We start from the raw sequence: 56,728 nt of genomic DNA on the forward strand, positions 1-56,728 counted from the left end.
AATGGGCATTCGATCCGCGCTGGACGTTCAAGGCCGAGTACATCTACATCAATCTCGGAAAGTCGAACGGCAATGCTCTTGCATTCCCCGGCGCGTCCTTCACGGACACCGAGGTTCAGCTTCATACGGCCAAGGGCGGCATCAATTATCGGTTCTGACTGAATGGATTTTGTGGTGCTTAGTGGTGGTAACGCAGGCGCGGCCAGTAGCGAACCACGGGCAGGGCAGAGCAAGTCTGCTCTGCCCCGAACTCAGACTTCAACTTGTTCGGCTATCGCGAGGGCGTCATCGACCCCGATGTCGAAATAATCGAACGGTACTCTCGGTCTTCCGAGACTAGCCGCTGAGCAAAAGAGGAGTCCGAGTCAATCGGTGGTGCCGGATGAACGAGTTATCAAGCACTTTCGACGGCCTCTTCAAAAGTGAATTCTCGATCAATCAAATGGTTGGCCGGAGCGTCACGTATGTGCGCCGGGGCAAGTTGCTGGGCGGCAATTCAGGGTTTGCTCATATCGGGAATTACCATGTCGAGGGGGACTCAATCCGTGTCGATGTGACCAGCCGACGACACAATTTTGGCGCTGATCATCAGTCTTTGCTGGGTTCCGACGTCTCGTCAATTTCCGTCGTTGGAAGAGCCGTTGGCAAGGCGTTTCACTTCGAGGGCAGTTCCCCGCAGGTGCCGGGTGCCGTCTTTCGATCCATCATGACCCCGCTGGATGAAAGCGACCTTCCGGCGCCCGGGATGATTGGTGAAGGTGGCATTTCCAACGGATTGTACTCCATCCATCTGAAAATCCTGGACGGCGTGCCCGGCGGCCTGACTGGAGTGATGCTATTGAACAACGGCCGTATCCTGGGTGGCGATGCCTTCTTCTACTATCTGGGGTCATATTCCTCCTCCAGCGGTCGATGGAGAGGGCAGATGGTCAATCAAGAGCATACGCCGGCGCGAGGGGAAGACCCGGTATTCGGCGGACACGAGATTGGAATTGGTTTTTCCGGGACGTGCGATGCGCAGGGCGGTTTCCTCGAGGGCACGGCGCTTGCGGGCAAGCGCAGCATCAGGTTCGAAGCTGATCTGAAATTGATCTGCGCTGCTTAAGGGGCGCGAAAGCCGAGGGCGCAGTTGCCGGGCGACGCTAGAAGATCGGTTTCGCTCGGAGTTGGTCCGTCGGCGTCAATATGCTTAGCACTGAGCGCTGCAAGGGAGGCAAGAAGTGCTCTAAGGAAAAAACGAGTACTACTCTATTGAAGGTCACCTTAGGGCTCATCTCAGTCTGGGGGGTCGGCTGGATTGAGGAGAAGCTGTTCGGCCACTGGACCAACCTGGGCATCTTTATCGGGTGGCTTGTCGGAGTGATGATCGCCTATGGCATAGATCATTTCCGAAATTCGAAACGGGACGTCACCGAGGGGGAGCGCCGCGGAGCCGGAGAGCAGTGAACGTCAGCCTGAAGGGAATGCATCAGCTCCCCTGAGAGGAGTAAACGGACCGGGTTTGCCGGGACACATGGACTTCGATCTAGATCAAACAGCCTCTCGACCCACGTAATTGCCCACGTTGAGCTGCACCGGAGGGAGCAGGGAATGTTCATTAATCGCCCTACGCGGACGATGCATTTACTTGCTTGGGCAATAGCCGCCATCGGTCTTCTCACGATCCTTTCGATGGCGCTGGGGCCCTCTTGAGGAGAGCGAACCGGCACCCTGAGGGAGTGGACAGGCGCGCGGCGCCTCGGAGCGAGTGACTTCAATGCCTGTTTCGACAGAGGTTTGATGCGCCGCACACCCATCATTTTTCCAAGCTCAAGTAGTCGAAATAGAGATAAGCTACTTGAAGTTGTCAATCGATCCGCGGCGTAGCTCGCGAACCGGCCTGTCCTAGTCGCTTTGAGCACTTGTGGAGGAGGAGATGAAACGGCTGCTATTCGTTGGGCTTGTCGCGCTTCAATCGATCGGTATCGGATTGGCTCATGCCCAATCCGACGACTTAGCCAGACGCATCGAGCTGGGCAGAGGCTATTAAAGTAGGATGCCCTACCGGCTCGGCAACGCAGAAAACAGAAGTGAAGGGAAATGCGACCGGTCGCATTACACTGTTGAGACCTGCTGACGCATCCGCCGACGCCAGTGTCAACTTCACGAAGGAGGAAGCCCACGGGCTGGTGGCTGCACTGCAAAAAGAAGTAACTGACAGCGGAGTCAAACTCTCTGAGCGACAGCTCGATTGCCTAAAGCCCTATATCGACCGAATCTTCGAAGAGCTTTTCCCGAACAAGAAATCAGGTACACGCGATGAAAAGCGTTTAGCTCTTGCAGACCTTCATACTGCATTCAGAAAGATTGCGAGGCACGCGTATGGAGAGCAGATTGGTCCCCTTTGACGTACGGGGTTAGCATCAATGACGACAAAATTGAGATATTCAACAGATCTTCGGCTTATTGGGCTCGCGTCGGCGATCTCAAACCAGAACCGGAATTTGTAACGCACGCTCCGGGGCTTCCACATCTCAGATTATATTGCCTGCTAAGCGACTGCGTGTCTCGGGTCTACAAAGATGGAAATTCCGAAAAAAGAAGCTACGCCCCAGTCTATGTAAAAATCGGAGCAGACCCGAAGCCGCTTGAGAATGCATTTGCTCGCGTGATCCGCCTATATTGAATCTAGCAGTTGTTGTGTCGCTTTTTTCCGCTCTCTGAGAGTTCCTGAGGGAGTGGACGGGTTTGAGCCTGAATCGGGCTAGCGGTCTTTTGGCGCAACCCCCGATTCACTTATCTTAATGAGCTGCGCACTTCCTCTTCTCTACTCTTAGACCGTTCAAGTCTTGTGGCGAGGGCGTCGATGCAGAACCACCGCACGATTGTGTTTGTCGAACGGCTGAACGAACTCTCTTCCCAACTTGCAGAACTAGAAAAACTCCGCCTCAAGGTCGAAGAGGCGGAGCGACTCGCCTGCGCTGTGCATACGTCGCGTTCGCCCGGACCTCTGACCACCCGCTGGAAACACAAATGCGCGCCAGACGCCGCGACATAGATTGGCACTTCGCCACTGTTGTCGTGACGCTGCTCTGGCTAGCGTGCTTTCTGCGACGCTGTTCGTGGTCCTTTTGCGTGGGCACCCCTGAGAGGAGTGACAGTCAGTGAAAGCCGCGTATTGGCTTGTCGCTGACGTCCTTGCGCCTCGCGAGACTGCGATACCGCCGCCAAAGCTCTGGCGATCCGGCACTGGCTGCGCACCATGCCGAGATGATGCGGCATCATCTTCGTCGACTACGATGTCGGCGCATTGAGCCGCTCGAGATAGCCAACGAGCACTGACGCCGATGAGCCTCATCCTGAGGAGGCGCGTGAGCGCCGTCTCGAAGGACGAGGCGTGCGCGCAGGCCGCCACCAGTCATATGCGATAGCCCTGGCTTCTTGCGGACACTTTGCTTCAACACCGACGGCGGCGGCAAAGGTGTCCCCGCTCGGCAAGCCGAAGCCACAATTCCGCTATCGTTACCTCGTTCAACTCCTGCGGGAAATCAGGAGAACTTTCGTTGCGCAGCACGCTTTGGGCTTTCGCTATCACGCTCTGCTGTCTTGGTTCGCCGGCCGCGGCTGTGGGCATTCAGTTGCTCGATGCCGATCCAGCGCTGTCAGGCGCGATCTGGTATCCGTGCGCGGCGGAGCCCACGCATGTGGCGCTGGGCCGTTTATCGGTCGCCGCCGATTTCGACCTGAAGGGCGTGAAGGATTGCCCCGTCACGGGCGCAAAGCTGCCGCTCGTCATCTACTCGCACGGACGGGGTGGATTTTTCGGCCAGCAGCACGACACGGCGGAGGCGCTGGCCGATGCCGGGTTCATCGTCGCCGCCATCAATCATCCCGGCGATACGGTCGGCGATCCCTCGAGGCGCGATACGCTGTCGGTCTAGGGATCGCGTCCGACCGACATCGTGCGCCTGCTCGATTTTCTGTTGAACGACTGGAAGGACAGGGCGGTGATCGATCCTGCCCGGGTCGGCTTCGTCGGTTTCTCGCTCGGAGGGGCGACCGGCCTCGTGCTGATGGGGATCAAGCCGGATTTCGCCAGGGTCGCCAGCCTCTGCAAGGAGACGACCGGCATGTGCGCACAGCCTCACAACGGCGAGACGCCGCCCGAGCCGATACAGGACGCGCGCATTCGCGCCGCCGTCATCGTTGATCCCGCACCGGCGACCCTGACGCGGGACACCGCGGACGGTGTAATGCTAAGGGACACGACGAGCGACCATGGTGCGAGCTACGATCTGATTGCAATTAAGCCGGACCGCGCCCCAGTTGACCTCGCCTCCGTGCTGCCGCCGGCCCGTTTATTTGTGCGTGCCACCTGGGGAATACCTGATTAGTTCGGCTGTACTTCTTCCGCTTCTGGCCCTTGGCAGACCTATTGCGGCTTCGTGTTCGACAGCAGCTTTTGACCCGAAGCAGTCATTGCACCCGGTCTCACGAAAAAAGTGCTAAGCTGATCTTCCCACAGGCGTGATCCCTAGAGGGAGCGACGCATGCGACGGCGGGAATTCATAGCCTTCAGCGGTGCCGTAGCAATCCTCCCATATACTGCGGGGGCTCAGGCCCAAGTCCGCCGCGTGGGTGCGCTCCTAGCTAGCCCTCTAAGCAGGCCGATTCTCGAAAGAGTATTGAAGGAGAAAGGATGGCTGTTGGGTCAGAACCTGCTCATAGACTATTGCATAAGCGATGGCGATACTGAGGAGAGCCGCAAGTGCGCGCGCGAATTGATCTCGTTGAAGCCTGATGTCTTGTTCGCGGTTACCAACACGTCGATGGCGTCACTGCAAGCTGAGGGGTCTAATATCCCGACCGTATTCGCGATGGTCAGCGATCCGATTGGAATGCGCTATGTCGAGACTTTCGCGCGGCCCGGTCGTAATGTTACCGGGTTCACTGCCTTTGTACCATCTCTCGGGGGTAAGTGGGTCTCCCTGCTGAAGGAAATCGCGCCGCAGATTGAGCGGATCGGCGTTGTCTACAACCCAGAACTAGGGAATAACTCTGCTGCGTTTCTCGCTTCGATAAAGGCCGTCGCACAAACCTCCGGAGTGGTTTCGGTGGAGACGCCCCACGGCGATAGCTCCAGCATCGAACGGCTAATCGTATCTCTCCAAGACACGCGGAACGCTGGTCTTGTTTTTCTACCTGACGCACTGACTGCCGCACGACGGAAGGAAATGACCGCGCTTGTTGCTAAGTGCAGGTTGCCCGCGATCTACTTCCTACGACTATTCTGCGATGTAGGGGGTCTTGTTTCGTATGGAGTAAACCTCAATAAAATATATGCAGGCGCGGCATCCTACGTTGATCGAATTTTGCGCGGCGCCAATCCGGCAGACCTGCCAGTGCAAGCTCCGACCGAATTCGAATTCATCATCAACCGCAAGACCGCGAGGGTGCTCGGCTTGGAATTACCTGAAAGCCTCCTAGCCCGCGCCGATGAAGTTATCGAATAGAGAGCCGACTTCCGCTTGTGGCCCATCGCAGACGTCCCGGGCGGCCACACAAGCGAATGTGCGGTGAATCGTTCTTAGCGTGTAACCCCGACGCTTCCATCTTAATCCATCGACCTAAAATTTAATGCCGGAAGAAAGTGACGAAATCCGACCGGCTGCATGCTCCCAACGGATTATCCTGTTGCCTCACCAGAGGAGGTGACCATGGTACAATTTATTCCGACTTCCATCACACGACGAAGCATGGTCGCAGGAATGGCGCTGACCGCCGCCCCGACGACTGCATTGCAGGGAGCGAGTAAGGCATACGCGCAGGCCCAGCAAACCTCGCCTGAGAAAAGTCTGTATGAGCGGCTGGGCGGCGTTTTTGCTATTGCGGCCGTGGTGGATCACTTCAGCGACGCTGTCGTGAAGAATCCCGTCGTGGGCCAGAAGTCCAAGAATCCGCAACTACGAGAATGGCACACCAAGAACCTGACAAGGTTGCCGGGCCTCAAGTTCATGCGGACGCTGTGGGTCTGCGACGTTTCGGGCGGGCCCCTTAAGTTCGCAGCCACCAAGCCTGGCGCGACGCCGCTCGGACTTGAGGAAGCGCACCGCAATCTCAGAATATCTCCGGCAGAGTTCGATGAGGTCGCGGCGGAACTCGGGCGGAGCCTCGACTTTGCCAAAGTCCCTAAGCGCGAGAAAGCCGAGGTGCTGGCTGCGTTTTCCGCGCACAAGGACGAGGTTACCGCCGGGTCTGCGACGGTCGGCAAGCGCGGCTGAAGGGTGATCTTCCCGGTCTTCGCTAGCACCGACTGGCTCCGGCTGGGCGGGGACGTTAGATTGCGCCGCCAATCCGTCCGGTTGTGGCCCATGCTGACGTCCCTCGCGCTGACGTCCGATAAACGCCCTTGGACTCCAGATCTCTGCAGCCCTTCCGCGAACAGCGTGTGGTCGGGGATCCGCTCCGATGTGCAGCAGCCAGCGCCGGATGTGCGCTCCCGACATGACATCCACGATGACATAATACCCCTGTTTTGCCCGACGGGGCAGAATTTTTTCGTCGAATCAGAAATATCGTTGCGTGCCAGTGGGATGGCTACTGTGCATGGGGTTGTTTTCCAGTTTTGATTTTGAGCCTGCGATTGCACGCCTTCCCAAGCAAAAGGGGCCGCCCCTTCGGACGGCCCCTTTGGTCTCGTGAAATGTGGCCCGCTTACTCGGCGGCCTGCTTCTGCGGCGGGTCGAGCGCGCCGGACTTGTGGATCTCGGCGACCTGGTGATCGCTGAAGCCCAGCACCGACCGCAGGATCTCGTCGGTGTGCTCGCCGAGCAGCGGCGATCGCGTCACGTCTGCCGGGCTATCCGACAGCTTGATCGGGTTGCCGACCGAGACGTACTTGCCGCGGGTGGGGTGGTCGACCTCGACCACCGTGCCGGTGGCGCGCAGCGACTGGTCTTCCGCGATCTCCTTCATCGACAGGATCGGGCCGCAGGGGATGTCGTCCTTGTTGAGGATCTCCATCGCCTCGAACTTTGTCTTCGTCATCGTCCACTGCTCGATGCGGGCGAAGATCTCGTTCAGGCGCGGCAGGCGCGCCGCCGGCTTGGCGTAGTTCGGATCGGTCTTCCAGCTGGGTTCGCCGATCACATCGCAGATCTTCTCCCAGACCGGGGCCTGGGTGATGAAGTAGATGTAGGCGTTGGGATCGGTCTCCCAGCCCTTGCACTTCAGGATGCGGCCGGGCTGGCCGCCGCCGGAATCGTTGCCGGCGCGCGGCACGGCGTCGCCGAACGGCACGCCTTCGCCGAACTGGCTGTATTCCTTCAGCGGGCCGTGGGCGAGGCGCTGCTGGTCGCGCAGCTTGACGCGGCAGAGGTTGAGCACGCCGTCCTGCATCGCGGCAGTGACGCGCTGGCCCTTGCCGCTGTGGGTGCGCTGGTAGAGCGCGGTGACGATGCCGAGCGCGAGGTGCAGGCCGGTGCCGCTATCGCCGATCTGCGCGCCGGTGACGAGCGGGACGCCGTCGCGGAAGCCGGTGGTGGAGGCGGCGCCGCCGGTGCACTGGGCGACGTTCTCATAGACCTTGCAGTCTTCATACGGTCCGGGGCCAAAACCCTTGATCGAGGCGACGATCATCTTCGGGTTGATCGCCTGGATCTTCTCCCAAGGAAAGCCCATGCGGTCGAGCACGCCGGGGCCGAAATTCTCCACCAGCACGTCGCACTTCTTGATCAACTCGGTGAGGACTTCCTTGCCCTTGGGGTTTTTGGTGTCGAGCGTGATCGAGCGCTTGTTGTGGTTGAGCATGGTGAAATACAGGCTGTCCACGTTCGGGATGTCCTGCAGCTGGCCGCGGGTGATGTCACCCACGCCCGGGCGTTCCACCTTGATCACGTCGGCGCCGAACCAGGCCAGCAGCTGCGTGCAGGTCGGTCCTGACTGGACGTGGGTGAAGTCGAGAATGCGAACGCCCTCGAGCGCTTTGGTCATCGTATTGCTCCGTACTCTGTCTGCCCCTGCACCCGGCAGGGAATAAGGGTTGAGGGGTGGACTTACTTCTTCTTCTGCAGAACGCTCTGTGGATTGAGGTTGCCGATGCGGCCGCTCTCCGAGCCGGCGGCCGGATCGATCACGGCGTTGATGAGCGTCGGCTTGCCGGACTTCATGGCGTCGTTGACGGCACGCTTCAGCTCGTCCGGCGAGGTCGCGTTGACGCCGACGCCGCCGAAGGCTTCCATCATCTTGTCGTAGCGCGCGCCCTTGACGAACACGGTCGTTGCCGGATCGGAGTTGGCGCCGTTGACGTCGGTGCCACGATAGATGCCGTCATTGTTGAAGATGACGACGCAGATCGGCAAATTGTAGCGGCAGATGGTCTCGACCTCCATGCCGGAGAAGCCGAACGCCGAGTCGCCTTCCACCGCCAGCACGGGGTGGCCGGTCTCGAGCGCGGCCGCGATCGCCTGGCCCATGCCGATGCCCATCACGCCCCAGGTGCCGACGTCGAGACGCTTGCGGGGCTTGTACATGTCGATGACGCCGCGGGCGAGGTCGAGTGTGTTGGCGCCTTCGTTGACGAGGATCGCCTCGGGATAGTCCTTGATGACGTTCTTCAGCACACCGAGCGCGCCGTGATAATCCATCGGCGATTTGTTGTTCATGAGCTTCGGCGCCATCTTGGCGACGTTCTCTTCGCGCTTGGTCGAAACGGCGTTGGTCCATTCGGCCGGCGGGGCGGTCCAGGATGATCCCATCGCCTGGTTGAAGGCGGAGACCACCGAGCCGATGTCGCCGACGACGGGCGCGACGATCTCGACGTTGGAATCCATCTCCTTCGGCTCGATGTCGACCTGGATGAACTTCTTCGGCGCCTCGCCCCAGCTCTTGCCCTTGCCGTGCGACAGCAGCCAGTTCAGCCGCGCGCCGATCAGCATGACGACGTCGGAGTCCTTCAGCACCGTCGAGCGGGCGGCGCCGGCGCATTGCGGATGGGTGTCGGGGAGCAGGCCCTTGGCCATGCTCATGGGCAGGAACGGAACGCCGCTCTTCTCGACGAAGCTCTTGATCTCCTCATCGGCCTGCGCGTAGGCCGCGCCCTTGCCGAGGATGATGAGGGGGCGCTTGGCGCTCTTGAGCACGTCGAGTGCGCGCTTCACGGATGCGGGCGAGGGGATCTGCGCGGGCGCCGCGTCTATCACCTTGACCAGCGACTTCTGGCCGGCCTCGGCGTTCATGACTTGGCCGAACAGTTTTGCCGGGAGGTCGAGATAGACGCCGCCCGGACGGCCTGAGACCGCAGCGCGGATGGCGCGGGCGAAGCCGATGCCGATGTCCTGGGCGTGCAGCACGCGATAGGCCGCCTTGCACAGCGGCTTTGCGATCGCAAGCTGGTCCATCTCCTCGTAGTCGCCCTGCTGGAGGTCGACGATCTCGCGCTCGGAAGAGCCGGAGACCAGGATCATCGGATAGCAATTGGTGGTGGCGTGGGCGAGGGCGGTGAGACCATTGAGGAAGCCGGGCGCCGACACCGTGAGGCAGACGCCGGGCTTCTTGGTGAGATAGCCGGCGATGCCGGCGGCGTAGCCGGCGTTCTGCTCGTGACGGAACGAGATCACGCGAATACCCGCGGCCTGCGCCATGCGGCCCAAATCCGTGATCGGGATGCCCGGCACATTATAGATGGTGTTGATGCCGTTCAGCTTGAGCGCGTCGATGACGAGATGGAAGCCATCCGTCAGTTCCTGCTCGGTGCCCGGTGCTTCGGACTTGGTCGCGGTATTCAGCATGGGCCTTGTCTCCCTGGTCTCAAGGTCGTTGGGGCGAATTGTTCGCCCTTCTGGTGAACGTTGCTTAAGTGAACAGTTACGTAAACAGTTCTTGGCCGTGCGCTTCGACGTAAGCGGCAAGGCCGAGGGTGTGATCGCGGGCGCGCTTCTCGGCAAGCTCGGTGTCGCGCGCTTCGAGCGCTTCGATGATGCCGAGATGCTCGGGCAGTGACGTCGCGGTGCGGTCCTTGCGTCCGATGGTCAGCTGGCGATAGCCGCGCACGTGCAAGAGCAGGTCGTTGGTGAGATCGACCAGCACCGGCGATTCCGACAGCGAGATCAGCGCCTGGTGGAAGGCGATGTTGGCGCGCGAATATTCCTCGACGTGATCCTCGGGCAGTCGGTCCTTGCCGAAATCCTTGAAATAGTCGCGCAGCGCCGTGATGTCCTTCTTGCGCGCGGTGGTGGTGATGAGGCGGGCGGCCATGCTCTCCAGCGCCGCCCAGGCGCGGATCATGTCGACGATCTCGCTCTTGGTCCTGCGCACCACCATGATGCCGCGGCGGGGCACGGTCTTCACGAAACCGTCCTGCTCCAGCATCGCGATGGCCTCGCGGATCGGCGTGCGGCTGACGCCGAGCCTTTCGGACAGCGCGCGCTCGTCGAGCATCACCGGCTCGGGCGTCGAGTAGATGTCCATCTTGAGGATGGCTTCCTTCAAGGCGTCATACGCCTTGTTCTTGAAGCTGCTCTCCGGGGCAATACGAACGATTGCGATGTCTGCCTCGGCCATGTTCGGCAACGCCTTGGTTGGTTTCCGTAGTGACACGACGAATCTCCTCCAGTGGGGAGTCGTCTTTTACAGGAATATTAACTGGAAAGTTTTTGGCATACCACATGCCAGAATGTCAAGCTGCCTATTTTTTGCGGCCTTCTAGGCCATGCACCAGCTTGACAAGTTGGCTTCTGGCATACCAAATGCCATCGCCAGCCATTTTTGATCCATGCCGGCGGAGTAGTCCTGAGGCTTATGCCACTCCGTACCGCCGCATGGAACAGAGCGCGGCGAATGGCAAGCATCATGGGCAGCCGCAAACACGCGCGCGCTTTGAAAAGAACGAACTGAGGTCAAGGGAGAAGCCACATGTCCAATTCCAAAGATGCCGTCCGCAAGGTGCTTGACCAGGTCAAGGCGGACAACCGCACCAGCCTGACGGCCCCGGAAGGCAAGCTGGTCTGCGACGCCTACGGCATTCCGGTGCCGAAGGAGGGCGTGGCCAAGTCGGCGGGCGAGGCCGGCAAGATGGCTTCGTCCATGGGCTTCCCGGTCGTGATGAAGATCGTCTCGCCGGACATTCTCCACAAGACCGAAGCCGGCGGGGTCATCGTCGGCCTCAAGACGACTGAAGAGGCCGAGAAGGCCTACGAGACCATCCTCGGCAACGCAAAGAAATATAAGTCCGATGCCAAGATCGAAGGTGTGCAGGTGCAGCAGATGCTGGCCGGCGGAACCGAGGTCATCGTCGGCTCGATCACCGACGGCTCGTTCGGCAAGCTGGTCGCCTTCGGCCTCGGCGGCGTGCTGGTCGAGGTGCTCAAGGACATCACCTTCCGCCTCGCGCCGGCGACCAAGGAAGACGCGCTCTCGATGCTCGACGGCATCCAGGCGCACGAGATTCTAAAGGGCGTGCGCGGCGGCGAGCCGGTGAACCGCAATGCGCTCGCTGACGTCATCGTCAAGGTCTCGCAGCTCGTCACCGATTTCCCTGAGATCGTCGAGCTCGACCTCAACCCGGTGTTCGCGACGCCGAAGGATGCCACGGCCGCAGACGTCCGCATCGTGGTCGACTTCGCCTACAAGCCGAAGCCGAAGCCGCGTCCGACCGAAGAGATCGTCGCGGCGATGAACCGCATCATGCAGCCGAAGGCGGTCGCCGTCGTCGGCGCCTCCGCGGAGGACGGCAAGATCGGCAATTCCGTGATGAAGAACCTCATCAACGGCGGCTACAAGGGCGAGATCTATCCGATCCATCCCAAGGCCGCCGAGATCCTCGGCTACAAGGCCTACAAGAGCGTCAAGGACGTGCCGGGTGTGATCGACGTCGCCGTGTTCGCAATCCCCGCGAAATTCGTCGCGGCCGCGCTGACCGAATGCGGCGAGAAGAAGATCCCGGGCGCGGTGCTGATTCCGTCGGGCTTCGCTGAAGCCGGTGCGCCGGAGCTGCAGGCCGAGATCGTCGAGGTCGGCAGGAAGTACGACATCCGTCTGATGGGGCCGAACATCTACGGCTTCTATTATACGCCCGCCAACCTCTGCGCGACCTTCTGCACCGCCTATGACGTCAAGGGCCATGCGGCGCTGTCGTCGCAATCGGGCGGCATCGGCATGGCCATCATCGGCTTCTCGCGCTCGGCCAAGATGGGCGTGTCCGCGATCGTCGGCCTCGGCAACAAGTCCGATATCGACGAGGACGATCTGCTCGCCTTCTTCGAGCAGGACCCGAACACCAATCTGATCGCCCAGCACTGCGAAGACCTCAAGGACGGCCGCGCCTTCGCGGAAGCCGCAAAGCGCGTGTCCAAGAAGAAGCCGGTGGTGGTGCTCAAGGCCGGCCGGACCTCGGCCGGCGCGAAGGCGGCGTCGTCCCACACCGGCGCGCTCGCCGGCAACGATCGCATCTATGAGGACGTGTTCAAGCAGTCCGGCGTGATCCGTGCCCGCTCACTTCGCCAGTTGCTTGAATTCGCCCGCGGCGTACCGGTGCTGCCGACGCCGAAGGGCGAGAACGTTCTCATCATCACCGGTGCCGGCGGCTCGGGCGTGCTGCTGTCGGACTCCTGCGTCGATAACGGCCTGTCGCTGATGTCGATGCCGCCGGATCTCGATGCGGCCTTCCGCAAGTTCATCCCGCCGTTTGGAGCGGCCGGCAATCCCGTGGATATCACCGGCGGCGAGCCGCCGATCACCTACGTCAACACCGTGAAGCTCGGCCTGTCGGATGAGCGCATCCACGCGCTGATCCTCGGCTATTGGCACACCATCGTCACGCCGCCGATGGTGTTCGCTCGCAACATGGTCGAGGTGAAGAAGGAGATGGAGGCCAAGGGTTTTGTGAAGCCGATGGTTGCCTCGCTCGCTGGCGACGTCGAGGTCGAGGAGGCCGCCGAATATCTCTATCAGAACGGCATCCCGGCTTACGCCTATTCGACCGAGCTACCGGTCGAGGTGCTTGGCGCCAAGTACAAGTGGGCGCGCGGGGCAGGGCTGCTCTGAGCTGCGACTTCACCTCTCCCCGCTTGCGGGGAGAGGCCGAATTGCGAAGCAATTCGGGTGAGGGGACTCTCCACGAATCCATCTCTCACCGTCTTTGCGGAGACTCCCCTCACCCCGACCCTCTCCCCGCGAGCGGGGCGAGGGAGAACGGTCAGGTCGCGATGAGCAAGAACGTGATCCGGCGCAAATCGCTCGAGCCCAAATCGGCCTCGGAGGCCGATCACGAGAGCCGCGACGGTGGCGTGCAATCGGTCGACCGCGCGCTGTCGATCATCGAAACGCTGGCCGAGGACGACGAAGGCTATCGTCTGAGCGATCTCGCGATCCGCACCGGCCTGTCGGCGTCCACCGTGCACCGGCTGCTCGCAACGCTCGAAAGCCGCCGTTTCGTGCAGTTCGACCGTGGCGAATCCAAATGGCACGTCGGCGTGCGCAGCTTCACGGTCGGCGCCAGCTTTGCGCGGCGACGCAATTTCTCCGCACAGGCAATTCCATATTTGCGTAAGCTGCGCGATCTCACCCGCGAGACGGCCAATCTCGCCGTGGTCGACGATGAATTCATCATCGTGCTGACCCGCATGGAAAGCCGCGAGATCATGCGCTCGCTGACCAAGGTCGGTGGCCGCGTCCCCATGGTGACCTCCGGCGTCGGCAAGGCGGTGCTCGCAACCTATTCAGACGAGGATGTCGGCGCCGTCATCCGTCATCACGGCATGCCCCGCCTGACCGAGAAGTCGATCGTGCGCCCGAGCGACCTGTTCAGGGAGCTCGGGAAAATCCGCAAACAGGGCTTTGCCGTCGACGATGAGGAGGCGCAGATCGGCCTGCGCTGCGTCGCCGCGGTGGTATACAACGCGCTGGCCGAACCGCTTGCGGCGATCTCTGTTTCCGGCCTGACGAGCCGCGTCACCGACGAACGGTTGCCGGAGATCGGCCAGATCGTCCGGGACGTCGCGGCGGAACTGACTGCCGCGCTCGGCGGGGTGATCCCGGCGCCCCGCTGACCAAAAACCCTGAGGCATGTCACTGGACAGCATCGGCCGTTTTGGTTGATATGCGACCAAACGACACAATGCGGCAAACGTCCGCATGAGCCTGGAGATGCCCTCATGTTCCGATTTCCCGTGCGCCTTGTCGGCGCAGCCGTCGCGTTGACTCTGGCGGCAGCCAATCCGGGCTTTGCCCAGCAGCTCGAGCTCAAGTTGATGGCGCCGGCGGCTCCGGGCGGAGGCTGGGACCAGACCGCGCGCTCGATGCAGCAGGCGCTGGTGGCTGCGGGCGTCGCCCGCAGCGTGCAGGTCACCAATGTTCCCGGTGCAGGTGGCAGCGTCGGCATCGCGCAGTTCGTCAACGGCGCCAAGGGCGACGGCAACCAGATGATGGTCAACGGCTTCGTCATGGTCGGCGCGCTCGCCATGAACAAGTCGCCGGTGACGCTGGAGCAGGTGACGCCGATCGCGCGCCTGACCGAGGAAATCCAGGTGATCGTGGTTCCCGCGAATTCGCCGATCAAGACTGCGCAGGATCTGGCCGCCGCGGTGAAGGCCGATATCGCCAAGGTCACCTTCGCCGGCGGTTCGGCCGGCGGCGTCGACCATGTGATGGCCGCCTTGTTCGCCGGCGCCGTCGGTGCCGACGCCAAGAAGATCAATTACATCCCGTTCTCCGGCGGCGGCGAGTCGCTGGCGGCGATCCTCGGCGGCAAGGTCACCGCGGGCATTTCGGGGCTCAGCGAATATGAAGGGCAGATCAAGTCCGGCAAGCTGCGCGCGATCGGCGTGACCTCGGAGAAGCGCATCGCAGGCAGCGACATCCCCACGTTCAAGGAGCAGGGCATCGACCTCGTGATCGCCAATTGGCGTTCGGTGGTCGCGCCTCCCGGCATCACGCCGGAGCAGCGCAAGACCTTGAGCGATGCGGTCGAGAAGATGGTGAAGTCTGACGCCTGGAAAGAGATCCTCAAGCAGAAGGGCTGGGAGGATGCCTATCTCGGCGGCGATGCTTTTGCCGACTTCCTGAAGAAGGAAACGGCCCGTGTCACCGACGTGCTGAAATCGGTCGGCTTGGTCAAATCATGACCTCGGGCGATCCCGTCCAGCCGCCGCGGCGCGTCGACCGCGCCGGTCTCGTCATCGCGGCATCGCTTGCGGTGCTCGCGGTCGTGCTGGTCTGGGACGCGCGCGGCCTGCAATCCGCCGCGATGTATGGGATGGGGCCGGAGGCGATGCCGGTTGTGGTCGCCTGCGGCCTTGCGCTGCTTGCGATCGGCAATTTCATCGACGCACTGCGCGGCAATCTGCCGGCACGCGAAAGCGCCGATCCCGTGCCTGTGGTTCTGATCCTCGTCGGTCTGGCGCTGCTGATCGCCATCATCGGCTTTGGCGGCGGCTTCATCCTGGCGACTTCGGCCCTGTTCGTGACGACCTCGGCGGCCTTCGGGCGCCGTGCCATCCTCATCGACGCCATCATCGCTCTCGTGATGTCGACCCTCATCTATCTCGCGTTCGACCGGTTGTTGACGCTGAGCCTGCCTGCCGGCCCGCTGGAGCGACTGCTGTGATGGATACCTTTGCCGCGCTGGCTCACGGCATGGCGGTCGCCGTCCAGCCGATGAACCTGCTTTACGCGCTGATCGGCGTGTTCCTCGGCACGGCCGTGGGCGTTCTGCCCGGCATCGGCCCGGCATTGACGGTCGCGCTGCTGCTGCCAGTGACCTACAAGCTCGACCCCGGCGGTTCGCTGATCATGTTCGCCGGCATCTATTATGGCGGCATGTACGGCGGATCGACCACAGCGATCCTCATCAACACGCCGGGTGAAAGCGCCTCGATGGCGACCGCGCTCGAAGGCAACAAGATGGCCAAGGCCGGCCGCGGCGGGCCGGCGCTTGCGACCTCCGCAATCGGTTCCTTCGTCGCCGGCACCATCGCCACCATTGGCTTGGCTTTCCTTGCGCCATGGCTGGTCGATGTCGCCGTGCGCTTCGGTCCGGAGGATTATTTCGCGCTGATGTGCGTTGCCTTCGTCACGGTGTCGGCGACCTTCGGCGATTCCCCAATCCGCGGCCTGACCAGCCTGTTCATCGGTCTGACGCTCGGTCTCGTCGGCATCGACAAGTTGACCGGTCAGGCGCGGCTTGCGTTCGGCGTTCCTGAATTGCTCGACGGCGTTGAAGTCACAACGCTCGCGGTCGGCCTGTTCGCGGTGGGCGAGGCACTCTACGTCGCATCGCGCCGCCACCACACCGAGGAGAAGCTGGAGCCGGTGCGCGGCTCGCTGTGGATGACCAAGGAGGACTGGAAGCGGTCTTGGAAGCCATGGCTGCGCGGGACCATGTTCGGTTTCCCGATCGGTGCGCTCCCGGCCGGCGGCGCGGAGATCCCGACCTTCCTGTCCTATTCGACCGAGAAGCGGCTGACGAAGCATCCCGAAGAATTCGGCAAGGGCGCGATCGAAGGGGTCGCCGGCCCCGAAGCCGCCAACAACGCCTCCGCTGCCGGCACGCTGGTGCCGCTGCTGACGCTAGGCCTGCCGACCTCGGCGACCGCCGCGATGATGCTGGCGGGCTTCCAGCAATATGGTCTCAATCCGGGCCCGCTGCTGTTCGCCGAGCGGCCCGACCTCGTGTGGGGCCTGATCGCCAGCCTGTTCATCGCCAACATGATGCTATTGGTGCTCAATCTGCCGCTGGTCGGCCTGTGGGTGCGGCTGCTCGCGATCCCGCAGCCCTGGCTCTATGCCGGCATCCTGGTGTTCGCGACCATGGGCACCATCGCGGCAAAGCCGTCGGTGGTGGAATTGTCGATGCTCGCCGGTTTCGGCGTGCTCGGCTTCCTGATGCGCCGGTTCGATTTCCCGATCGCGCCCGTCGTCGTCGGCCTGATCCTGGGCCCGATTGCCGAAAGCCAGCTCCGCCGCGCGCTCGCGATCAGCCTCGGCGATCCCATGACGCTGCTGCAGAGCCCGATCTCGGCGACGCTCCTCGGCGTCGCGCTGATCGCGCTGGTGGCACCCTTCGTCTTGAAGGGGCTCGGGCGGTTCAAGGCGAATGAGGACTAGCGGAACTCATCAACGGCCAGTTTGCCCAATGCGTAAGCAAAGGTGCCGTTTTATTTGAGTTGCCCCTGCCGCCGTCGGGGGCAACCATCGCTGGGCTGTCCAATATCCGTGAGAGCCCCGATGACCAAACTCACCCGCTTCACCGTTGCTCCCCTGCACAGCATGACGCGGCGCTTGGCCGATGTTGCGTCGGCCCGCGTCGCGCCGGATCTCGTCGTCACGGGGGCGCGGGTGCTCTCGACCTATTCGGAGCGCATTCATCAGGGGCGGGAAGTCTGGATCACAGGCGGCCGCATCGCGGCGGTGAAACCGGCAGGCACAGCCAAGAAAGCCTGGAGCGATGTTCCGCTGTATGACGCCGCCGGTGGCATCATCGCGCCCAGCCTCGTCGATCCGCACATCCACATCGAATCCTCGATGGTGACGGCCTGCGCCTATGCCGAGGCTGCGTTGCTGAACGGCACCACCACGATCTTCTGCGACAGCCACGAGATCGGCAACGTCATGGACGTCGCCGGTGTGGAGGCGATGCTGCAAGATGCGCGCGAGGCGCCGCTGTCGATCTTCTTGACCGTGCCGAGCACGGTTCCCGCGACCTCGGCTGAACTGGAGACGGCGGGCGGCGACCTCACGCCGGACAAGATCGCCGGTCTGTTCGATCGCTGGCCCGAAGCGGTGGCGCTTGGCGAGAAGATGGATTTCGTGCCTGTCACGATGGGCGACGAGCGCAGCCATGCCATCCTCTCCGCAGCCTTGAAGCGGGGGCGTCCCGTTTCCGGGCATGTCTACGGCCGCGAATTCGTTGCGGCCTATGCGGCATCCGGCGTCACCGACACCCATGAGGCGATCGACCGCGACATCGCCGATGACCTGCTCGATGCCGGCGTTTGGGTGTTTTTGCGCGGGGGACCGCCGACTACGCCCTGGCACTCGCTGCCGCAAGCGATCCGAACAATCACCGAGCTCGGGGCCTCGCACAAGCGCACCGCCGTGTGCACGGACGATCGTGACGCCGATGATCTCCTGCTGTTCGGTCTCGACTGGGTCGTGCGGGAAGCCGTGAAGGCGGGGATGTCGCCCGAGCAGGCCTGGTCAATGGGCTCTCTGCATGGCGCGACCCGCTTCGGGATGGAAGGCGATATCGGCGGGCTTGGCGGCGGCCGCCGCGCCGATCTCGTGCTGATGGACGATCAGCTCGAGCCACAATGCACCTGGTATGGTGGCGAGCTCGTGGTCGAGCACGGCAAGATCACCCCGCGTCTCGATCAGGCGCTGTCGCATCGCTACCAATATCCCAAGAGAGCCTATGCGACCGTCAAGCTGCCGCAGACGATGAAGCTGACGCCCGAATTGCCCGCGAAGGCCTGCACCGTCAACGCCATCAAGACCGCGCTGCCTGGCATCACGCTGATCCACGAGAAAGTGGAGATCGAACCCGCAAAAGACTGGCCGTCGCTGTTCGCGCGCTACGGTCTCTGCTTCGTCGCCGTGGTCGAGCGTCATGGCAAATCCGCCGGGAACGTTGCCCATGGGCTCCTGAAGGATTTCGGCCTGAAGCGCGGCGCGGTCGCGTCCAGCGTCGGGCACGACAGCCACAATCTCATCGTCGTTGGCACCAACGAGGGCGACATGCAGGTCGCCATCGCCGCCATCAAGGAGCGGCAGGGCGGCGTCTGCGTCGTCGCCGACGGCGAGGTGAGGGCGCTGGTTCCGCTGCCGATCGCAGGACTCCTGTCCGACAAGCGTGTCACCGAAGTCGCGGAAGAGGTGAAGGTGCTGAAGAAGGAATGGGCCGAGGCCGGCTGCACCATCCCGTACATGGGCTTCAATTTGATTCCGCTATCGGTCATTCCGGAAATTCGCATCACCGATAAGGGACTCGTGCTGGTGCCGCAGATGCAGCTGGTGCCGCTGTTCGAGTGAGCTGCTTTCACGCATCTGTTGATCTAACCGATTGACACGTCCACGATTCTCTCGTGGTTGCCGCATCGTGGAAAATAAAATCGGTCTCGTTGAGATCGGCTTCTGCGTATCTGATGATCTCGCTCGCTGACGCAATTTGAGCGAGGTCCGATATGGCGAAGATGCGAGCTGTCGATGCGGCCGTGCGTATCCTGGAGAAGGAAGGTATATCGACGGCCTTCGGTGTTCCCGGCGCTGCAATCAATCCGCTTTACTCGGCGCTGAAGAAGCGCGGCTCGATCCGCCACATCCTGGCGCGCCATGTCGAGGGCGCTTCGCACATGGCCGAAGGCTATACACGCGCCAAGGCCGGCAATATCGGGGTCTGTATCGGCACCTCCGGGCCGGCTGGCACCGACATGATCACCGGTCTTTACTCCGCGATCGCCGATTCCATCCCGATCCTCTGCATTACGGGGCAGGCGCCGCGCGCGCGGCTCTACAAGGAGGATTTCCAGGCGGTCGACATCGAGTCGATTGCAAAGCCTGTCACGAAGTGGGCACTGACGGTACGTGAGCCGGCGCTGGTGCCGCGTGTGTTCAGCCAAGCCTTTCACGTGATGCGCTCAGGCAGGCCGGGGCCGGTGCTGATCGACATGCCCCTCGACGTACAGCTCGCCGAGATCGAATTCGATGACGAGACCTACGAGCCGCTGCCGGTCTATAAGCCCGCCGCGACGCGCAAGCAGGTCGAGAAGGCGCTGGAGATGCTCAACGCCGCCGAACGGCCGCTGATCGTCGCGGGCGGCGGCATCATCAACGCCGACGCCTCGGACCTGCTGGTCGAGTTCGCCGAAATCGCCAACATACCCGTCGTGCCGACGCTGATGGGATGGGGCGCGATCCCCGATGATCACGTGCTGATGGCCGGCATGGTGGGTCTCCAGACCAGCCACCGCTATGGTAATGCCACGCTGCTGGAGTCCGACTTCGTGCTCGGCATCGGCAATCGCTGGGCCAACCGCCACACCGGCTCGGTCGAGACCTACACCAAGGGTCGCAAATTCGTTCACGTGGACATCGAGCCGACGCAGATCGGGCGCGTGTTCAATCCCGATCTCGGCATCGTCTCGGACGCAAAGGCCGCGCTCGAACTGTTCGTCGCCGTCGCCAGGGAGTGGCGGCGGTCAGGCAGGCTCCGCGAGCGCCAGGCGTGGCCTGCGGCCTGCCGCGACCGCAAGAAGACGATGCTGCGCAAGAGCCATTTCGACAACATCCCGATCAAGCCGCAGCGCGTCTACGAGGAAATGAACAAGGCGTTCGGCCGCGACACCACCTATGTCACCGTGATCGGCCTGTCGCAGATCGCCGGCGCGCAGTTCCTCGGCGTCTACAAGCCCCGCAACTGGATCAATGCCGGGCAGGCGGGGCCGCTCGGCTGGACGCTGCCGGCCGCGCTCGGCGTGCGCGCGGCGTGCCCGGAGCGCGAGATCGTCGCGCTCTCCGGCGACTACGATTTCCAGTTCCTGATCGAGGAGCTCGCGGTCGGCGCGCAGTTCAATCTGCCCTACATCCACGTCGTCGTGAACAATTCCTATCTCGGCCTGATCCGACAGGCCCAGCGCGGCTTCGACATGGACTATCACGTCCAGCTCTCCTTCGAGAACATCAACGCGCCCGAGATCGGCGTCTACGGCGTCGACCATGTCGCGGTCGCCGAAGGCCTCGGCTGCAAGGCCATCCGCGTCACCGACCCGAAGGACACGCAGGCAGCGTTTGCGACCGCCCGCGAATTGATGGCCAAGCACCGCGTGCCTGTGGTGGTCGAGTTCATCCTCGAACGGGTCACCAACATCGCGATGGGCACGGAGATCGACAACATCGTCGAGTTCGAGGAGGTGCTGGACCTTCCGCTCGACGAAGTCGATACCACGCGCGTGCTGCAGCCGGCGGAATAGGGGACGAAGCACCATGCCGAAATTTGCCGCCAATCTCACCATGCTCTTCAACGAGATGCCGTTCCTCGACCGCTTTGCGGCGGCGAAGGCGGCGGGCTTTGCCGGGGTCGAATATCTCTTCCCCTATGATTTCGACAAGGCGCAGCTGCGCGAGCAGCTCGAGGCGCATGGCTTGACGCAGGTGCTGCACAATCTCCCCGCCGGCAACTGGGCGGGGGGCGAGCGCGGCATTGCGATCCTGCCCGACCGCATCGCCGAATTCCGCGACGGCGTGTTCCGCGCGATCGATTATGCCAGGGCGCTCGATTGCGAGCAGCTCAACTGCCTCGTCGGCATCGCCCCTGTCGACGCCGATCCGCACGAGCTTCGGGAGACGCTGGTCGGGAATCTGCGTTTTGCAGCTTCGTCGCTGGCGCGAGAGAACATCAAGCTATTGGTCGAGCCCATCAACACGCTCGACATTCCCGGCTTCTTCCTCAACGGCACCGAGCAGGCGGTGCAGCTGATCTCCGAGGTGAGGTCGAACAACCTCTTCATCCAGTACGACATCTACCACATGCAGATCATGGAAGGCGATCTCGCCCGCACCATGCAGGAATATCTGCCTCAGATTGCTCACGTCCAGCTTGCCGACAATCCCGGCCGTCACGAGCCCGGCACCGGCGAGATCAACTATCCCTTCCTGTTCCGCCACCTCGACGCGATCGGCTATCGCGGCTGGATCGGCTGCGAATACAAGCCGCGCACCACGACGCTGGAGGGCCTGTCGTGGCATGCGGCACAGACGTTTGAGACCTGAGAATATTGCCACGTCGGCGGTGCGCTCCCTCTCCCGCTAGCGGGAGAGGTGCACCGAGTGCGCGGATGAATTTTGCTACTTCAACTGTGAGAAATCAAACATGACCAACATCGGCTTCATCGGACTTGGCACCATGGGACGGCCGATGGCCGGCCATCTCCTGGCCGCGGGCCATCGCGTTCTCCTGCATGACGTTGCGCCGATCGCGCCAGAGCTGATGTCCGCGGGCGGCATCGCCTGCACATCCGCCAGCAAGGTCGCGGAGCAGGCGGACGCGGTCATCATCATGGTGCCGGATACGCCGCATGTGGAGGCCGTGCTGTTCGGCAAGGAGGGTGTCGCCAGCGGCATCTCCAAGGGCAAGATCGTCGTCGACATGAGCTCGATCTCGCCGCTGGCGACGAAGGAGTTTGCAAAAAAGATCGAGGCGCTCGGCGCTGATTATCTCGATGCGCCGGTGTCGGGCGGGGAGGTCGGCGCCAAGGCGGCGAGCCTCACCATCATGGTCGGCGGGCCGGAGCGGGCTTTTGGCACCATGAAGCCGATCTTCGACAAGATGGGCAAGAACGTCACGCATGTCGGCGCCAACGGCGACGGGCAGACGACAAAGGTTGCCAACCAGATCATCGTCGCGCTCACCATCGAAGCCGTGAGCGAGGCCCTGTTGTTCGCATCCAAGGCCGGTGCGAATCCCGCGCTGGTGCGCAAGGCGCTGATGGGCGGCTTCGCGTCCTCGCGAATTCTGGAGGTGCATGGCGAGCGCATGGTGAAGCGCAATTTCGATCCTGGCTTCCGCATCGAGCTGCACCAGAAGGATCTCAATCTCGCGCTCGAAGGTGCGCGTGCACTCGGCCTGTCGCTGCCGAGCACGGCGGTGGCGCAGCAATTGTTCTCGTCCTGCACCGCACATGGCGGCAAGGCCTGGGATCACTCCGCCATGGTGCGGGCGCTGGAACTGATGGCGGGGCATGAGATCGCCAGGGCCTGAACTGTTACGCGGTAACACTGTCCAGTGATCCATCTTTCGTCGCAGGGGAACCGGAACAATGCTCCGGCCCCGCGGGTTGAAGGCGCAGGACAATCACTGGAGACAGAACACCATGAAAACCCGTCTTGCGATTACGTTGGCTGCAGCGTCGCTGCTGGCGTCGAGCGCAGCCTTTGCTCAGTCGACGACCGAACAGGGCGCCAGGGACGGCGCGCGTGCAGGTGGCGACATCGGCGGCCCGATCGGTGCAATGGTTGGCGGCACCGTGGGTGCAGCCGTCGGCGCCGGTCTCGAAATTCCGAATGCGGTCCTCGGCGGAATTCCTCGCAGCGACTCCGTCGTGGTCCAGGAGCGCGTCGTGGTCGGCGAGCCGCTGCCTCCGACCGTGGTGCTGCGGCCCGTGCCGAACTACACCGAATATCGCTATGCGGTCGTGAACGATCGCCGGGTGATCGTCGAGCCGCGCACACGCCGCGTGGTCAAGATCATCGACTGATCGACGCAATTCTTTGTGCTGAGCAGGGCCCTGCGGAGCATCACTCCGCGGGGCCTTCGCTTGTCATGGCGGAGCTGGTGCGAAAGCGCGAGAGTAGCCGGTCTGCGGCGGCGGCGAGTGCAAAGCCGAGGCACGCGGTGGCAGCATCGACCACAAAATCCACCAGCCGCGCGTGACGGCCGGGTGCCCAAAATTGCATCAGCTCGAGAACGCCGATCAGGACGACCGCGGCCGCTGCGCTCAGTAGGCGCCGGCGTGGATAGGCGAGGCCGAAGGCCAATCCCACCATGACGAAGGCAAGCGCATGTTCGCCGTCCTGACCGAGGTCGGAATGGGGGCGAAGGCCGGGAGGACCGAGGGTGGCGAACGTAACGGCAGCGGCGAGCAGCCAGGCAAAGGTACGAATGAACATCCGGGTCGCTTAGCACGAATTTGGTCGGGTTGTCGCGAGGCTCGTATCAGATCGCCGTGTAGTTAATGACAAAAATGTTAAAGCGGATCGCGCACGCCGAGGCCATGCATGAAGCGTTCCCGGATCTGCACGGGGTCGCGCCGGGTGGTGCCCACGCCGGGCTTGTCGTCGATCCTGACCGCGATCAGGCTCGGCTCGGAAGCGGCCATGGCGCCGTCGACCAACCGCTCGAAATCTTCCTCGTCCGCGGCCCAGGCGCTGCTCGCAAGACCAGAGCCAATGGCAATGGCGACGATGTCGGCAACGTTCGCTGCCGGCGTCGGCTGCGCCCCGGTGATTTGGTAGATGCCGTTGTCCATCACGATCATCGTGAGGTTCTTCGGCTTCAAGGCTGCAATCGTCGAGAGCGCACCGAGCTGCATCAGGAGCGAGCCGTCGCCTTCGAGCGCGAGGACGCGGCGGTCGGGCTGCGCCAGCGCCACGCCGAGCGCGATCGGAAAGGCGAGTCCCATGCTGCCCAGCATGTAGAAGTTCTGCGGGCGGTGGCCGGCGGCCCACAGATCGAAATTGGTGTTGCCGATGCCGCCGATCACGGCTTCCTCGTGCTTCAGCTTCGCGATCAGCCGCGAGGTGACGTCGAAGCGGTTCATCACCTTGGTGTTGCCAGTGTTCATCGCCGGCCTCACTTGTCGAAGACCTTGCCGCCCGTCAGCAGCGGGTTGAGGATCAACGCCACCGGCGCCTGCGTGGTGACGGCCTGCTTGATCGAGCGGTCGGTGATGAATTCGAGCTCGTCGAGCCGGGTGATGGTGTGATGCTCCAGCGCCAGCGAATCGAGCACCGGTCGCATGGTGCGGCAGACCAGGGACTGGCCGTAGTTGAATTCGCCGAGCGTGCCGCGCTCAGAGACGAGCATGATCAGCGGAATCTGGTAGGGCACTGCGAGCGAGGCCAGCACGTTTGCGAGCGTCGCAAAGCCGGAGGTCTGCATCAGCACCGCGCCGCGCCGACCGCCCATCCAGGCGCCGGCGACGATGCCGACGGCCTCTTCCTCACGGGCGGTCGCGAAAGTGGTGAAGAAGGGATCGGCGTGCAGGTTCTTGATCAGCGGCGTCAGCACGCGGTCCGGCACGTAAGGGATCAGGTTGATCTCGTTCCGCTTCAAGGTTTGCAGGACGATGCCGTGCCAGCTTCCGTCGCTGCTCCCCTGCGGCTGCTGTTCCGCAATCGCCATCGCGCTCTCCCTAGGGCCGCGCATGCTTCTTGGTTCTTGCCGTCGCGGCGGTCTGCCGAACTTGACGCGGGCAGCGGGATTGTCAACATGTCCGCCCCGTCACCGTGATCTGCGCCAGCAGGCCTGCCGTGGCCGGCACCGCCATGGCATAAGCGGCGACAACCAGAACACGGGAGGGGCATAGGAGGGCGCGCATCGCGCTGACCTTGCGGATCTCCCGCGAACGAGCCGGAAGGGTCCTGATGTCCGTCAACAACAAGCGCGTCGTCTACTCCAATTATTTGGCCAATCCGATCTATATCGATATCCTGAAGGCCCGGCCCGACGTCCGGCTCGATCGCATCGAAAATGGAAGCCCCGAGGATGTTTATGGCCCGCTCCTCGGCGCTGCCCACGTCTACCAGGTCGGCGCCGCCCGCGATGAGCTCGCCCCGCATTTCCATGTCGATGGCGCCTTCCTGAAGCGGACGCCGAATTTGCTGCTGGTCTCCAGCAACGGTGCCGGCTTCGATCCCGTCGACGTCGAGGCCTGCACGGAGGCAGGCGTCGTAGTCGTCAACCAGTCCGGCGGCAACGCCCATTCGGTCGCCGAGCACGCGCTGGCGATGATGCTGACGCTGTCCAAGCGCATCATCCAGTCGGATCGCCGGCTGCGCCGCGAGCGCGACGTGAACCGCAACGATCTCGTCGGCAACGAGGTCGAGGGCAAGACCGTCGGCATCATCGGCCTCGGTAATGTCGGCCGGCGCATCGCCGCCTTGTGCAAGGGCCTGCTCGGCATGACAGTGCTTGCCTACGATCCGTATTTGTCGGCTGAGGTGATGGCCGAGCGGGGCGGGGAGAAGGTCGAGCTCGACGAGCTGTTGCGGCGCGCCGATTTCGTCTCGATGTCATGCCCGCTCAACAAGGGCAGCCGCAACTTGATCAGCACACGCGAATTCGCGCTGATGCAGCCGCATGCCTATTTCATCACCACCGCACGCGGCTTCATTCACGACGAGGACGCGCTGCTGCAGGCGCTGCGCGACAAGCGCATCGCCGGTGCCGGCCTCGACGTCTGGTCCAAGGAGCCGCCGCCGCCGGAGCATCCGCTGCTCCAGTTCGACAACGTGCTGGCGAGCCCGCACACGGCAGGCGTCACCATCGAGGCGCGCCAGAACATGGGCCGGATCGCCGCCGAGCAGGTGCTGGATGTGCTCGACGGCAAGCGCCCGCCGCGCATCATCAATCCCGAAGCCTGGCCGCGCTATGCCGAGCGCTTCAAGCAGGCTTTTGGCGTGACGCCGGGGTAGGGCGCGCGAAGCCCAGTCGCGCGCCGATCCTTGGTTATCAGGATGAAAACGGAGCGCGGTGGATTTTACTGATGGCGTGAATGAACGCGTATGACCTCTCCTGTAGATCAGGGAGCATGAGCATACTTTCGATTGCGACATCCGGACTTTCTGCGGCGAGTTTGCGCGTGAACGTGGCGGCGAGCAATATCGCCAACATCAGCACGACCGGCCCACTACCCGCGTCAGGCGGGTCGAGCGCATCGGCCGGTGCGGGCATTGCTCCAACGTTTCCTGCAGCCTACGTGCCCTTGCGGGTCGATCAGGTCTCCCAGTCGAGCGGTTCGACGCCGGGCGGTACGGTTGCGACCGTATCGACGGTATCGCCGAGCTATACCGCGCAATCCGACCCGAGCGCTCCCTTCGCAAACCAGGACGGCCTGATCGCAGCGCCGAATGTCGATCTTGCTAGCGAATTCGCTCAGCTGGTGACCGCAAAATACAGCTTCGTTGCCAATGCGAAGGTCATTCAGGCCTACGCCGAGACGCAAGACACGCTCCTCGACATCAAGGCGTGAGGGCTGACGTCGGCCGTGTCTCGCCAGCCTGGGCCACTACCCCAGCTTTGCGCCGAGCTGCTGGAACACGGCCTCGCAGGTCATGAGGTCGAGATGGCCGCCGCTCGCGTTCTTGAAGAACGTGATGTCGGACGGTGACGTTCGCCCCTGCACAAGGCCGCCGACGAGGTCGTAGAGGTCGCCGAGGACGTCCGTCTCGCTGATCGCGCCGCTCGCGATCGGCTGCAGGATGTCGCCGACGCCGTGGAAGGCGGATTCCCGCCGGTCCACGAAGACGCGGGAGCGCTTGGCCGCCTCGTCATCAGCCTCCCGGGTTTGCGGTGTGTAGCCGCCGACGAGGTCCAGATGCGTGCCCGGCCGCAGATTGCGGCCCTTGATCAGCGGCTGATGCGCGCGGGTGCAGGTGGTAATGACATCGGCCTCGCGCGTCGCGGCGTCGAGATCCGTGATTGCTTCCGCCTTGATGCCGGCCTTCGCCAAGCGCTGAGCGAGATCCACGCCCCGGTCCGGGCTGCGATTCCAGATCAGCACGCGCTCCAGTGACGGCCGCACGGTGCGATGACCCCGGATCAGCCATTCGGACATCTCGCCGGCCCCGACGCAGAGCAGCGTCTCGGGATTGGGCGGGGCGAGCAGTTTCGTGGCCAACGCGGAGTCGGCTGCGGTGCGCCAATGCGTGATCTCGGTCCCGTCCATCGCCGCCAGCGGCCGGCCGTTGGTGCCGTCGAACAGCACGCACACGGCCTGCACCGCCGGCATCCTGCCTTCGGCCAGATTGGCCGGAAAGCTGGTGAACATCTTGCTGGCCATGTATCGGCCGGAATCGACGGCGCTGCGGATGACGTATTGCCCCCTCTCGTCTCCAAGGAAGGCGTCCAGCACCTCCATCTTCGGCCGGCGATGCCCTTCTTCGAGGGCCGCAATCAGGATCGGAAAGGTCAGAGCCTTCGTGACTTCGGTATCAGAGACAAAGTGCAAGGCAAGTTCCTCATTGGCGACCGGCATTTGCCCATAAACCCGCGCGGCAGGTTCCGCAACGAATCTTCCGCCGGGACTGGACAAGCCTTGATCCGCGTCAAAATCTCCTTTCCCCGTCCGGCCTAAATGGGACTAGAGTGCCGGCGGGCAGGCAGGGAGGTCCCATGTCAACTTATGTCGTCAGGTTCATGAAGGACGTGCTCGGCGAATACGGCCGGCAATGCGAGGTCTGCCAAGGCACGCTCGAGATCGACGCCGCCGACGAGGACGAGGCCAGGGAACGGGCGAAAGCGAGGTTCTGCAAGGACCAGGCGTTGCATCACTGGTCACTGCATGCCGACCGCATCCATGTCAGACCCGCCGACTTCCCGTCGTAGCGACTAGCGCCCGGGTGCCGTGACGGGCGGGGGCGTCGTCGTCCCCGCGCCGAGCGAGCGTTGCACCATGACGGTGTCGGACCAGCGGCCGTGGCGGTAGGCAACGCCGCTGAGCAGGCCGGCGCGTGCGAAACCGAACCGCTCGTGCAGCGCCAGCGAGGGCGCGTTATCTGCATCGATATAGCCGATCATCTGGCGGAAGCCGGCCGCAGCGCAGGCGTCGATCAATTCCTGCAGCAACAGCCGTCCGACCCCGCGGCCGAGATGGGCGTGATGGACGTAGATCGAGTGCTTGGCGGTGTATCGATAGGCCGGCCTTTTGCGGAACAGCACGGCATAGGCATAGCCGACGACCTCGCCGCGCCAGGTCGCCACCAGATGCGGCAGGCGGGTCTGCTTCAGGTTCTTGCGCCGGTCGCGCAGATCGTCCGGCTCTGGCGCACCGGTACCTTCGACATCGCGCGGCACGCCGTTGCGGACGTGATGGCGGTAGATCGCCAGCATCGCCTCGATGTCGCTCTCACGTGATGGCCGAACCAGGACGGGTTCATCGCCCACGCGCGCAGCTGCTTCGTTCATCGGCACCTACTCGGTCACGACATAAGTGTAGAGCCCGATGCGCCCATTCGCATCGACCTCCTTGTAGACGCCCTGGATCTCGACGTCGAAGCCCGGAAATGTGTTGAAGCAGGTCTCGAACATCTTGAGATAATCGATCATGGGCTTGGCTCGTTCCGTCAGCCGCTCGCCGGGCACGATCGTGGCGATGCCGGGCGGGTAGACCACGAAGGGCGTCGTGGCGATGCGGCCGGCGATCGCCTCGATCGGGAGGTAGTCGACGTCGTTCTTGAACAGATAGCGCGCGGCATCGCGGGGCGACATCGCGATCTCGGGCATATGCTCGGGCATGAACTGCCGCGCCTGGAGCGCGCTGACATCGGCGGTGCGGAAGAAACGGTGCATCTCGCCGCAGAGGTCACGCAGCCGTGCACCGGCGTAGCGCGCCTGCCGCCTCTGATAGAATTCGGGGATGACGTCGGCGAGTAGCGCATTGTCGTCGTGCAGTCGCTTGAACGCGACGAGGCCGGAGATCAGCGTGCCCGCCTTGCTCGCCTCGACGCCGGGCGTGAGCAGGAAGAGCAGGGAGTTGAGGTCGTTCTTCTCGGGGACGATGCGGTTCTCGCGCAGATATTGCGCGACGACCGGCGCGGGAATGCCGTGCTCGGCATAAGCTCCCGTCGCACGATCGAACCCGGGCGTGAGCAGCGTCAGCTTGTTCGGATCGGTCATGGCAAAGCCTTCCGCGAGATCGGGAAAGCCGTGCCAGTTGGTATCCGGGGAGAGCTGCCACAGCGCGGGGTTGGTGGCGAGCTCGTCGGTCGAGAGGGTCTCCCAGGCGACGTTATGCGCCGCGCCGGGACGGCTGACATCGGCAATGGCGACGCGATCGGGAACGAAGGGCTCGAAGAACCAGCGGCGATCCGGGTTCTGCTCCTTCTCCTCGAACTCCTGGCGCATCGCGCGGATCTTCTTGCGCAGCTCGATGCCGAGCCGGATCGTGTCGTCCCACAGCACTTCGCCGGAGCGGCCCTTCATCATCTGTGCGCCGACGTCGAGCGAGGCGAACAGCGGGTAGAACGGCGAGGTCGAGGCGTGCTGCATGAAGCTCTCGTTGAAGCGGCGGTGCTCGACGCGACGCTTCTGGCCGCGGATATGGCGGTCCTTGATGTGGATCTGCGAGGCCTGCGAGAAGCTTGCCAGCTGCTTGTGGGTCGACTGCGTCGCGATGATGCCGGGGGCGTCGGGCGAGAGATTTACCAGCCCCATGGCGAAGCGGCCGGCATAAAGGGGGTGGAATTTCATGAAGCCGGCCCAAGCCTCGTCGAACAGGATGTAGTCGCAGAGATGGCCGATACGCTTGATGATCATCTCGGCGCTGTGGATCGAGCCGTCATATGTGCACTGCTCGACCACGGCGACACGGAACGGCCGCTCCTTGCGCCAAGCGTCGCGATCGTTCACCAGGGGATGGTTGCGGATCGCCTCGCGCAAGCTCTTCTCTTCGAGCCGGTCCCAGCGCATCGGGCCGATCAGTCCCCAGGCGTTGCGAACGGTCGGCACATAGACCGGGATGCCGCCATTGATCATCAGCGCGCCGTGATGGGCGGCCTTGTGGTTGTTGCGGTCGAACAGCACGAGATCGCCGTCGGTGACGAGGGCGCCCAGCGCGACCTTGTTCGAGGTCGAGGTGCCATTGAGCACGAAATAGGTCTTTTCCGCACCGAAGATCGCCGCCGCTTCCTTCTGCGCCCTCAGCGCCGGGCCCTCATGGGTGAGGAGGTCGCCGAGGTCGAGCACGGAATTGTCAAGGTCGTCGCGGAACACGGATTCGCCGAGATGCTCGACGAACACGCGCCCGATCGGGCTGCGGTTGTAGAACACGCCGCCATTGTGGCCCGGGCAGGTCCAGAGCTGGTTGCCTTCCTCGGCATAGTCGACCAGCGCGCCGAAGAACGGCGTCTTCAGCGTCTCAGCATATTGCTTCAGCCGGCTGATCAGGTTCTTGGCGATGAAGGTTGGCGTCTCCTCGGAAAGGAAGACATAGCCGTCGATGAAATCGAGCACCTCGACCGGCAAATCCTCGAACCGCTTGCGACGGATCAGCAGGATGATCGGGAAGTCGAGGCCTCGGCGGCGCATCAGATTGATCAGCGCCGAGGTCTTGCCTTCCAGGCCCTTCTTGCCCCAGTCCACCACCATGCAGCCGATCGCGGCATCGGTCTGCACCGCCATCTCGGCATCCTCCAGCTTGCGGGCCCGGACCACCTCGAAGCCGGAGCGCTGGATCTCCTCGATGATCTGGTTGAAGCGGACGCCTTCGAGATCGTCGGCATCGAACACTGGGGCGGCGAACAGGAAGTTGAAGCGCTTGAAATAGTCCATGGCAGGTCCCGAATGTGCAGGAAGATACAGCTCTCTGCACATTCGATGACATCTGGATGACATGCCCGAGTGCTGCGGCAAGGTTAGCCTGACGCTTCACTCCAGCAGCTTGTCCAGTGTGATCGGGAAGCGCCGGATGCGCTTGCCGGTGGCATGATAGACGGCGTTCGCAATTGCGGCCGGGACGCCGACGATGCCGATCTCGCCGAGCCCCTTGATTCCCAACCGGTTGATGCGGTCGTCGGGCTCGTCGACGAAAATGACGTCAATGTCGTGGACGTCGGCGTTCACGGGAATGTGGTATTCGGCAATGTTCGCGTTCATGATGCGGCCGAAGCGGTGATCCATCACCGTTTCCTCGTGCAGCGCCATTCCAATACCCCAGACCACCCCGCCCATGATCTGGCTGCGGCCGGTCTTGGTGTTCAGGATGCGCCCGGCCGCGACCGCATTCACGATCCGGGTGACGCGGATAATTCCCAGCTCCTCGTCGATCTTCACCTCCGCGAAGACCGCCGAATGTGTGTTGCGGGCATGCGAATTATCCTCCGCGAATTGGTTGAGCTTCTCCTTTTCGATCCGCTCGAGCTTGCTGTGGCGCATGACATCCGCAATCGAGACAGCGGCCCCGCGACCGTCGCTGCTGGCGATCATGCCGTCAGTCAGGGTGACGTCGGCGGCGTCGAGGTCAGCGAGCGGTGTGCCCGGCATGGCCTTGGCAAGACGTGCGAGTTCCCAGCGAATTTCTTCGGCCGCTCCCAAGACCGCATGCGCGCTTGATGCCGCCATCCAGGAGCCGCCCTCGACGGGGGCTTGCGGCAAGGTCGAATCGGCGAGCCGGACGCTGATATTCTCGATCGGCAGCCCGAGAGCATCGGCCGCGACCTGCGCCACGATGGTGTAGGTGCCGGTGCCGATATCGGACGCGGCGCAGGAGACCTCGGCATGGCCGTTGGCCGTCAGCACGATGCGGACGGCGACCGGCATCTGCAGCGCTTCCCACACCCCAGTCGCCATGCCCCAGCCGACGAGTTCCTTGCCGTCTCGCATGGAACGCGGCGCCGGATTACGCCGGCTCCAGCCGAACGCTTCGGCGCCGCGGGCGTAGCACTCGCGCAACTGCTTGCTGGTGTAAGGCAGGCCTTGGCTCTGGTCGCGATCCGAGTAGCACCTCAGGCGCAGCTCGACCGGATCGAGCTTCAGCGCGACGGCCAATTCGTCCATGGCGCATTCGAGTGCGCACACGCCCGTTGCCGCACCCGGCGCGCGCATGTCGGAGGGCGTCGAAACGTCGAGGTCGACCAGCTTATGGGAAAAGTTGCTGTTGGGACTCTTGTAAAGCTGCTCGGCCCAGCCCGTATCGTTGCGCGAAAAATCCTCATAGCGTGAGGTCACGGCGATGGCTTCGTGGGTGATCGCATCGAGGGTGCCGTCCGGCTTTGCACCGAGCGCAACGCGCTCGATGGTCATGGGACGATAGCCCAGGCCATACATCTGTTGCCTCGTCAGCACGACCCGGACGGACCGCTTCAGTGCGAGCGCGGCAAGGGTTGCCAGCACCACCTGGTGCTGCGGCCGCAGGCCCGAGCCGAAGGCGCCGCCGACATAGGGCGAGATCACGCGGATGTCGTCCGGTTCCTTGCCGAAAACACTGCAGAGAAACTTCTGGACGTTCTGGACGCCCTGCGTCTTGTCGTAGACCGTGAGCCCGCCACTGCCGTTCCAGACGGCTGTCGTCGCGAAGAGCTCCATGGGGTTGTGGTGCTCGGTCGGAATGACGTAATCCGCCTCGTGGCGCACGGCCGCGCGCGTCAGGGCTGCTGCGGCATCACCACGCGGCTTGTGCGGTTGATCCACTTTCTCGGCCTTGCCGCGTTCGGATTCAAGATCGGTCGAAAACGCCTCCTGCTCATATTCGACGCGAACGCGGGTTGCGGCGAACTTGGCGATCTCCCAGTCCTCCGCGACGACCAGTGCGATCGGCTGGCCGTTGAACTTGACCCTCTCATCATAGAGCGGCCGGAACGGCGAGCCCTTCTCCGGCGCCACCTCATCCTTCCAGGCTTCGTCCTTGTCGGCGAGGGGCGGCCGATGTTCATGCGTGAGCACGTCGACCACGCCCTTCACCTTCAGCGCCTCGCTGGTGTCGAGACGAGCGATGCGCCCGCGCGCGATGCTGGCCTCGACCACGAAGCCGTGAAGGAGACCGTCTGCTGCGAATTCGCCGGCATATTTGGCGGCCCCGGTGACCTTGGCGCGGCCGTCGACGCGCGACGTTGGTGTTCCGACATAGGCGTTCATCGGGTCCTCATGCGATCTTCTTGTGAGCTTGTGATTGCGGCGTGGCGCTTGCGGCCTGCATCAGCGCACGCACGACGGCTCGGCGCGCCAGGTCGATCTTGAACCCGTTGTGGGAGCGTGCCGTCGCTCCCTGCAGCAGCAGGTCGGCGGCGCGCCCGAAATGATCCGGTGTTGCCGCCTGACCGCGCAATGCGGCTTCGGCCTCGAGGCTTCGCCAGGGCTTGTGGGCCACGCCACCGAGCGCAAGGCGCGCTTCGCTGATCGCGTTGCCCTCCAGGTCGACCGCGGCCGCGACCGAGACCAGAGCAAAGGCGTAGGACAGCCGGTCGCGGATCTTCAGATAGCTGTAGTTCCGGGCAAAGCCGTGCGGCGGCAGCTCGATGGCGATAATGATCTCGCAGCTGCCGAGATTGGTATCGAGATGAGGCTTGTCCTCGGGAAGCCGATGGAAATCCGTCAGCGCGATGGTGCGCTGCCCCGAGGGGCGTGCGATATGCACGAGCGCGCCGAGCGCGGCCAGCGCCACGCTCATGTCGGATGGATTGGTCGCGATGCAGGAGTTGCTGGTGCCGAGGATGGCATGGTTGCGGTTGAGGCCATCGAGGGCCGAGCAGCCCGTGCCGGGGCTTCGCTTGTTGCAGGGTGTCGTGGTGTCATAGAAGTAGGGGCAGCGCGTACGTTGCATCAGATTGCCGCCGACCGAGGCCATGTTGCGCAGTTGCGCGGAGGCGCCGGCCAGGATGGCGCTGGCAAGGAGGGGATAGCGCTGCTCGATCAACGGGTGGTAGGCGAGGTCCGAATTCGGCACCAAGGCGCCGATGCGCAGACCGCCGTCCGCCGTCTCCTCGACGTCGCGGAGCGGCAGGCGGGAGATGTCGATCAGCCGGGAGGGCCGTTCGACGTTCTCCTTCATCAGATCGATCAGGTTGGTGCCGCCGGCGATCAACTTCGCACCGGGATCGGCGGCGAGCAGGCGGATGGCGTCGGCAACATCGGTTGCGCGGGAATATTGGAAGTTGTTCATGACCGGCTCATTGCCTGCTCGATCGCAGCCACGATGTTGAGGTAGGCACCGCAGCGACAGAGGTTTCCGCTCATCAGCTCCCGGATCTCATCCGCATCGCGCGCACGGCCTTCGGCCAACAGGCCCGCGGCAGAGCAAATCTGCCCCGGCGTGCAATAACCGCACTGAAAGGCATCGTGGTCGATGAAGGCCTGTTGCAGAGGATGCAGCGCGCCGTCCCTGGCCAAGCCTTCGATGGTCGTGATCTCGGCGCCATCCTTCATGACGGCCAGGGTCAGGCAGGAATTGACCCGTCTTCCGTCGATCAGCACGGTACAGGCACCGCATTGGCCGTGATCGCAGCCTTTTTTGGTGCCGGTCAGTTGCAGACGGTCACGTAGCGCATCCAGAAGCGTGGTCCATGGCATGACCTCGAGCGCGCGGCTTTCGCCATTGACGACGAGGTTGATCGGAATGCGTTCGGGGATCGTAAGGTCGGCCATGGTGTATTTCCCTGCGGAAAGGCCGAGCCGGGCAAATTGTGCAAATGACGCGAGACTGCGTTGCCGCCGCTGGCCGATAGCGCCCAACGGATGACGAGTTGCTTGGTTCCCAATCGGTTCTCCCGATTGGATTTACGAGATCAGCGCTTCGTCTCGCCGAACACCACGGTCGGCACCGCGCGGTTGACGATCTCGCGCAGCGCGAAGCTCGATTGCACCCGCGCGACGCGGGGCAGGCGGGACAGCTCGGTGCGATGGATGCGCTCGAAATCCTGGATGTCGCGGGCGAGCACGATCAGGATGTAGTCGTCCGTCCCCGACATCAGGAAGCAGCGCACGACAGAGGGGCATTTCGTCACCTCTGCCTCGAACGCCTTCAGTGCCTCGTCGCTCTGGCTCTCCAGCGCGATGCGGACCAGCACCGTGGTGGTGAGGCCGAACTGGGCCAGGTCGAGCGCGGCCTGGTAGGCCTGGATGTAGCCGTCATCCTCCAGCGCCTTCTGCCGCCGCGCCAGCGCCGTGCTCGACAAGCCGATCTTGTTGGCAAGCTCGGTGTGGCTGGCTCGCGCATTGGTCGTGAGTTCCGCGAGGATGGCGAGATCTTTCCGGTCGAGGGCCAAGGTTTCGTTTCCAGCGTCAAAGGACCATTTCGCGCCGGAAACCGGCGCGGGCGCTGCCAAGGTAGCGGATATTTGCACGAAACCAAACCGACCCTCTCGCTACGATCAACAATGGAATCAAAGCATTGGCGAGGGAGATCAAGATGCGCGTCGGAGTCCCGAAGGAGATCAAGGTGCAGGAATATCGGGTCGGGCTCACCCCAGGTGCGGTCCGCGAATACGTTGCCGCCGGGCACCAGGTGACGGTCGAGAGCGGCGCCGGCAGCGGCATTGGTGCGTCCGACGAGGTGTACCGGCGGGCAGGGGCGTCCATTGCCGAGACCGCTCGCGAGATCTTTGCAAAGTCCGACATGATCGTGAAGGTGAAGGAGCCGCAGAAGAGCGAATGGGCTCAGCTTCGCGAAGGCCAGATCCTTTTTACTTACCTTCATCTTGCGCCGGATCCCGACCAGGCCAAGGGCCTGCTTGCTTCCGGCTGCACCGCAATCGCCTATGAAACCGTCACGGACGCGAGCGGTCACCTCCCGCTGCTCGCCCCGATGAGCGAAGTCGCCGGCCGCCTCGCCATCGAGGCCGCCGGCGCCGCGCTCAAGCGTTCCAGCGGCGGCCGCGGCCTGCTGCTCGGCGGCGTGCCCGGCGTGCAGCCGGCACGCGTCGTCGTGCTCGGCGGCGGCGTGGTCGGAACGCAGGCGGCACGCATGGCCGCCGGCTTAGGTGCCGAAGCCACCGTGATCGACCGCTCGATCCCGCGCCTGCGCGAACTAGACGATCTGTTTGTTGGACGCGTACGCACCCGTTTCTCCACCATCGAGGCGGTCGAGGACGAGGTGTTCGCCGCCGACGTCGTGATCGGTGCAGTGCTGGTGCCCGGCGCCAGCGCGCCGAAGCTCGTCACCCGTGCGATGCTGAAATCGATGCGGCCGGGAGCCGTGCTGGTCGACGTCGCGATCGACCAGGGCGGTTGCTTTGAGACCTCGCACCCGACCACGCACGCGGAGCCGACCTACGAGGTCGACGGCGTCGTTCACTATTGCGTCGCCAACATGCCGGGAGCCGTGCCGGTGACCTCGAGCCAAGCCCTGAACAACGCCACGCTGCCGTTCGGCCTGATGCTCGCCAACAAGGGATTTGCGGCCATCTTGGAGAATCCGCATCTGCGCAACGGGCTCAACGTGCATCGCGGCCGGGTGACGAACAAGGCGGTGGCGGAGAGTCTGGGGCTGGAGTTTGCGCCAGTAGAGAGCGGACTGGCGGCGTAGCGAGATGGGCCATCGTCGGTGCGGCGCCATCAACCGACTGGAAGATGGCGCTGCCGCCGTGCTCCCGAGCCCTCGGGGAATCCCGACGCGGTGAAGGCGTTGTGACCGGAGCGGCGGTGTCCAAATAGGCGGAAAGAAGAAAACTATTGCCGCGGTCCTGTCAGGAGGAAGGAGTTTCCCCTTCCGAGCGCAAAAACGCCAATCGCTTCCATTGCTGTTTGCAGCCGAAACGACGACATTTCCGCCAGAAATTGGTGGATCGGCAGCCATGGAACGCACTGGATTTGAGCCCTTCGGCGAGCAACTGGTGTCCGCAACGGACACACAGCCGAAGTCGCGCGCCTCGAAGCTCCTGCTGCGGGCCGGCACCACCCTGTTCTGGTCGCTGGTCGCGGGCATCGTGCTGGCCCGTGCAGCCTTCTTCGAGCCCGGCATCTATGACGGTTTCAGCCGCGTCGCCTCGCTGGCCAAGAACCTGATCTTCTGAGGCCGTTTATTCCGGTCCGAGGACAGAACTTCTCTCGGCCCTGATATGTCGAAAACATATTTCCCAATCGGGTCGTGGTGCGTATAAATCTTTCTCCTTCGGGAGAGATTTGTGTCGCAGAATCAAGCATCCAGCCCGGCCGATTCCAAGCCGGTCACCGCCGCGGGCCGTATTGCGGCGCTGATTCCGGGCATCCTCCTCTGCGTTCTCGTGGCCGGTGTGTCGGCCCTGCTCGAGCGGGCCGAACTGGGCATGTTCGAGCACCCCTATGTCGAGGCGCTGGTCATGGCGATCCTGCTCGGCATGGCGGTGCGCAGCTTCTGGAAGCCGGCCCCGCGGTGGCAGGCCGGCATCGCCTTCAGCGCCAAGCAACTGCTGGAAGTCGCGGTGATGCTGCTCGGGGCCTCCATCAGCTTTGCCGCGATCGCGGCTTCCGGCATTGCGCTGCTCGCCTCCATCGCCGCGGTCGTCGTGGTCGCGCTCTGCGTCTCCTTCGGCCTCAGCCGGCTACTCGGCCTGTCGACGCGCCTGTCGATCCTGATCGCCTGCGGCAACTCGATCTGCGGCAATTCCGCCATCGCCGCAGTGGCGCCCATCATCGGCGCCAGCAACGACGAGATTGCATCCTCGATCTCCTTTACGGCGATCCTTGGCGTGATGATGGTGCTGGGCCTGCCGCTGCTGATCCCGCTGCTGCAATTGTCCGCAACGCAGTACGGCATTCTCGCCGGGCTCACCGTTTACGCAGTGCCGCAGGTGCTCGCCGCGACGGTGCCGGCAGGTCTCGTCTCAACCCAGATCGGCACGCTGGTGAAGCTGATGCGTGTCCTGATGCTCGGCCCGGTCGTCGTCGGCCTGTCGCTGGTCGCTTCGCGCTGGCAGAGCGATGCCAAGAAAACCAGCGTCGGCTTCTTCCGCCTGGTCCCCTGGTTCATCCTCGGCTTCCTTGCGCTTGCGACCCTGCGCTCGCTGGAGATCGTGCCGGCGACGGTGGTTGGCCCCGTGACGACGATCACGAGCTTTCTCACGGTGGTCTCGATGGCCGCCCTCGGCCTTGGCGTCGACGTGCGGGTGCTCGCCAATGTCGGCGGCCGGGTGACGGCCGCCGTGACGCTGTCGCTGATCCTGCTGCTGGGGATCAGCATCGCGCTGGTGCATTGGTTCAAGTGATCGGGGCAAAGCTGCAGTAGGGTGGGCAAAGGAGCGCCCTTCGCGCCGTGCCCACCAGTTCTACGAGATACGGAGAATGGTGGGCACGCTTTCGCTTTGCCCACCCTACGAGACCGTCATTGCTGCGAGCGGTAAGCTAAATCACGTCCGCGAGCGAGTGGCCGTGCAGCTCGATGTTGAGCCCCTGCATGCCCAAGTCGTTGATCTCGCCGCCCATCGCCTTCAGGCTCTCTTCGCGGATCAGCGACATCAGCCCGCGGCGGAGCGCCAAGAATTCCGACGACATCATCATCGATTGCTGCCGCGGCCGCTCCAGCGGGATCGGGATCTCCGCCTTGATCGAGCCCGGCCGCGCGGTCATGCAATAGACGCGGTCGGAAAGGAAGATGGCTTCGTCAATGTCGTGGGTGACAAACAGCACCGAGATCTTCAGCCGCTGCCACATATTGGTGAGGATCTGCTGCATGATGACGCGCGTCTGCGCGTCGAGCGCGCCAAAGGGCTCGTCCAGCAACAGCACTTTCGGTCCCGTCGCGAGCGCGCGGACGATGCCGACGCGCTGCTTCATGCCGCCGGAGAGCTTTTCCGGATAATGCTTTTCGAACGCTTCGAGTCCCGCAAGCCCCAACAGCGTGCGCGCGGCGCGTTCGCGCTGCGAGCGCGGCATGCCGCGCATCTTCAGGCCGAACTCGACGTTCTCGCGCACGGTCTTCCACGGAAAAAGAGAATATTGCTGAAACACCATGCCGCGTTCGGCGCTCGGACCGTTTACCCGCTCGCCGTCGACGGTAACTACACCGGTCGTCGGCTTGAGGAAGCCTGCGACGGCATTGAGCAGCGTCGACTTTCCGCAGCCGGACGGGCCGACGATCGACACGAACTCGCCGGGCCGCACATGGATCTGCGTGTCGGTGACAGCCTGCACCGCGCCCTCGATGGTCTCGTAGGCGAGGGAGAAGTTCTTGACTTCGATGTGGCCTTTTGGGCTGTTCGCTAGCAGCTCGCTCATGTCGATCTCCACGGCATCACCAATTGCCCCGCGCCCCTGATCAGCAGGCTCGACCCGAGGCCGAGCACCCCGATTGCGATCATGCCGAGCGCGATGTCGGCATATTGGACCAGCGAATAAGCTTCCCAGGTGAAGTAACCGATGCCGTATTGGCCCGAGATCATCTCTGCGGCGATCAGCGAGACCCAGGCGACGCCCATGCCGACGGTGAGGCCGGTGAAGATGTGCGGCAGCGAGGCTGGGAAATAGACCTCCCGAAAGATCGAGCGTTCGCGCGCGCCGAGACATTGTGCGGCGCGTACCAGCACGGGGTCGACCAGCGACATGCCGTGCAGGGTGTTGACGAGAATCGGGAAGAACGAACCGAGGAAGGTGATGTAGACGATGCTCTGCTCGTTGGTCGGCCACAGCATGATCGCCATCGGCACCCAGGCGATTGCCGGGATCGGCCGCAGCACTTCGGCGACCGGGAAAATCACCTCATGCACCAGCTTGAAGCGCCCCATGATCAGGCCGAGCGGCACGCCGACGATCGCCGCGAGCGAGAATCCGATGAAGATTCGCCGGCAACTGAGCAGGATGTGCATCAGGAATTTAGGATCGTGAATCGCTTTTGTGAAACTGTCATAGACCGCGAGCGGCGAGGGCACGTTGGTGAAGCGCACGAAGAACACGACCCGATAGGTCGTGAGCAGATGCCAGACCAGCAGAAAGGCGAGCAGCGAAATCACGCCGATTGCCGCCGCGCGCAGACCTGCCCGATTGAGCCGGTACCAGCGCAATCCCAGTGTGGCGAAGGAAGGCGGCGTCGAAGGCCGGATGATGGCGGCGGGCGCGGAGCCCGCCTCAGCAAGTGTTGTTGCCGGCATGCTGTCCTCGGGCTGTCTGACGAGGGCGGGGCTGCTCACGTCTTGCCTCCGCCGACGGCGGCTTTCATCGCTTCATCGAAGCCGAGCACCTTGCCGCTGATCTTGGCGGCGTAGGCTTCGGCGTCCTTCTTCAGCAGGAACGGGGCGACCTCGCTATTGCCGACCGCGAAGAAGGCCTGATCGGCGAACAGCTTGATGCCGCGCGTGGTGTCGAAGACGTAGGCGACGTTGATCTTCTTGCCCTTGGCCTTGTAGTCGGCATAGGCGCTGAGCGTGCAGCTGGCGGACGAGAAGGGCATGATGCCGGCACCGTCGACCCAAACTTCGCCCGCCTTGCGCGGATCGGTGATGGGCTTCTTGCAGAAGCTGTCCTCGCCCGAGATCTCATAGTTGTTGGTGCTCGCGAGCTGGGCGTCGTAGTCGAGCTTCATTTCAGCATAGGCCTTGCGGATGTATTTGTCGTCGACCCATTTTTTCGGATCGAACTCCTTCATGCGGCCTAGATTCTGCAGCACCTTGACGTCGGTCGTGGCCGCATCGATCAGCGCCGGCTTGATAGTCGGATCGGTCGTCATATTGCCGCTGGGCCCTAAGAAGATGTAGACGACCTCCTTGTTGATGCCGGTCCATTCCTGGATCTTCTCGGCGGCCAGCTTGGGATCCGCGCGCAGCCACTGATTGGCGGCGATTAGCGCCTTGAAATAGGCGACGACGACCTCGGGATATTTTTCGGCGAAGTCGGTGCGAACCACGATGCCGTGGAAGGTCGGCAAGTTCGTTTCGACGCCGTCGAAGATCTTCCGCGCGAAGCCGCGGAACGGCAACAGCTCGGCGAAGGGGACGAAATCGGCGTGCCCGTCGATCTTCTTCTCCTGCAGATTGGTCGAGCCGACCTCCGGGCTCTGGCTGACGAGCTGGAAGAAATCGGACGCATAGCCGCGATCCTGCATCGCTTTCAGCACCATGCCGTGCGCGGCGGAACCGAAAGGCACGCTGACGAGCTTACCCTTGAGATCGGCAAGGTCGTAATAGGGTGAGTCCTTGTGAACGACGAGGCCGTTGCCCGAGCCGGACAGGCTGTAGGCGGCGATGCCGACGAGGCGGCTCTTGCTCTCCGGATTGCTCTCAAAGGTGAATCCGTTCACGATGAGCGGATAGTCGCCCATCATCCCGATCTGCAGCTTGTTCGCCATCATCGCGTTGGTGACGGGCGGACCGGAGGTGAAGTTCTGCCATTCGAGCTCAAACTTCATGTTGGCGTATTTGCCGTCCTTCGGCAGGTACTTCTCAAGCAGTTGCAATTGGCGGATGACGACGCCTGCGGTGACCGTGTTGGACGTGGTATCCTGCGTTCCGATGCCGAGCTTGACGGTTTCCGCAGAAGCCGGCTGCGCGACGAGCAGCGCCAGCGACGTCACTGACATCGCGATCGAGAGCGTGGGAAGATGGCGGGCCATTCTCATCCTCATTCGGTTGGATGTGCTGTGGGTGCCATGATTGGGGGAGGGCGCAGGCAGGGCAAATCCGGAGTGGCCGCCGCAGTCGATTAGTTGCCGGGAAAAGCTGATTGCATACTCCTTGGGCAGTCCTGCACTATAAAGCCGCTTGCCTGTGCACCGGCCATGGTCGCGGGCCCCTTCAATCCGCCGCCTGGCCGCGCATCTCCTCCAGAATGTCGGTCCGGCAGACCACGATCTGCGACCGTTTGGTCAGCACGATTCCCTTCTCCTGCATCCGCTTCAGGCTGATCGTGACCCATTGTCTGGTGGCGCCGACCATGTGGGCGATGTCGGCGTGGGTGAAGGCCGCAGCGATCACGGTGCCGTCGGCATCCGCGACGCCGTAAAGCTCGACGAGATGCAGCAAGAGATGGGCGAGACGCTGCGTGATCGAGCGCGTCCCAAGCATCTGGGCCAGCGCCGAATAGCATTTGCCTTTGAACGTCAGGCCTTCGATCAGGCCAATCGCGAGGTTCGGGATCTCTGCGGCAAGGGACCGCAGTTCCTTTCCGGGCAGGTGCACGACGCTGCAATTACTGGAGGCAACGCCGGACCATTGATGCACGGTGCCTTCGAACACTTCGGGACCGCCGACGAAATTGCCAACGTGCCAATAGGCCAGCGTGATCTCGCGTCCGAGTGGCGAGGTGTAGAAGACACGGATGCGGCCGCTCTCGATCAGCCAGATGCCGTCATGCTTGCCGCCCTGGCTGAACAGCGTTTGGCCGCGATTGAGCACCTTGCGGCGGCCCTGCTTCAGCACCAACTCCCGCTCGCGCGGTGAGAGCTTGTCCATCAACGGGGGTGGACCGCCGATCCATTGCTGGTTCTCGGTGAGCAGCAGCGAGGAACTGCTGGCAGGCCTGACTGCTGGGGGAACAGCCCCGCGAACCGCATTCGCTGCCTGCAACATCGCCTGCCTCCCGAACGTTTCAAATCGTTCTAAAGAGGAGCAATGTCCGTGCCAGATGGGGGCAGACGCCTCGCGCGGGGAAATGACACCGAATACCGGGTCACCGCCCCGCCAAGTTCAGCAGATACGGCTTCGGATAAATCCCCCGGTTGTGCCCATCCGAAAACGAAATGTTCAGCCCATAGCCGAGATCGCCGATGTCGGTAATCGCAATCCCCGGAAACGCTTTGGGGAAGCGGCCGTCGAAGCGGGCGCGGGTGCAATGGGCGCATTTGCAGGAGAGGCGGAGTGTTTCGGCAGAAACGCTGAGCGCGTCGTCCTGCGCGGTGCGGACCAGGAGCGAAGCGAGATCGGCGCTGGCTTCGTAGTCGGCCACGGTCGGTGCCACCAATGTCATTGTCATGACGAACCTCTGACTTCGTTCTACGTCGAGGCGGGAACGCACGAATAGCAACTAATTGCCGGTGCGGGTGGGATCGCGAGCCTGCTCTTCGAGCAACCCACGCGAAATGTGAAACTAATCGACCGGGAACTTCACTTCCGAATTGCCGGACTCTCCTCTCTCCGAAACCTTGCGCGTCATCGATGACCAAGGAGAGACGATGAGTGCATTTCAGAAGGAAACGGTTCTGTCGGTCAGGCACTGGACCGAGTCCCTGTTCAGCTTCACCGCGACGCGCGATCCCGGCTTCCGCTTCCAGAACGGCCAGTTCGCAATGATTGGTCTGGAGGTCGAGGGCAAGCCGTTGATGCGGGCCTACAGCATGGCCAGCGCCAATCACGAGGAGGCGCTCGAATTCTTCTCGATCAAGGTGCAGGACGGCCCGCTGACCTCGCGCCTTCAGAAGATCAGGGAAGGTGACATCATCCTGGTCGGGCGCAAGGCGACGGGCACGCTGATCACCGGCAACCTCATTCCGGGAAAACGCCTGCTGCTGCTTTCAACCGGAACGGGCCTGGCGCCCTTCGCCAGCCTGATCAAGGACCCCGACGTCTATGAGAATTACGAGACCATCGTGCTCGCCCATGGCTGCCGCCAGGTCTCGGAACTCGCCTATGGCGAGCACCTCGTCGAGGACCTGCGCAATCAGAATTCTTCGGCCCCTTGATCCGCGACAAGCTCGTCTACTACCCGACCGTCACCCGCGAGCCGTTCCGGAATCGCGGCCGCATCACCGACCTGATCGCCTCGAACCAGCTCTTCGAGGATATCGGACAAGCGAGCCTCGACATCGAAACTGACCGCATCATGCTGTGCGGCAGCCCGGCGATGCTCGAGGAACTCCCCGCGATGTTCGCGGCGCGCGGCTTTGTCGAGGGCAACCATAGCCAGCCCGGCCATTTCGTCATCGAAAAAGCCTTCGTCGAGCGCTGAGCTACAAATCGCGTCCCAGCGACAACTAATTGCTATCGCGGCGACGCCCCCTGAACAAATCTGACGCAAAGGCGCCGGGATCGGCGAACCAGGAGCAAGCGATGGCACTAGATCAGATCGTCGACGGACTTTCGGAAGTTTCCTGCGATGTGCTGGTGATCGGCGGCGGCACAGCCGGCCCGATGGCGGCACTGAAGGCGAAGCTGAAGAACCCGAAGGCCAATGTCGTCCTGCTCGAGAAGGCGAACGTCAAGCGCTCCGGCGCGATCTCGATGGGTATGGATGGGCTCAACAACGCCGTCATCCCCGGTTACGCGACGCCGGAGCAGTACACCAAGGAAATCACCATCGCCAATGACGGCATCGTCGATCAGAAGGCGGTCTACAAATACGCCCAGAACTGCTACAAGATCATCGAGGAACTGGACAGCTTCGGCATTCGCTTCCTGAAGAACGAGAACGGCGACTACGCCGTCAAGAAGGTGCACCACATCGGCACTTATGTGCTGCCAATGCCGAACGGCGAGACCGTGAAGAAGGCGCTCTACCGCCAGCTCCGCCGCGCCCGCATCCTGATCTCCAACCGCTACATGGCGACGCGTCTGCTCAAGTCCTCCGACGGTCGCATCGCCGGTGCCATCAGCGTCAATACGCGCACCGCCGAGATGCTCGTGATCAAGGCCAAGGCCGTGATCCTGTGCATGGGCGCCGCCGGCCGGCTAGGTCTGCCGACCTCCGGCTACATGTTCGGCACCTATGAGAACGCCGCCAATACCGGCGACGGCTACGCCATGGCGTATCACGCCGGCGCCGCGCTTGCGAACCTCGAATGCTTCCAGATCAACCCGCTGATCAAGGACTATAACGGCCCGGCTTGCGCCTATGTCGCCGGCCCGTTCGGCGCATATACGGCAAACAACGAAGGCTCGCGCTTCATCGAATGCGACTACTGGTCCGGCCAGATGATGCTGGAGTTCTACAACGAGCTCCTCTCCGGCAAGGGTCCGGTGTTCCTCCAGCTCAAGCATCTCCACCCCGACACCATTTCCGAGATCGAATCCACGCTGCACAAGGTCGAGCGTCCGACGCGCGGCCTGTTCCAGCAGGGGCGCGGGGTCGACTACCGCAGTGAGTCCATCGAGATGCATATCTCCGAGATCGGCTTCTGCTCCGGCCACAGCGCGTCAGGCGTGTTCGTCGACGACAATGCCCGCACCACCGTACCCGGCCTCTACGCCGCCGGCGACATGGCGAGCGTCCCGCACAATTACATGCTCGGCGCCTTCACCAACGGCTCGGTCGCAGGCATCGACGCGATGGAGTTCGCCGACAACCATGATTTCGCGGAATTCGACGCGGCCGACGTCGCCATGGAACGCGAGCGCGTGATGGCGCCGACCAAGCGCGAGGACGGCATTCCGCCGAACCAGATCGAGTACAAGACCCGCCGTCTGGTCAACGACTACCTCCAGCCGCCGAAGGTCACGCGCAAATATGAGCTCGGCATGCGGCGGCTCGCCGAAGCGCGTGAGGATATGCAGGAGCGCATGATCGCGCGCAACGCGCACGAATTGCTGCGCGCGCTCGAAGTGCAGTCGATCATGGACTGTGCCGATATGGCCGCACACGCCTCGCTCTACCGCGAAGAGAGCCGCTGGGGTCTCTATCACTGGCGGACGGATTTCCCGGAGAAGGACAACGAGAACTGGTTCTGCCACACGCTGCTGTCCAAGCAGGACGGCAGGATGACCAGCGAGAAGCGCGCAGTCGAGCCCTATGTCGTGCCGATCGCGGACGACGAGAAGGACCTCTACGACAAGCAGCGCATTCGCGCCTCGGCCTGATCCACCAGAACATAGCCAACAGGAGACATCACATGCCTCTCGCGTCCTATCAGACATCGGTTCCGGTGGTGGTCGACGACGCCAAATGCATCGCGGACAAGGGCTGCACGGTGTGCGTCGATGTCTGCCCGCTCGACGTGCTGCGCATCAGCGACATGACCAACAAGGCCTACATGGCCTATGACGAGTGCTGGTATTGCATGCCCTGCGAAGCGGATTGTCCGACCGGCGCCGTCACCGTCAACATTCCCTATCTGTTGAGGTGATCATGTCGAGCCCGTTCGAATCCTATGACGATCTCGAGGACGCCGACGAGCGGCTGCAGGCGGCCGATCCCGCCGAACGCCGCGTCGCCATCATTGCACTCGGTCATTCCGGCGATCCCGCCGCGGTCGCACATCTCGCCAAAATGGTCACCGATCCCGATGCCGGTGTGCGCCAGCAGGTCGCGATGGCGCTCGGCGAGTTCGACGGACCGGAGGCAGCAAGCGCGCTGGTGAAGCTGCTCGTCGATCCCGAGAGGATCGTCGCGGCGGCTGCGGCCGACAGCATGGCTGAATTCAAGGATCCCGCCTGCGCCGACGCGATTCTGCCGCTGGTCAGGCATACCCACGCTTTCGTCCGCATGGGCGCTCTGCGCGCGCTGAAGGAACTGCGGCGCAGGGATACACTCAAGCCCGCGCTGGAAGCGCTCCAGGACCCTGACGCCGCCGTGCGCGTGCAGGCGATCGGCGTGATCGGCTTTCTCAAGCTGGAGGAATCCATTCCGGCGCTGACCGCGCTGATCAACGATCCCGATGCCCATGTGCGCCGCGCCGCCGTGAGCGCATTGGCCTTTTCGCAGATGAAGCCGGCGGCGGAGACCATCACCCGCGCGCTGAAGGATGCCGACTGGATGGTCCGCGAGATGGCAGCGGAGACGCTGGGTCTCAACGTGAATGGTGCAATCGCGGCTGATCAGCTCGTCGGCTGCCTCGCGGACGAGTTCTGGCAGGTGCGGCTGAAGGCGATCCGCAGCCTTGGCAAGATGAAGATCGAACGCGCGGTGCGGCCGATCGGCAATTGCGTCAATCACGACCAGGCGAATTTGCGCAAAGAAGCCGCCGCCGCGCTAGGTGAGATCGGCCACCCTGACGGCGAGGCATTCCTGGCCGTGATCGCCGACGATCCTGATCCTGATGTCCGCAAGAATGCGCGCTGGGCACTGCACCAGATTGCAGCGCGAAAGGCGCGGGCAGGGGCTTAATTGCACGGCGCGTCGCCGCTCTGGACTTCCAGCGCCAGACGTTTATTGGTCTTCGCTAACGGGAACGGCCGCTGCGAATGCGGCCATTCCTTAGAACAGCGAGGACGCGGCCATGACGACATTGACTGTAAAGGACCTTCTCCCCGAGGACGGCACGAAGGGAACGCTGGTCGGCCGCGTCTGGCTGCCGCAGGTCAACGGTCCGGCCATCGTCGCCGTGCGCGGTGACGGTGTGTATGACGTCACAGCAAAATTTCCGACCATCAGCGCGCTCTGCGAGACGGACGATCCCGCCAAGGCGCTTGCCGCCACCAAGGGCGAGCGCATCGGTGATCTCGAGGCGATCGTCGCCAACACCCCGCCGGACGGGCGCGATCCCCAAAAGCCCTGGCTGCTCGCGCCCGTCGATCTCCAGACGCTGAAGGCCGCCGGCGTCACGTTCGCGATCTCGATGCTGGAACGCGTTATCGAAGAGCGCGCCAAGGGCAATCCGGCCTCGGCCGAAGCGATCCGGAAAGAAGTGACGCGCCTGATCGGCGACGATCTGTCAAAGCTCAAGCCGGGCTCGGATCAGGCGATGCACCTGAAGCAAGTGCTGATCGATCAGAATGCCTGGAGCCAATATCTTGAGGTCGGCATCGGTCCGGATGCCGAGGTTTTCACCAAGGCGCCCACCTTGTCGTCGGTCGGCACCGGCATGGATGCCGGCCTGCACCCGAAATCGACCTGGAACAATCCCGAGCCCGAGCTCGTGCTGTTCGTGTCGAGCCGCGGCAAGATCGTCGGGGGCGCGCTTGGCAACGACGTGAACCTGCGCGACTTCGAGGGCCGCTCGGCGCTGCTGTTGTCGAAGGCCAAGGACAACAACGCGTCCTGTTCGATCGGCCCGCTGCTGCGCCTGTTCGACGACACCTTCACGCTCGACGACGCGCGCAGGCTGGACATCAGCCTGAACGTCATGGGGACGGACGGCTTCGTTCTCGACGGCCATTCCTCGATCAGCAAGATCAGCCGCGATCCGACCGATCTCGTCGCGCAGACCATCGGCAAGGTGCATCAATATCCTGACGGCTTCGTGCTGTTCCTCGGCACCATGTTCGCACCCGTGAAGGATCGCGATGCGCCGGGGCAGGGATTCACCCACAAGCGCGACGACATTGTCACTATCGCAGCGCCTCAGCTCGGCAAGCTCGTCAACCGCATGCGCACCAGCGACGAGTGCGAGCCCTGGACGTTCGGCATCGGCGCACTAATGAAGAACCTGGCGCAGCGGAAGCTGATCTAGCGCTGCTGCCCTCCGCCTCCCGCAAGCGGGGGCGCACCTTCGCCCCGCTGACAGCTGAGGCTCCATCGCGCCGCCTAATTTTTTCATCCCTCCGTTGCATGAAGGGAGCAAAATCGCGCTGAACGTGTCATAACTCAGCTCGCCCCACCTCGCCTGCTTTGCTCCAAATAGTCAAATAATATGACTAGTCGGAACTCAACTTCCGTGAAATAGTGCCCGCCGCTGGTGCGAAGGCCGGCCTGTGGGTGCCATGCTACCAATCGGCGCCCCCGGATAAAACATCTTGGGAGACGCGCCTGATGCCCCCTAAAGCTCTCTGTGCGGCCAGCGCCATGGCCGCCTTGTTGCTCGCGACGCCGGCCAGCGCCCAGCTCACGATCGGCTTCTCGCAGATTGGATCGGAATCCGGCTGGCGCGCGGCCGAAACGTCCGTCTCAGCATGAAGTCGACCTCCTGCACCGCGCCAAAGCTCTTGCTGATCCCCCGCACCTCGGGCGTGCTTCTATTCGCCTTCATTGTCCTGCTGCAGGGGCTGGTCGCGCTTGCGCGCCGGCCGGCGGCGAAGCATGCGGGAGCGGCGTCATGACCTCGCGGATCGTCGTCATCCCGACGCGGCGGGCCCATTCCAACCATGCGGAGGTGGCGCGTTCGATCGGCGTCGACATCATCGCCGGCCGCTATGCGGAAGGCACGCGCCTGCCGGGGGATGCCGAGATGATCGCAATGTTCGGCGTGTCGCGGCCGGTGCTGCGCGAGAGCGTCAAGACGCTGGTCGCCAAGGGCCTGCTCACCACCAAGGCGCGGGTCGGCACCGTCGTGCGCGAGCGAGGTGCCTGGAACATGTTCGACGCAGACGTGCTGGCCTGGCACCTCGATGCCGGCATCGACAAGCGCTTCCTTGACGACCTCGCCGAGATCCGTCTCGCCGTGGAGCCGCGCGCGGCGATGCTGGCGGCAACACAGCGATCCGAGCAAGACATCAGCGAGCTGCGCCGCAGCATGGATCGGATGCGGCATGAAGCGTCCGACTCGGTCGGATTTGCAGATGCAGATCTCGCGCTTCATGTTGCCGTGGCGCGTGCCTCGGGCAATCTGTTCATGCGCTCGATTGGGCATGTCATTGAAGCAGCGCTGCGCGCCTCTTTCCTGCTCAGCGCTCCGGTCGAGCCGGAGGATCGCGATACCGTGCTGCTCTGGCATCAGAAGATCGTCGATGCCATCGTCGCGGGCGATGCCCATGCCGCATCCGAGGCCATGGTCTATGTCATTCACAACAGCATGCGCCGCCATGACAGTACGGCGATCGAGACCGCCCCGGCCGAGCCGCCACCGTCGGCCGACACTGGAGAACAAGCGTGACAGACCTTCGCATCGCCATCGTCGGCTTCGGCAAGATCGCGCGGGACCAGCATGTGGCGGCGATCGCCGCCACACCGGGCGCAACGCTTGCCGCCGTGGCGAGCCGCAACGCCTCGCTGCAGGGGGTGCCGCATTTTACGACCATCGAGGAATTGCTTCAGAAGGGGCCGCCGATCGACGCGGTCTCGCTCTGCACGCCGCCGCAGGTGCGACGGGCCCAGGCCGCGGCGGCGCTCGCCGCCGGCAAGCACGTCATGCTGGAGAAGCCGCCGGGCACCGGCGTTGCCGAGCTTGATCCGTTGATCGCGATGGCGGCGGGTGCGAAGCGGACATTGTTTGCGACCTGGCATTCGCGTTATGCGCCGGCGGTGGAGCCGGCCCGGCAATGGCTCACTGATCGGCACATCAAATCCGTTCACATCAGCTGGAAGGAAGACGTGCGTGTCTGGCATCCCGGGCAGGGCTGGATCTGGGAGCCCGGCGGCCTCGGCGTGTTCGATCCGGGCATCAATGCGCTGTCGATCCTGACCAGGATTCTGCCGAAGCCCGTGTTCGTCACCGCGGCCGAGCTGGCCTTTCCAGCCAATTGCCAGGCGCCGATCGCGGCGAACGTGAACCTGACGGATATCAGCGGCCTGCCCGTGACCGCCGAGTTCGACTTCCGCCAGACCGGGCCGCAGAGCTGGGATATCCTCGTCGAAACCGATCAGGGCCGGCTGACGCTGTCCAGCGGTGGCGCGCGCATGGCCGTCGACGGCAAGGTGCTTGTCGAAGGGCCCGATGAGGAATATCGCGGGCTCTACCGACGCTTCGTCGCGCTCGCAGCAACCGGCGCAAGTGACGTCGATCTGACGCCGCTCCGTCTCGTCGCCGACGCCTTCCTGCTCGGCAAGCGCACGATCGTCGAACCGTTTGTGGATTGAGCATGGCCGCATCAACAATCACAAGAGACGTGTTCGGGACGCTGCCCGACGGCCGCGAGGTCGAGCGCGTCGTGCTGCGCGGGGAGGGCGGCTTCGAGGCGCGCATCATCAGCTACGGCGCGGTGCTGCAGGCGTTGATCGCGCCGGATGCCAACGGCGGATATGACGACGTCGTGCTTGGCCATGATGCCTTCGCCGGCTATCTCGCCGAACGGAAGTTTCTGGGCGCCACCGTCGGCCGCTATGCCAACCGCATCGCCAAGGGACAGTTTTCGCTTCAAGGCGAGACGGTGCAGCTAGCGGTCAACAACGGTCCGAATGCGTTGCACGGCGGGCTCGAGGGTTTTGATCGCAAGCTCTGGGAGATCGCGGAGATCGACGGAGGCGCCGAGCCCGCGGTGACGCTCACCTATGTCAGCCCGCACGGGGAGGAGAGTTATCCCGGTAGGCTCGACGTTCGCGTGACCTATCGCATCACCGGGCCGACCGAGCTGTCGCTGCTGATGGAAGCGCGGACCGACCGGCCGACCGTCGTCAATTTGACCAACCACAGCTTCTTCAATCTCGAGGGTGCGACGTCAGAGACGTCCATTCTCGACCACCGCCTGATGGTCGCCGCCGAGCAATTCCTCGCCATAGATGCCACCGCCATTCCGCTGCCGGAGTCGCCGCGCAGCGTGGCCGGCACGCCGTTCGATTTCCGCAAACCGTGGCCGGTGGGCGAGCGCATCCGCGAAGGCGACCCGCAATTGCAAAACGGCAGGGGCTACGACCACACCTATTGTCTCGGGCGCGACGGCAAGCTTGCGCTCGCGGCGCGGCTGGAGGCGCCGCGCTCCGGGCGCATCATGGAGCTGCTCACCGATCAGCCCGGACTTCAGGTCTATTCGGGCAATTATCTCGACGGTACGATGTCCGGCAAGGGCGGCAAGCTGATCCGGCAATCGGACGCCATGTGCCTGGAGCCGCACATCTGGCCCGACGCGCCGAACCGGCCGGATTTCCCGAGCCCGCGCCTCTATCCCGGAGGGGTCTATCGCCATCACACGGTCTATCGCTTTTCAGTGAGGTCGCCATGATGGAGCAGGTGCCAACGACTGTCCTCTCGGATCATCCTTGCCATCTCGGCGAAGGTCCGACCTATGACGTGACCACCGACACGGCCTGGTGGTTCGACATTCGCGAAGGCAAGCTGTTCGAGGCGCAACTCGGCACCGGCACTGTCCGCAGCCACGCGCTCGGGCGGATGGCGAGCGCGCTGGGGCGTATCGACGCCGAGCGGCAGCTGATCGTCGCCGAAGATGGCCTCTACATTCGCAAGCTCGCTGATGGTTCGATGACGCTGTTCTGTCCGCTCGAAGCGGACAATCCGATGACGCGCTCAAACGATTGCCGCGTGCATCAATCGGGTACGTTCTGGATCGGCACTATGGGCAAGAAAGCCGAGCCGAAGGCGGGCGCGATCTACGCGCTTCATCGCGGCAAGATCTCGACGCTGTTTCCCGGCATCAGCATTCCCAATTCGATCTGCTTCTCGCCCGACGGCGCCACCGGCTACTTCACCGACACGCCGCGTGCGGTGCTCTATGCCGTGCCGCTCAACCCCGCGACCGGCCTGCCGCGCGGCGAGCCGGAGGTGCTGTTGCGCCACAGCGGCATCGGCGGTCTCGACGGTTCGGTATGCGACGCCGACGGGCAGATCTGGAATGCGTGCTGGGGCGCGAGCCGGATCGACGTCTACTCGCCGCAAGGCGAGCGCCTGCGTTCGCTTAGCGTGCCGGCGAAGCAGGCGAGCTGCCCCGCCTTCGTCGGCCCCGACCTGTCGCGCCTGCTCGTCACGTCGGCCTGGCAGGATATGGACACGGCGGCACGCGCTGCCGATCCGCAAGCCGGCTGCACCTTTCTGCTCGAAGCAACCGCGCGCGGACGCGCGGAACCCGACGTCAAGCTCGCATAGGAGGCCCAAGCCGTACACGACCGTCGTTCTCGACACCACGAAGAAAGTCTGACACCCAAAGGGAGTGAAACATGCTGAAACTGAAGACAACATTTCTCGCGCTGGCGTTGGCCAGTGCCGCCACGATGGCCACAGGCGTCGCTGCCTTCGCCCAGAAGGCGACGGTCGGCATCGCCATGCCGACGAAGTCCTCGGCGCGCTGGATCGACGACGGCAACAACATGGTCAAGGTGCTGAAGGAGCGCGGCTACAACACCGACCTGCAATATGCCGAGGACGACATCCCGAACCAGCTCTCCCAGGTCGAGAACATGGTGACCAAGGGCGCCAAGGCGCTGGTGATCGCCGCGATCGACGGTACCACCTTGTCCGACGTGCTCAAGCAGGCGAAAGCAAAAGGCATCACCGTGATCGCCTATGACCGCCTGATCCGCGGCACGCCGAACGTCGACTATTACGCGACCTTCGACAACTTCCAGGTCGGCGTGCTCCAGGCGGAGTCGATCGTGCAAGGTCTCGGCCTGAAGGACGGCAAGGGCCCCTTCAACATCGAGCTGTTCGGCGGCTCGCCCGACGACAACAATGCCTACTTCTTCTACAATGGCGCCATGAGCGTGCTGAAGCCATATATCGACAGCGGCAAGCTCGTCGTCGTGTCCGGCCAGATGGGCATGGATAAGGTCGCGACCCTGCGCTGGGACGGCGCCACTGCGCAGGCCCGCATGGACAACCTGCTCAGCGCCTACTACGGCAACAAGAAGGTCAACGCCGTGCTGTCGCCCTATGACGGCCTCTCGATCGGCATCATCTCCTCGCTGAAGGGCGTCGGCTACGGGAGTGCCGGCCAGCCGATGCCCATCATCTCGGGCCAGGATGCCGAGGTGCCCTCGATCAAGGCGATGCTGCGCGGCGACCAGTACTCGACCATCTTCAAGGACACCCGCGACCTCGCCAAGGTGACCGCCGACATGGTCGACGCCGCGCTCGCCGGCAAGCAGGTCACCGTCAACGACACCAAGACCTACGAGAACGGTGTCAAGACCGTGCCGTCCTATCTGCTGAAGCCGGTTGTGGTCTACAAGGACAATTGGGAGAAGACCCTGGTCGACAGCGGCTACTACAAGAAGTCGCAGTTCCAGTAAGACTCTCTCTTTTTCCCCTCTCCCCGCTTGCGGGGAGAGGGTTAGGGTGAGGGGCTTCTTTCCATACGGGCAGTGGTTGGTATGCACTCCGTCATTGCGAGCGCAGCGAAGCAATCCAGTCTGCCACCGCGGAAATTGTCTGGATTGCTTCGCTGCGCTCGCAATGACGATGTGGATGCAGCGATATCAGTCAACCTCTCCCCGCACGCGGGGAGAGACGAAGTAACGCAAGGGACACCAAAGCCATGACCGCCATGCTGGAGATGCGCAACGTCAGCAAGAGCTTTGCCGGCGTGCAGGCATTGCGCGACGTCAACTTCTCGGTTCGCGCCGGGCAGATCCATGCGCTCGTCGGCGAGAACGGCGCCGGCAAGTCGACGCTGATGAAGGTGCTGAGCGGGGTCTATCCGCACGGCAGCTACGAGGGCACCATCGTCTTCGAGGGCGAGGAGCGCCGCTTCCGCGACATCAATGATTCCGAGGCGCTGGGCATCATCATCATCCATCAGGAGCTGGCGCTGATCCCGCTGATGTCGATTGCGGAGAACATCTTCCTGTCGCATCCGCCGTCGAAGTTGGGGGTGATCGACCGCGACGAGGTCTACCGGCGCACGCGCGAGCTGCTGGCGCAGGTCGGCCTGAAGGAATCGCCGGATACGCTGATCACCGATCTCGGCGTCGGCAAGCAGCAGCTCGTCGAGATCGCGAAGGCGCTGTCCAAGCGGGTGCGGATGCTGATCCTGGACGAGCCGACCGCGAGTCTCAACGAGGCCGACAGCGCCGCGCTGCTCGAACGGCTGATGACGTTCCGCGAGCAGGGCATCGGCTCGATCCTGATCTCGCACAAGCTGAACGAGGTTGCCAAGGTCGCCGACCACATCACTGTGCTGCGCGACGGCCGCACGGTGGACAGCATCGACTGCCACGCCGAGCAGATCCAGGAAGACCGCATCATCCGCAGCATGGTCAACCGCGACATGGCGCACCGCTTCCCGGAGCGCAACGTGAAGATCGGCGAGCCGGTGCTCGACGTCGAGAACTGGTCGGTCTATCACCCCATTCATCCCGAGCGGCAGGTGATCAAGAACGTCAGTTTCGGTGTCAAGCGCGGCGAGGTCGTGGGCATTGCCGGGCTGATGGGGGCTGGGCGCACCGAGTTCGCCATGAGCCTGTTCGGCCGCTCCTGGGGCACCAATATCAGCGGCACTATCCGGCTCGAAGGCCGGGAGATCGCGCTGCCGAGCGTCGCCGCCGCGATCGACGCCGGCCTTGCCTACGTCACCGAGGACCGCAAGCAGCTCGGCCTGATCCTCGCCGACGACGTCCGCAAGAACATCACGCTGGCGAGCCTCGACCAGGTCGCACCTGGCAGGGTGATCGACGATATCGCCGAGCTCAAGGTCGCCAGCGACTACCGCAACCGGATGCGCATCCGCTGCTCCGACGTCTACCAGGAGACCGGCCAGCTCTCCGGCGGCAACCAGCAAAAGGTCGTGCTGTCGAAATGGCTGATGACCGACCCCAAGGTCCTGATCCTGGACGAGCCGACCAGGGGTATCGACGTCGGTGCCAAATATGAGATTTACTGTATCATCAACGAGCTTGCGGAAGCCGGCCGCGGCGTCGTGGTGATCTCCTCGGAGCTGCCCGAGCTGCTCGGCATCTGCGATCGCATCTGCGTCATGAACGACGGCGCCTTCGTCGGCGAGTTCAAAGGCTCAGAGGCGACACAGGAAAAGATCATGCGCGCCATCATGCGCAACGAACGAAGCATTGGGAACGCCGCGCCCGCGGCCGCGGAGATGGGAGGATTGCAGCCATGACCGACAAGACGGTTTCGCTGCCCGAGGAGCGCCGGCACGGCAGCTTCATCAAGAACAATTTGCGCAATTACGGCATGTTGATGTCGCTGGTTGCGATCATGCTGTTCTTCCAGGTCGTGACCGGCGGCACGTTGCTGCAGCCGCTCAACCTCACCAACTTGGTGCTGCAGAACAGCTACATCGTCATCATGGCGCTGGGCATGCTGCTGGTCATCGTCACTGGTCATATCGACCTTTCGGTCGGCTCGGTCGCAGGCTTCATCGGCGCCGTGGCGGCCTTGCTGATGGTGACCTACAAGGTCGATTATACGCTCGCCTTCATCGCTTGCCTCGCGCTCGGTGGCGCGATCGGTGCGGCGCAGGGCTATTGGGTGGCCTATTTCAAGATCCCGTCCTTCATCGTGACATTGGCGGGCATGCTGGTGTTCAAGGGCCTGGCGCTCGCGGTGTTGCAGGGCCAGTCGCTCGGGCCGTTCCCGGCCACCTTCCAGAAACTGTCCTCGGGTTTCATTCCGGAGCTGCTGCCTGAGGCCGGCACGCTGCATCCGACCTCGATGCTGATCGGCGCCGTTCTCGCGCTCGGGCTCGTCTATGCCAGTGCCAAGGGAAGGTCGCGCGAGCAGTCGCACGGCATCGAGGTCGAGCCCTATGCGTTCTTCCTCGGCAAGAGCATCTTGCTCGCCTGCGCCGTGCTGTATTTCACCTATCTGATCGCCTCGCATCGCGGCCTGCCCAACGTGCTGGTGATCATGACCGCGCTGATCGCGCTCTACGGCTTCGTCACCCGCCGCACCGTGATCGGCCGGCAGATCTACGCCGTCGGCGGCAACGCCAAGGCGGCGAGCCTGTCTGGCATCAAGACCGAGCGGCTGACCTTCCTCACCTTCGTCAACATGGGCGTGCTCGCCGCGCTCGCCGGCCTCGTCTTCGCCGCGCGGCTCAACACGGCGACCCCGAAGGCCGGCCTCGGCTTCGAGCTCGACGTCATCGCCGCCTGCTTCATCGGCGGCGCCTCGGCCTATGGCGGCGTTGGACGGGTCGGCGGTGCCGTGGTCGGCGCCATGATCATGGGCGTGATGAACAACGGCATGTCCATCCTTGGCATCGGCATCGACTATCAGCAGGT

General features: G+C 63.3%; 52 protein-coding genes and 2 pseudogenes (1 of these 54 cut by a window edge). 36 read left to right on the plus strand and 18 right to left on the minus strand.

The annotated features are described in order from the left end of the window. Positions 1 to 382: 382 nt before the first annotated feature. From I6F36_RS25825 to I6F36_RS25855, 7 genes are all read left to right on the plus strand, one after another. Positions 383 to 1,105, plus strand: coding sequence for a hypothetical protein (locus tag I6F36_RS25825; RefSeq protein ID WP_225172435.1), 723 nt, complete (start codon positions 383 to 385; stop codon positions 1,103 to 1,105). A gap of 146 nt (positions 1,106 to 1,251) precedes the next feature. Beyond that, entirely contained in the window at positions 1,252 to 1,446 is a 195-nt protein-coding gene (locus I6F36_RS25830) for a hypothetical protein (RefSeq protein ID WP_225172436.1), read from the plus strand. A gap of 623 nt (positions 1,447 to 2,069) precedes the next feature. Then, on the plus strand, positions 2,070 to 2,387 hold the full coding sequence (locus tag I6F36_RS25835) for a hypothetical protein (protein ID WP_225172437.1): 318 nt from the start codon (positions 2,070 to 2,072) through the stop codon (positions 2,385 to 2,387). 1,155 nt (positions 2,388 to 3,542) lie between these two features. After that, positions 3,543 to 3,920, plus strand: a complete 378-nt coding sequence (locus I6F36_RS25840; protein WP_225149829.1) for a hypothetical protein — start codon at positions 3,543 to 3,545, stop codon at positions 3,918 to 3,920. 21 nt (positions 3,921 to 3,941) lie between these two features. Continuing rightward, positions 3,942 to 4,373 (plus strand): hypothetical protein, encoded by a 432-nt coding sequence (locus I6F36_RS25845; protein WP_225149828.1) that lies wholly within the window; start codon positions 3,942 to 3,944, stop codon positions 4,371 to 4,373. Positions 4,374 to 4,529: 156 nt separating this feature from the next. Then, complete coding sequence (locus tag I6F36_RS25850) at positions 4,530 to 5,492, plus strand: ABC transporter substrate-binding protein (RefSeq protein ID WP_225149827.1); 963 nt, start codon at positions 4,530 to 4,532, stop codon at positions 5,490 to 5,492. Between the two features lie 204 nt (positions 5,493 to 5,696). After that, positions 5,697 to 6,260, plus strand: coding sequence for a group 1 truncated hemoglobin (locus I6F36_RS25855; protein ID WP_225149826.1), 564 nt, complete (start codon positions 5,697 to 5,699; stop codon positions 6,258 to 6,260). Between the two features lie 433 nt (positions 6,261 to 6,693). Here the strand turns inward: I6F36_RS25855 and frc are convergent, their stop codons facing one another. The 3 genes from frc to I6F36_RS25870 all read right to left on the minus strand — a co-directional run bounded on the left by frc (position 6,694) and on the right by I6F36_RS25870 (position 10,539). Continuing rightward, positions 6,694 to 7,971 (minus strand): formyl-CoA transferase, encoded by a 1,278-nt coding sequence (gene frc, locus I6F36_RS25860; RefSeq protein WP_225144004.1) that lies wholly within the window; start codon positions 7,969 to 7,971, stop codon positions 6,694 to 6,696. A 62-nt stretch (positions 7,972 to 8,033) separates the two neighbouring features. Next, positions 8,034 to 9,767 carry an oxalyl-CoA decarboxylase gene (oxc, locus tag I6F36_RS25865; RefSeq protein ID WP_036005667.1) on the minus strand — a complete coding sequence of 578 codons (1,734 nt, stop codon included), beginning with the start codon at positions 9,765 to 9,767 and terminating at the stop codon, positions 8,034 to 8,036. A gap of 76 nt (positions 9,768 to 9,843) precedes the next feature. Then, positions 9,844 to 10,539, minus strand: coding sequence for a GntR family transcriptional regulator (locus I6F36_RS25870; protein ID WP_157282741.1), 696 nt, complete (start codon positions 10,537 to 10,539; stop codon positions 9,844 to 9,846). A 351-nt stretch (positions 10,540 to 10,890) separates the two neighbouring features. On the opposite strand from I6F36_RS25870, the gene I6F36_RS25875 reads away from it, so the two are divergent. The 10 genes from I6F36_RS25875 (at position 10,891) to I6F36_RS25920 (ending at position 23,222) form a co-directional block, all read left to right on the plus strand. Continuing rightward, on the plus strand, positions 10,891 to 13,020 hold the full coding sequence (locus I6F36_RS25875) for an acetate--CoA ligase family protein (RefSeq protein ID WP_225128832.1): 2,130 nt from the start codon (positions 10,891 to 10,893) through the stop codon (positions 13,018 to 13,020). 161 nt (positions 13,021 to 13,181) lie between these two features. Beyond that, positions 13,182 to 14,024 (plus strand): IclR family transcriptional regulator, encoded by an 843-nt coding sequence (locus I6F36_RS25880; RefSeq protein WP_225172438.1) that lies wholly within the window; start codon positions 13,182 to 13,184, stop codon positions 14,022 to 14,024. A gap of 105 nt (positions 14,025 to 14,129) precedes the next feature. After that, positions 14,130 to 15,098, plus strand: coding sequence for a tripartite tricarboxylate transporter substrate binding protein (locus tag I6F36_RS25885; protein ID WP_036023339.1), 969 nt, complete (start codon positions 14,130 to 14,132; stop codon positions 15,096 to 15,098). Further along, complete coding sequence (locus tag I6F36_RS25890; protein ID WP_036005655.1) at positions 15,095 to 15,580, plus strand: tripartite tricarboxylate transporter TctB family protein; 486 nt, start codon at positions 15,095 to 15,097, stop codon at positions 15,578 to 15,580. Before I6F36_RS25885 ends, I6F36_RS25890 begins: the two co-directional genes overlap by 4 nt. Next, the gene (locus I6F36_RS25895) at positions 15,580 to 17,079 is read left to right on the plus strand and encodes a tripartite tricarboxylate transporter permease (protein ID WP_036023341.1); all 1,500 of its coding nucleotides are present in this window, start codon (positions 15,580 to 15,582) and stop codon (positions 17,077 to 17,079) included. The genes I6F36_RS25890 and I6F36_RS25895 overlap by 1 nt, the downstream gene beginning before the upstream one ends. A gap of 120 nt (positions 17,080 to 17,199) precedes the next feature. Then, complete coding sequence (locus I6F36_RS25900) at positions 17,200 to 19,002, plus strand: adenine deaminase C-terminal domain-containing protein (protein WP_225172439.1); 1,803 nt, start codon at positions 17,200 to 17,202, stop codon at positions 19,000 to 19,002. 152 nt (positions 19,003 to 19,154) lie between these two features. Continuing rightward, positions 19,155 to 20,939, plus strand: a complete 1,785-nt coding sequence (gene gcl / locus I6F36_RS25905) for a glyoxylate carboligase (protein WP_225172440.1) — start codon at positions 19,155 to 19,157, stop codon at positions 20,937 to 20,939. A 13-nt stretch (positions 20,940 to 20,952) separates the two neighbouring features. Next, positions 20,953 to 21,738 (plus strand): hydroxypyruvate isomerase, encoded by a 786-nt coding sequence (gene hyi, locus I6F36_RS25910; protein WP_036005630.1) that lies wholly within the window; start codon positions 20,953 to 20,955, stop codon positions 21,736 to 21,738. A gap of 100 nt (positions 21,739 to 21,838) precedes the next feature. Beyond that, positions 21,839 to 22,726 (plus strand): 2-hydroxy-3-oxopropionate reductase, encoded by an 888-nt coding sequence (locus I6F36_RS25915; protein WP_225124817.1) that lies wholly within the window; start codon positions 21,839 to 21,841, stop codon positions 22,724 to 22,726. 112 nt (positions 22,727 to 22,838) lie between these two features. Next, positions 22,839 to 23,222 carry a DUF1236 domain-containing protein gene (locus I6F36_RS25920; RefSeq protein WP_036005622.1) on the plus strand — a complete coding sequence of 128 codons (384 nt, stop codon included), beginning with the start codon at positions 22,839 to 22,841 and terminating at the stop codon, positions 23,220 to 23,222. A 40-nt stretch (positions 23,223 to 23,262) separates the two neighbouring features. Here the strand turns inward: I6F36_RS25920 and I6F36_RS25925 are convergent, their stop codons facing one another. The 3 genes from I6F36_RS25925 to I6F36_RS25935 all read right to left on the minus strand — a co-directional run bounded on the left by I6F36_RS25925 (position 23,263) and on the right by I6F36_RS25935 (position 24,868). After that, positions 23,263 to 23,634 (minus strand): antibiotic resistance protein VanZ, encoded by a 372-nt coding sequence (locus tag I6F36_RS25925; RefSeq protein WP_036023344.1) that lies wholly within the window; start codon positions 23,632 to 23,634, stop codon positions 23,263 to 23,265. Between the two features lie 77 nt (positions 23,635 to 23,711). Next, on the minus strand, positions 23,712 to 24,308 hold the full coding sequence (locus tag I6F36_RS25930) for a thiamine pyrophosphate-dependent enzyme (RefSeq protein ID WP_225172441.1): 597 nt from the start codon (positions 24,306 to 24,308) through the stop codon (positions 23,712 to 23,714). Positions 24,309 to 24,316: 8 nt separating this feature from the next. Further along, on the minus strand, positions 24,317 to 24,868 hold the full coding sequence (locus tag I6F36_RS25935; protein ID WP_057030106.1) for a thiamine pyrophosphate-binding protein: 552 nt from the start codon (positions 24,866 to 24,868) through the stop codon (positions 24,317 to 24,319). Positions 24,869 to 25,110: 242 nt separating this feature from the next. Between I6F36_RS25935 and I6F36_RS25940 the strand changes: the two genes are divergently transcribed. After that, positions 25,111 to 26,160, plus strand: a complete 1,050-nt coding sequence (locus tag I6F36_RS25940; protein WP_225172442.1) for a hydroxyacid dehydrogenase — start codon at positions 25,111 to 25,113, stop codon at positions 26,158 to 26,160. Between the two features lie 116 nt (positions 26,161 to 26,276). After that, positions 26,277 to 26,717: a flagellar basal body rod protein FlgC gene (locus tag I6F36_RS25945; protein WP_225172529.1), complete on the plus strand. Its 441-nt coding sequence runs from the start codon at positions 26,277 to 26,279 to the stop codon at positions 26,715 to 26,717. Between the two features lie 36 nt (positions 26,718 to 26,753). Here I6F36_RS25945 and I6F36_RS25950 read toward each other — a convergent pair whose 3' ends face one another. Then, positions 26,754 to 27,695 (minus strand): ornithine cyclodeaminase family protein, encoded by a 942-nt coding sequence (locus tag I6F36_RS25950; RefSeq protein ID WP_225172443.1) that lies wholly within the window; start codon positions 27,693 to 27,695, stop codon positions 26,754 to 26,756. Between the two features lie 164 nt (positions 27,696 to 27,859). Between I6F36_RS25950 and I6F36_RS25955 the strand changes: the two genes are divergently transcribed. Next, on the plus strand, positions 27,860 to 28,072 hold the full coding sequence (locus tag I6F36_RS25955; RefSeq protein WP_036005605.1) for a hypothetical protein: 213 nt from the start codon (positions 27,860 to 27,862) through the stop codon (positions 28,070 to 28,072). Between the two features lie 3 nt (positions 28,073 to 28,075). Here I6F36_RS25955 and I6F36_RS25960 read toward each other — a convergent pair whose 3' ends face one another. The 6 genes from I6F36_RS25960 to I6F36_RS25985 all read right to left on the minus strand — a co-directional run bounded on the left by I6F36_RS25960 (position 28,076) and on the right by I6F36_RS25985 (position 35,442). After that, entirely contained in the window at positions 28,076 to 28,651 is a 576-nt protein-coding gene (locus I6F36_RS25960) for a GNAT family N-acetyltransferase (protein ID WP_225128845.1), read from the minus strand. Positions 28,652 to 28,657: 6 nt separating this feature from the next. Beyond that, positions 28,658 to 31,015 carry an Orn/Lys/Arg decarboxylase N-terminal domain-containing protein gene (locus I6F36_RS25965; protein ID WP_036023350.1) on the minus strand — a complete coding sequence of 786 codons (2,358 nt, stop codon included), beginning with the start codon at positions 31,013 to 31,015 and terminating at the stop codon, positions 28,658 to 28,660. Between the two features lie 96 nt (positions 31,016 to 31,111). Next, positions 31,112 to 33,316, minus strand: coding sequence for a xanthine dehydrogenase family protein molybdopterin-binding subunit (locus I6F36_RS25970; RefSeq protein WP_225128847.1), 2,205 nt, complete (start codon positions 33,314 to 33,316; stop codon positions 31,112 to 31,114). A 7-nt stretch (positions 33,317 to 33,323) separates the two neighbouring features. Further along, on the minus strand, positions 33,324 to 34,340 hold the full coding sequence (locus I6F36_RS25975; RefSeq protein ID WP_225128849.1) for a xanthine dehydrogenase family protein subunit M: 1,017 nt from the start codon (positions 34,338 to 34,340) through the stop codon (positions 33,324 to 33,326). Then, complete coding sequence (locus I6F36_RS25980) at positions 34,337 to 34,822, minus strand: (2Fe-2S)-binding protein (RefSeq protein ID WP_225128850.1); 486 nt, start codon at positions 34,820 to 34,822, stop codon at positions 34,337 to 34,339. The genes I6F36_RS25975 and I6F36_RS25980 overlap by 4 nt, the downstream gene beginning before the upstream one ends. A gap of 140 nt (positions 34,823 to 34,962) precedes the next feature. Then, positions 34,963 to 35,442, minus strand: coding sequence for an Lrp/AsnC family transcriptional regulator (locus I6F36_RS25985; RefSeq protein ID WP_025035213.1), 480 nt, complete (start codon positions 35,440 to 35,442; stop codon positions 34,963 to 34,965). A gap of 143 nt (positions 35,443 to 35,585) precedes the next feature. On the opposite strand from I6F36_RS25985, the gene ald reads away from it, so the two are divergent. The 3 genes from ald (at position 35,586) to I6F36_RS26000 (ending at position 38,358) form a co-directional block, all read left to right on the plus strand. Continuing rightward, complete coding sequence (gene ald / locus I6F36_RS25990; RefSeq protein ID WP_225128852.1) at positions 35,586 to 36,701, plus strand: alanine dehydrogenase; 1,116 nt, start codon at positions 35,586 to 35,588, stop codon at positions 36,699 to 36,701. Positions 36,702 to 36,969: 268 nt separating this feature from the next. Continuing rightward, positions 36,970 to 37,188: a hypothetical protein gene (locus tag I6F36_RS25995; RefSeq protein ID WP_027546306.1), complete on the plus strand. Its 219-nt coding sequence runs from the start codon at positions 36,970 to 36,972 to the stop codon at positions 37,186 to 37,188. 111 nt (positions 37,189 to 37,299) lie between these two features. Next, positions 37,300 to 38,358 (plus strand): putative sulfate exporter family transporter, encoded by a 1,059-nt coding sequence (locus tag I6F36_RS26000; RefSeq protein WP_225149821.1) that lies wholly within the window; start codon positions 37,300 to 37,302, stop codon positions 38,356 to 38,358. 136 nt (positions 38,359 to 38,494) lie between these two features. On the opposite strand, the gene I6F36_RS26005 is transcribed toward I6F36_RS26000, so the two are convergent. The 5 genes from I6F36_RS26005 to I6F36_RS26025 all read right to left on the minus strand — a co-directional run bounded on the left by I6F36_RS26005 (position 38,495) and on the right by I6F36_RS26025 (position 43,045). Beyond that, positions 38,495 to 39,367 carry an ABC transporter ATP-binding protein gene (locus I6F36_RS26005; protein ID WP_225149820.1) on the minus strand — a complete coding sequence of 291 codons (873 nt, stop codon included), beginning with the start codon at positions 39,365 to 39,367 and terminating at the stop codon, positions 38,495 to 38,497. Further along, positions 39,364 to 40,236, minus strand: coding sequence for an ABC transporter permease (locus tag I6F36_RS26010; protein WP_225172530.1), 873 nt, complete (start codon positions 40,234 to 40,236; stop codon positions 39,364 to 39,366). Before I6F36_RS26010 ends, I6F36_RS26005 begins: the two co-directional genes overlap by 4 nt. 35 nt (positions 40,237 to 40,271) lie before the next feature. After that, complete coding sequence (locus I6F36_RS26015; RefSeq protein ID WP_225172444.1) at positions 40,272 to 41,693, minus strand: ABC transporter substrate-binding protein; 1,422 nt, start codon at positions 41,691 to 41,693, stop codon at positions 40,272 to 40,274. A 181-nt stretch (positions 41,694 to 41,874) separates the two neighbouring features. After that, positions 41,875 to 42,648, minus strand: a complete 774-nt coding sequence (locus tag I6F36_RS26020) for a Crp/Fnr family transcriptional regulator (protein WP_057030048.1) — start codon at positions 42,646 to 42,648, stop codon at positions 41,875 to 41,877. Positions 42,649 to 42,748: 100 nt separating this feature from the next. Then, positions 42,749 to 43,045 carry a gamma-butyrobetaine hydroxylase-like domain-containing protein gene (locus I6F36_RS26025; RefSeq protein WP_036005572.1) on the minus strand — a complete coding sequence of 99 codons (297 nt, stop codon included), beginning with the start codon at positions 43,043 to 43,045 and terminating at the stop codon, positions 42,749 to 42,751. 205 nt (positions 43,046 to 43,250) lie between these two features. Here I6F36_RS26025 and I6F36_RS26030 point away from each other — a divergent pair. The 13 genes and pseudogenes from I6F36_RS26030 to mmsB all read left to right on the plus strand — a co-directional run. Continuing rightward, positions 43,251 to 44,023 (plus strand): annotated as a pseudogene (locus tag I6F36_RS26030) (ferredoxin--NADP reductase). A 101-nt stretch (positions 44,024 to 44,124) separates the two neighbouring features. Continuing rightward, positions 44,125 to 45,867, plus strand: a complete 1,743-nt coding sequence (locus tag I6F36_RS26035) for a fumarate reductase/succinate dehydrogenase flavoprotein subunit (RefSeq protein WP_225149817.1) — start codon at positions 44,125 to 44,127, stop codon at positions 45,865 to 45,867. Positions 45,868 to 45,899: 32 nt separating this feature from the next. After that, positions 45,900 to 46,133: a ferredoxin family protein gene (locus I6F36_RS26040; protein WP_007593252.1), complete on the plus strand. Its 234-nt coding sequence runs from the start codon at positions 45,900 to 45,902 to the stop codon at positions 46,131 to 46,133. A 2-nt stretch (positions 46,134 to 46,135) separates the two neighbouring features. Beyond that, positions 46,136 to 47,113, plus strand: a complete 978-nt coding sequence (locus I6F36_RS26045) for a HEAT repeat domain-containing protein (protein WP_036023369.1) — start codon at positions 46,136 to 46,138, stop codon at positions 47,111 to 47,113. A gap of 112 nt (positions 47,114 to 47,225) precedes the next feature. After that, positions 47,226 to 48,398, plus strand: coding sequence for a fumarylacetoacetate hydrolase family protein (locus I6F36_RS26050; RefSeq protein WP_036023370.1), 1,173 nt, complete (start codon positions 47,226 to 47,228; stop codon positions 48,396 to 48,398). A gap of 299 nt (positions 48,399 to 48,697) precedes the next feature. Further along, positions 48,698 to 48,835, plus strand: a pseudogene (locus I6F36_RS26055) (sugar ABC transporter substrate-binding protein); the annotation flags it as partial. A gap of 145 nt (positions 48,836 to 48,980) precedes the next feature. Continuing rightward, positions 48,981 to 49,757, plus strand: a complete 777-nt coding sequence (locus tag I6F36_RS26060) for a FadR/GntR family transcriptional regulator (protein WP_225128862.1) — start codon at positions 48,981 to 48,983, stop codon at positions 49,755 to 49,757. After that, positions 49,754 to 50,680 (plus strand): Gfo/Idh/MocA family protein, encoded by a 927-nt coding sequence (locus tag I6F36_RS26065; RefSeq protein WP_225128863.1) that lies wholly within the window; start codon positions 49,754 to 49,756, stop codon positions 50,678 to 50,680. Before I6F36_RS26060 ends, I6F36_RS26065 begins: the two co-directional genes overlap by 4 nt. Positions 50,681 to 50,682: 2 nt before the next feature. Next, complete coding sequence (locus I6F36_RS26070; RefSeq protein WP_225128864.1) at positions 50,683 to 51,759, plus strand: aldose epimerase family protein; 1,077 nt, start codon at positions 50,683 to 50,685, stop codon at positions 51,757 to 51,759. Continuing rightward, positions 51,759 to 52,637, plus strand: a complete 879-nt coding sequence (locus I6F36_RS26075) for an SMP-30/gluconolactonase/LRE family protein (RefSeq protein ID WP_225129005.1) — start codon at positions 51,759 to 51,761, stop codon at positions 52,635 to 52,637. The genes I6F36_RS26070 and I6F36_RS26075 overlap by 1 nt, the downstream gene beginning before the upstream one ends. A gap of 71 nt (positions 52,638 to 52,708) precedes the next feature. Then, the gene (gene chvE / locus I6F36_RS26080) at positions 52,709 to 53,779 is read left to right on the plus strand and encodes a multiple monosaccharide ABC transporter substrate-binding protein (RefSeq protein ID WP_036005529.1); all 1,071 of its coding nucleotides are present in this window, start codon (positions 52,709 to 52,711) and stop codon (positions 53,777 to 53,779) included. 245 nt (positions 53,780 to 54,024) lie between these two features. After that, a complete protein-coding gene (gene mmsA / locus I6F36_RS26085; protein ID WP_225172445.1) occupies positions 54,025 to 55,602 on the plus strand; it encodes a multiple monosaccharide ABC transporter ATP-binding protein in 1,578 nt (525 codons plus the stop codon). Next, positions 55,599 to 56,728 carry the 5' portion of a multiple monosaccharide ABC transporter permease gene (gene mmsB / locus I6F36_RS26090; RefSeq protein WP_036005525.1) on the plus strand. The gene runs 61 nt beyond the window's last position, so only the first 1,130 of its 1,191 coding nucleotides appear in the window; the start codon lies at positions 55,599 to 55,601; its stop codon lies beyond the right edge, outside the window. Before mmsA ends, mmsB begins: the two co-directional genes overlap by 4 nt.

It is taken from the genome of Bradyrhizobium sp. BRP19 (assembly GCF_020194195.1).
In the GTDB taxonomy this organism is placed as follows: domain Bacteria; phylum Pseudomonadota; class Alphaproteobacteria; order Rhizobiales; family Xanthobacteraceae; genus Bradyrhizobium; species Bradyrhizobium yuanmingense.

Coding starts and splice junctions, on each gene's coding strand:
- I6F36_RS26015 (WP_225172444.1), bottom strand. CDS start 41,693: ATGGCCCGCCATCTTCCCACGCTCTCGATCGCGATGTCAGTGACGTCG.
- I6F36_RS25925 (WP_036023344.1), bottom strand. CDS start 23,634: ATGTTCATTCGTACCTTTGCCTGGCTGCTCGCCGCTGCCGTTACGTTC.
- I6F36_RS26020 (WP_057030048.1), bottom strand. CDS start 42,648: ATGTTGCAGGCAGCGAATGCGGTTCGCGGGGCTGTTCCCCCAGCAGTC.
- I6F36_RS25850 (WP_225149827.1), top strand. CDS start 4,530: ATGCGACGGCGGGAATTCATAGCCTTCAGCGGTGCCGTAGCAATCCTC.
- frc (WP_225144004.1), bottom strand. CDS start 7,971: ATGACCAAAGCGCTCGAGGGCGTTCGCATTCTCGACTTCACCCACGTC.
- I6F36_RS25890 (WP_036005655.1), top strand. CDS start 15,095: ATGACCTCGGGCGATCCCGTCCAGCCGCCGCGGCGCGTCGACCGCGCC.
- I6F36_RS25900 (WP_225172439.1), top strand. CDS start 17,200: ATGACCAAACTCACCCGCTTCACCGTTGCTCCCCTGCACAGCATGACG.
- I6F36_RS26005 (WP_225149820.1), bottom strand. CDS start 39,367: ATGAGCGAGCTGCTAGCGAACAGCCCAAAAGGCCACATCGAAGTCAAG.
- I6F36_RS25935 (WP_057030106.1), bottom strand. CDS start 24,868: ATGGCGATTGCGGAACAGCAGCCGCAGGGGAGCAGCGACGGAAGCTGG.
- ald (WP_225128852.1), top strand. CDS start 35,586: ATGCGCGTCGGAGTCCCGAAGGAGATCAAGGTGCAGGAATATCGGGTC.
- I6F36_RS25980 (WP_225128850.1), bottom strand. CDS start 34,822: ATGGCCGACCTTACGATCCCCGAACGCATTCCGATCAACCTCGTCGTC.
- I6F36_RS25995 (WP_027546306.1), top strand. CDS start 36,970: ATGGAACGCACTGGATTTGAGCCCTTCGGCGAGCAACTGGTGTCCGCA.
- I6F36_RS25970 (WP_225128847.1), bottom strand. CDS start 33,316: ATGAACGCCTATGTCGGAACACCAACGTCGCGCGTCGACGGCCGCGCC.
- gcl (WP_225172440.1), top strand. CDS start 19,155: ATGGCGAAGATGCGAGCTGTCGATGCGGCCGTGCGTATCCTGGAGAAG.
- I6F36_RS25885 (WP_036023339.1), top strand. CDS start 14,130: ATGTTCCGATTTCCCGTGCGCCTTGTCGGCGCAGCCGTCGCGTTGACT.
- I6F36_RS26035 (WP_225149817.1), top strand. CDS start 44,125: ATGGCACTAGATCAGATCGTCGACGGACTTTCGGAAGTTTCCTGCGAT.
- I6F36_RS26070 (WP_225128864.1), top strand. CDS start 50,683: ATGGCCGCATCAACAATCACAAGAGACGTGTTCGGGACGCTGCCCGAC.
- I6F36_RS25875 (WP_225128832.1), top strand. CDS start 10,891: ATGTCCAATTCCAAAGATGCCGTCCGCAAGGTGCTTGACCAGGTCAAG.
- hyi (WP_036005630.1), top strand. CDS start 20,953: ATGCCGAAATTTGCCGCCAATCTCACCATGCTCTTCAACGAGATGCCG.
- I6F36_RS25930 (WP_225172441.1), bottom strand. CDS start 24,308: ATGAACACTGGCAACACCAAGGTGATGAACCGCTTCGACGTCACCTCG.
- I6F36_RS25965 (WP_036023350.1), bottom strand. CDS start 31,015: ATGGACTATTTCAAGCGCTTCAACTTCCTGTTCGCCGCCCCAGTGTTC.
- I6F36_RS26025 (WP_036005572.1), bottom strand. CDS start 43,045: ATGACATTGGTGGCACCGACCGTGGCCGACTACGAAGCCAGCGCCGAT.
- I6F36_RS25915 (WP_225124817.1), top strand. CDS start 21,839: ATGACCAACATCGGCTTCATCGGACTTGGCACCATGGGACGGCCGATG.
- oxc (WP_036005667.1), bottom strand. CDS start 9,767: ATGCTGAATACCGCGACCAAGTCCGAAGCACCGGGCACCGAGCAGGAA.
- I6F36_RS25975 (WP_225128849.1), bottom strand. CDS start 34,340: ATGAACAACTTCCAATATTCCCGCGCAACCGATGTTGCCGACGCCATC.
- I6F36_RS26060 (WP_225128862.1), top strand. CDS start 48,981: ATGACCTCGCGGATCGTCGTCATCCCGACGCGGCGGGCCCATTCCAAC.
- I6F36_RS25880 (WP_225172438.1), top strand. CDS start 13,182: ATGAGCAAGAACGTGATCCGGCGCAAATCGCTCGAGCCCAAATCGGCC.
- I6F36_RS26040 (WP_007593252.1), top strand. CDS start 45,900: ATGCCTCTCGCGTCCTATCAGACATCGGTTCCGGTGGTGGTCGACGAC.
- chvE (WP_036005529.1), top strand. CDS start 52,709: ATGCTGAAACTGAAGACAACATTTCTCGCGCTGGCGTTGGCCAGTGCC.
- I6F36_RS26010 (WP_225172530.1), bottom strand. CDS start 40,236: ATGCCGGCAACAACACTTGCTGAGGCGGGCTCCGCGCCCGCCGCCATC.
- I6F36_RS25960 (WP_225128845.1), bottom strand. CDS start 28,651: ATGAACGAAGCAGCTGCGCGCGTGGGCGATGAACCCGTCCTGGTTCGG.
- I6F36_RS25945 (WP_225172529.1), top strand. CDS start 26,277: ATGAGCATACTTTCGATTGCGACATCCGGACTTTCTGCGGCGAGTTTG.
- I6F36_RS25825 (WP_225172435.1), top strand. CDS start 383: ATGAACGAGTTATCAAGCACTTTCGACGGCCTCTTCAAAAGTGAATTC.
- I6F36_RS26075 (WP_225129005.1), top strand. CDS start 51,759: ATGGAGCAGGTGCCAACGACTGTCCTCTCGGATCATCCTTGCCATCTC.
- I6F36_RS25855 (WP_225149826.1), top strand. CDS start 5,697: ATGGTACAATTTATTCCGACTTCCATCACACGACGAAGCATGGTCGCA.
- mmsA (WP_225172445.1), top strand. CDS start 54,025: ATGACCGCCATGCTGGAGATGCGCAACGTCAGCAAGAGCTTTGCCGGC.
- I6F36_RS26045 (WP_036023369.1), top strand. CDS start 46,136: ATGTCGAGCCCGTTCGAATCCTATGACGATCTCGAGGACGCCGACGAG.
- I6F36_RS26050 (WP_036023370.1), top strand. CDS start 47,226: ATGACGACATTGACTGTAAAGGACCTTCTCCCCGAGGACGGCACGAAG.
- I6F36_RS25895 (WP_036023341.1), top strand. CDS start 15,580: ATGGATACCTTTGCCGCGCTGGCTCACGGCATGGCGGTCGCCGTCCAG.
- I6F36_RS25870 (WP_157282741.1), bottom strand. CDS start 10,539: ATGGCCGAGGCAGACATCGCAATCGTTCGTATTGCCCCGGAGAGCAGC.
- I6F36_RS25955 (WP_036005605.1), top strand. CDS start 27,860: ATGTCAACTTATGTCGTCAGGTTCATGAAGGACGTGCTCGGCGAATAC.
- I6F36_RS25940 (WP_225172442.1), top strand. CDS start 25,111: ATGTCCGTCAACAACAAGCGCGTCGTCTACTCCAATTATTTGGCCAAT.
- I6F36_RS25920 (WP_036005622.1), top strand. CDS start 22,839: ATGAAAACCCGTCTTGCGATTACGTTGGCTGCAGCGTCGCTGCTGGCG.